This is a genomic window from Kitasatospora aureofaciens (assembly GCF_001188955.3).
GTDB classification, from domain to species: Bacteria; Actinomycetota; Actinomycetes; order Streptomycetales; family Streptomycetaceae; genus Kitasatospora; species Kitasatospora aureofaciens.
In genome coordinates this window covers 1-56,972 of the sequence record NZ_JPRF03000022.1, presented here as the reverse complement: position 1 = coordinate 56,972, position 56,972 = coordinate 1, and the positions used below count along the sequence as shown (strand labels likewise).

The 56,972-nt window shown below is 72.1% G+C and carries 53 protein-coding genes and 1 pseudogene (1 of these 54 running past the window's edge); 15 read left to right on the top strand and 39 right to left on the bottom strand.

Annotated elements, in window-relative coordinates; genetic code table 11:
- The 4 genes from HS99_RS15705 to HS99_RS15690 form a co-directional block, all read right to left on the bottom strand.
- Positions 1-627 carry the start of a hypothetical protein gene (locus HS99_RS15705; RefSeq protein WP_030551378.1) on the bottom strand. It extends 825 nt beyond the left edge of the window, so only the first 627 of its 1,452 coding nucleotides appear in the window; the start codon lies at positions 625-627; its stop codon lies beyond the left edge, outside the window.
- Positions 624-1,259, bottom strand: a complete 636-nt coding sequence (locus tag HS99_RS15700; RefSeq protein ID WP_030281969.1) for a DUF6114 domain-containing protein — start codon at positions 1,257-1,259, stop codon at positions 624-626. The genes HS99_RS15705 and HS99_RS15700 overlap by 4 nt, the downstream gene beginning before the upstream one ends.
- 131 nt (positions 1,260-1,390) lie before the next feature.
- Entirely contained in the window at positions 1,391-2,062 is a 672-nt protein-coding gene (locus HS99_RS15695) for a DUF6230 family protein (RefSeq protein WP_030281971.1), read from the bottom strand.
- A 725-nt stretch (positions 2,063-2,787) separates the two neighbouring features.
- On the bottom strand, positions 2,788-3,783 hold the full coding sequence (locus HS99_RS15690) for a tetratricopeptide repeat protein (protein WP_030281973.1): 996 nt from the start codon (positions 3,781-3,783) through the stop codon (positions 2,788-2,790).
- A 514-nt stretch (positions 3,784-4,297) separates the two neighbouring features.
- Here HS99_RS15690 and HS99_RS15685 point away from each other — a divergent pair.
- A complete protein-coding gene (locus HS99_RS15685) occupies positions 4,298-4,849 on the top strand; it encodes a TetR/AcrR family transcriptional regulator (RefSeq protein ID WP_046386454.1) in 552 nt (183 codons plus the stop codon).
- Between the two features lie 73 nt (positions 4,850-4,922).
- Here the strand turns inward: HS99_RS15685 and icmA are convergent, their stop codons facing one another.
- From icmA to HS99_RS15670, 3 genes are all read right to left on the bottom strand, one after another.
- Positions 4,923-6,608, bottom strand: a complete 1,686-nt coding sequence (gene icmA, locus HS99_RS15680; RefSeq protein ID WP_030281977.1) for a coenzyme B12-dependent isobutyryl-CoA mutase large subunit — start codon at positions 6,606-6,608, stop codon at positions 4,923-4,925.
- A 187-nt stretch (positions 6,609-6,795) separates the two neighbouring features.
- Positions 6,796-7,134, bottom strand: coding sequence for a DUF3817 domain-containing protein (locus tag HS99_RS15675; protein ID WP_030281979.1), 339 nt, complete (start codon positions 7,132-7,134; stop codon positions 6,796-6,798).
- Between the two features lie 76 nt (positions 7,135-7,210).
- Positions 7,211-7,783 carry a MarR family winged helix-turn-helix transcriptional regulator gene (locus HS99_RS15670; RefSeq protein ID WP_046386453.1) on the bottom strand — a complete coding sequence of 191 codons (573 nt, stop codon included), beginning with the start codon at positions 7,781-7,783 and terminating at the stop codon, positions 7,211-7,213.
- A gap of 499 nt (positions 7,784-8,282) precedes the next feature.
- On the opposite strand from HS99_RS15670, the gene HS99_RS15665 reads away from it, so the two are divergent.
- Complete coding sequence (locus HS99_RS15665) at positions 8,283-9,911, top strand: M4 family metallopeptidase (RefSeq protein ID WP_030281983.1); 1,629 nt, start codon at positions 8,283-8,285, stop codon at positions 9,909-9,911.
- 242 nt (positions 9,912-10,153) lie between these two features.
- On the opposite strand, the gene HS99_RS15660 is transcribed toward HS99_RS15665, so the two are convergent.
- Positions 10,154-10,465 carry a DUF3817 domain-containing protein gene (locus tag HS99_RS15660; RefSeq protein WP_030281985.1) on the bottom strand — a complete coding sequence of 104 codons (312 nt, stop codon included), beginning with the start codon at positions 10,463-10,465 and terminating at the stop codon, positions 10,154-10,156.
- A gap of 246 nt (positions 10,466-10,711) precedes the next feature.
- On the opposite strand from HS99_RS15660, the gene HS99_RS15655 reads away from it, so the two are divergent.
- From HS99_RS15655 to HS99_RS15635, 5 genes are all read left to right on the top strand, one after another.
- Positions 10,712-11,515 carry a DUF2127 domain-containing protein gene (locus HS99_RS15655; RefSeq protein WP_030281987.1) on the top strand — a complete coding sequence of 268 codons (804 nt, stop codon included), beginning with the start codon at positions 10,712-10,714 and terminating at the stop codon, positions 11,513-11,515.
- Between the two features lie 80 nt (positions 11,516-11,595).
- Complete coding sequence (locus HS99_RS15650) at positions 11,596-12,234, top strand: AIM24 family protein (RefSeq protein ID WP_030281989.1); 639 nt, start codon at positions 11,596-11,598, stop codon at positions 12,232-12,234.
- Complete coding sequence (locus HS99_RS15645) at positions 12,234-12,884, top strand: AIM24 family protein (protein WP_030281990.1); 651 nt, start codon at positions 12,234-12,236, stop codon at positions 12,882-12,884. Before HS99_RS15650 ends, HS99_RS15645 begins: the two co-directional genes overlap by 1 nt.
- A gap of 221 nt (positions 12,885-13,105) precedes the next feature.
- On the top strand, positions 13,106-13,906 hold the full coding sequence (locus HS99_RS15640; RefSeq protein ID WP_030281992.1) for an AIM24 family protein: 801 nt from the start codon (positions 13,106-13,108) through the stop codon (positions 13,904-13,906).
- A gap of 40 nt (positions 13,907-13,946) precedes the next feature.
- A complete protein-coding gene (locus HS99_RS15635) occupies positions 13,947-14,462 on the top strand; it encodes a MarR family winged helix-turn-helix transcriptional regulator (protein ID WP_078656685.1) in 516 nt (171 codons plus the stop codon).
- A gap of 54 nt (positions 14,463-14,516) precedes the next feature.
- On the opposite strand, the gene meaB is transcribed toward HS99_RS15635, so the two are convergent.
- Together meaB and HS99_RS15625 are read right to left on the bottom strand one after the other, a co-directional pair.
- On the bottom strand, positions 14,517-15,473 hold the full coding sequence (gene meaB / locus HS99_RS15630; RefSeq protein WP_030281995.1) for a methylmalonyl Co-A mutase-associated GTPase MeaB: 957 nt from the start codon (positions 15,471-15,473) through the stop codon (positions 14,517-14,519).
- Between the two features lie 145 nt (positions 15,474-15,618).
- A complete protein-coding gene (locus tag HS99_RS15625; protein WP_030551373.1) occupies positions 15,619-16,812 on the bottom strand; it encodes an acetyl-CoA C-acetyltransferase in 1,194 nt (397 codons plus the stop codon).
- 286 nt (positions 16,813-17,098) lie between these two features.
- On the opposite strand from HS99_RS15625, the gene mce reads away from it, so the two are divergent.
- The 3 genes from mce (at position 17,099) to HS99_RS15610 (ending at position 23,751) form a co-directional block, all read left to right on the top strand.
- Entirely contained in the window at positions 17,099-17,560 is a 462-nt protein-coding gene (gene mce / locus HS99_RS15620) for a methylmalonyl-CoA epimerase (protein ID WP_030551372.1), read from the top strand.
- 482 nt (positions 17,561-18,042) lie between these two features.
- On the top strand, positions 18,043-22,704 hold the full coding sequence (locus HS99_RS15615) for a polarized growth protein Scy-related protein (protein WP_063737839.1): 4,662 nt from the start codon (positions 18,043-18,045) through the stop codon (positions 22,702-22,704).
- A gap of 117 nt (positions 22,705-22,821) precedes the next feature.
- Positions 22,822-23,751 carry a coiled-coil domain-containing protein gene (locus tag HS99_RS15610; RefSeq protein ID WP_030282004.1) on the top strand — a complete coding sequence of 310 codons (930 nt, stop codon included), beginning with the start codon at positions 22,822-22,824 and terminating at the stop codon, positions 23,749-23,751.
- Positions 23,752-23,856: 105 nt separating this feature from the next.
- Here HS99_RS15610 and HS99_RS15605 read toward each other — a convergent pair whose 3' ends face one another.
- Together HS99_RS15605 and HS99_RS15600 are read right to left on the bottom strand one after the other, a co-directional pair.
- The gene (locus HS99_RS15605) at positions 23,857-24,168 is read right to left on the bottom strand and encodes a hypothetical protein (protein ID WP_033350312.1); all 312 of its coding nucleotides are present in this window, start codon (positions 24,166-24,168) and stop codon (positions 23,857-23,859) included.
- Positions 24,165-24,962, bottom strand: a complete 798-nt coding sequence (locus HS99_RS15600; protein WP_030551370.1) for an alpha/beta fold hydrolase — start codon at positions 24,960-24,962, stop codon at positions 24,165-24,167. Before HS99_RS15600 ends, HS99_RS15605 begins: the two co-directional genes overlap by 4 nt.
- 160 nt (positions 24,963-25,122) lie before the next feature.
- Between HS99_RS15600 and HS99_RS15595 the strand changes: the two genes are divergently transcribed.
- Both HS99_RS15595 and HS99_RS15590 read left to right on the top strand, forming a co-directional pair.
- Positions 25,123-26,157 (top strand): ABC transporter ATP-binding protein, encoded by a 1,035-nt coding sequence (locus HS99_RS15595; RefSeq protein ID WP_030282016.1) that lies wholly within the window; start codon positions 25,123-25,125, stop codon positions 26,155-26,157.
- Position 26,158: 1 nt separating this feature from the next.
- Complete coding sequence (locus HS99_RS15590) at positions 26,159-26,926, top strand: ABC transporter permease (protein WP_030282018.1); 768 nt, start codon at positions 26,159-26,161, stop codon at positions 26,924-26,926.
- Between the two features lie 21 nt (positions 26,927-26,947).
- Here the strand turns inward: HS99_RS15590 and HS99_RS15585 are convergent, their stop codons facing one another.
- Complete coding sequence (locus HS99_RS15585; protein ID WP_046386830.1) at positions 26,948-27,271, bottom strand: Rv1322 family protein; 324 nt, start codon at positions 27,269-27,271, stop codon at positions 26,948-26,950.
- A gap of 285 nt (positions 27,272-27,556) precedes the next feature.
- Here HS99_RS15585 and HS99_RS15580 point away from each other — a divergent pair, with 285 nt between their 5' ends.
- Entirely contained in the window at positions 27,557-28,867 is a 1,311-nt protein-coding gene (locus HS99_RS15580; protein ID WP_078867220.1) for an LLM class flavin-dependent oxidoreductase, read from the top strand.
- A gap of 89 nt (positions 28,868-28,956) precedes the next feature.
- Here the strand turns inward: HS99_RS15580 and HS99_RS15575 are convergent, their stop codons facing one another.
- Positions 28,957-29,349, bottom strand: coding sequence for an SCO5389 family protein (locus HS99_RS15575; RefSeq protein WP_030282024.1), 393 nt, complete (start codon positions 29,347-29,349; stop codon positions 28,957-28,959).
- Positions 29,350-29,837: 488 nt separating this feature from the next.
- Between HS99_RS15575 and nucS the strand changes: the two genes are divergently transcribed.
- Entirely contained in the window at positions 29,838-30,497 is a 660-nt protein-coding gene (gene nucS, locus HS99_RS15570) for an endonuclease NucS (RefSeq protein ID WP_030282026.1), read from the top strand.
- 4 nt (positions 30,498-30,501) lie between these two features.
- Here nucS and HS99_RS47820 read toward each other — a convergent pair whose 3' ends face one another.
- The 5 genes from HS99_RS47820 to HS99_RS15545 all read right to left on the bottom strand — a co-directional run bounded on the left by HS99_RS47820 (position 30,502) and on the right by HS99_RS15545 (position 36,664).
- Positions 30,502-32,790 (bottom strand): ATP-binding protein, encoded by a 2,289-nt coding sequence (locus HS99_RS47820; protein ID WP_050366571.1) that lies wholly within the window; start codon positions 32,788-32,790, stop codon positions 30,502-30,504.
- Positions 32,791-33,050: 260 nt separating this feature from the next.
- Positions 33,051-33,368, bottom strand: coding sequence for an STAS domain-containing protein (locus HS99_RS15560; protein WP_030282030.1), 318 nt, complete (start codon positions 33,366-33,368; stop codon positions 33,051-33,053).
- A 398-nt stretch (positions 33,369-33,766) separates the two neighbouring features.
- Positions 33,767-34,636, bottom strand: coding sequence for a 3-hydroxyacyl-CoA dehydrogenase family protein (locus HS99_RS15555; RefSeq protein ID WP_030282032.1), 870 nt, complete (start codon positions 34,634-34,636; stop codon positions 33,767-33,769).
- A gap of 178 nt (positions 34,637-34,814) precedes the next feature.
- Positions 34,815-35,465 (bottom strand): response regulator, encoded by a 651-nt coding sequence (locus tag HS99_RS15550; RefSeq protein ID WP_030282034.1) that lies wholly within the window; start codon positions 35,463-35,465, stop codon positions 34,815-34,817.
- Positions 35,462-36,664: a sensor histidine kinase gene (locus HS99_RS15545; RefSeq protein WP_030282037.1), complete on the bottom strand. Its 1,203-nt coding sequence runs from the start codon at positions 36,662-36,664 to the stop codon at positions 35,462-35,464. The genes HS99_RS15550 and HS99_RS15545 overlap by 4 nt, the downstream gene beginning before the upstream one ends.
- Before the next feature lie 156 nt (positions 36,665-36,820).
- Here HS99_RS15545 and HS99_RS15540 point away from each other — a divergent pair, with 156 nt between their 5' ends.
- Positions 36,821-37,426, top strand: a complete 606-nt coding sequence (locus HS99_RS15540; protein WP_050366572.1) for a hypothetical protein — start codon at positions 36,821-36,823, stop codon at positions 37,424-37,426.
- Here HS99_RS15540 and HS99_RS15535 read toward each other — a convergent pair.
- From HS99_RS15535 to rho, 20 genes and pseudogenes are all read right to left on the bottom strand, one after another.
- Positions 37,423-37,995, bottom strand: a complete 573-nt coding sequence (locus tag HS99_RS15535) for a cob(I)yrinic acid a,c-diamide adenosyltransferase (protein WP_030282042.1) — start codon at positions 37,993-37,995, stop codon at positions 37,423-37,425. The genes HS99_RS15540 and HS99_RS15535 overlap by 4 nt on opposite strands.
- Before the next feature lie 38 nt (positions 37,996-38,033).
- The gene (locus tag HS99_RS15530) at positions 38,034-38,534 is read right to left on the bottom strand and encodes a DUF2550 domain-containing protein (RefSeq protein ID WP_030057523.1); all 501 of its coding nucleotides are present in this window, start codon (positions 38,532-38,534) and stop codon (positions 38,034-38,036) included.
- Between the two features lie 148 nt (positions 38,535-38,682).
- Positions 38,683-39,066: a F0F1 ATP synthase subunit epsilon gene (locus HS99_RS15525; protein ID WP_030282045.1), complete on the bottom strand. Its 384-nt coding sequence runs from the start codon at positions 39,064-39,066 to the stop codon at positions 38,683-38,685.
- Between the two features lie 184 nt (positions 39,067-39,250).
- Entirely contained in the window at positions 39,251-40,696 is a 1,446-nt protein-coding gene (atpD, locus tag HS99_RS15520; RefSeq protein WP_030282048.1) for a F0F1 ATP synthase subunit beta, read from the bottom strand.
- A 2-nt stretch (positions 40,697-40,698) separates the two neighbouring features.
- Positions 40,699-41,613 (bottom strand): F0F1 ATP synthase subunit gamma, encoded by a 915-nt coding sequence (locus HS99_RS15515; protein WP_030282051.1) that lies wholly within the window; start codon positions 41,611-41,613, stop codon positions 40,699-40,701.
- 32 nt (positions 41,614-41,645) lie between these two features.
- Positions 41,646-43,220, bottom strand: coding sequence for a F0F1 ATP synthase subunit alpha (gene atpA, locus HS99_RS15510; protein ID WP_030282052.1), 1,575 nt, complete (start codon positions 43,218-43,220; stop codon positions 41,646-41,648).
- A gap of 155 nt (positions 43,221-43,375) precedes the next feature.
- Positions 43,376-44,191: a F0F1 ATP synthase subunit delta gene (locus HS99_RS15505; RefSeq protein WP_030282055.1), complete on the bottom strand. Its 816-nt coding sequence runs from the start codon at positions 44,189-44,191 to the stop codon at positions 43,376-43,378.
- Positions 44,188-44,745 (bottom strand): F0F1 ATP synthase subunit B, encoded by a 558-nt coding sequence (locus HS99_RS15500; protein WP_030282057.1) that lies wholly within the window; start codon positions 44,743-44,745, stop codon positions 44,188-44,190. Before HS99_RS15500 ends, HS99_RS15505 begins: the two co-directional genes overlap by 4 nt.
- Positions 44,746-44,779: 34 nt before the next feature.
- Complete coding sequence (atpE, locus tag HS99_RS15495) at positions 44,780-45,016, bottom strand: ATP synthase F0 subunit C (protein ID WP_030282059.1); 237 nt, start codon at positions 45,014-45,016, stop codon at positions 44,780-44,782.
- Positions 45,017-45,110: 94 nt separating this feature from the next.
- Positions 45,111-45,926, bottom strand: coding sequence for a F0F1 ATP synthase subunit A (gene atpB / locus HS99_RS15490; RefSeq protein WP_030282062.1), 816 nt, complete (start codon positions 45,924-45,926; stop codon positions 45,111-45,113).
- Between the two features lie 285 nt (positions 45,927-46,211).
- The gene (locus HS99_RS15485; RefSeq protein ID WP_030282065.1) at positions 46,212-46,655 is read right to left on the bottom strand and encodes a Cg1360 family ATP-synthase-associated protein; all 444 of its coding nucleotides are present in this window, start codon (positions 46,653-46,655) and stop codon (positions 46,212-46,214) included.
- A 298-nt stretch (positions 46,656-46,953) separates the two neighbouring features.
- Complete coding sequence (locus HS99_RS15480) at positions 46,954-48,234, bottom strand: MraY family glycosyltransferase (protein WP_046386195.1); 1,281 nt, start codon at positions 48,232-48,234, stop codon at positions 46,954-46,956.
- A 174-nt stretch (positions 48,235-48,408) separates the two neighbouring features.
- A complete protein-coding gene (gene glyA / locus HS99_RS15475) occupies positions 48,409-49,698 on the bottom strand; it encodes a serine hydroxymethyltransferase (protein WP_030282069.1) in 1,290 nt (429 codons plus the stop codon).
- Positions 49,699-49,878: 180 nt separating this feature from the next.
- Positions 49,879-50,519, bottom strand: a pseudogene (locus HS99_RS15470) (arsenate reductase/protein-tyrosine-phosphatase family protein).
- Between the two features lie 32 nt (positions 50,520-50,551).
- Positions 50,552-51,199 (bottom strand): L-threonylcarbamoyladenylate synthase, encoded by a 648-nt coding sequence (locus HS99_RS15465; protein WP_030282075.1) that lies wholly within the window; start codon positions 51,197-51,199, stop codon positions 50,552-50,554.
- Between the two features lie 214 nt (positions 51,200-51,413).
- Positions 51,414-52,280 carry a peptide chain release factor N(5)-glutamine methyltransferase gene (gene prmC / locus HS99_RS15460; RefSeq protein WP_030282077.1) on the bottom strand — a complete coding sequence of 289 codons (867 nt, stop codon included), beginning with the start codon at positions 52,278-52,280 and terminating at the stop codon, positions 51,414-51,416.
- A gap of 63 nt (positions 52,281-52,343) precedes the next feature.
- A complete protein-coding gene (gene prfA, locus HS99_RS15455; RefSeq protein WP_030282079.1) occupies positions 52,344-53,420 on the bottom strand; it encodes a peptide chain release factor 1 in 1,077 nt (358 codons plus the stop codon).
- A gap of 147 nt (positions 53,421-53,567) precedes the next feature.
- Positions 53,568-53,789, bottom strand: coding sequence for a 50S ribosomal protein L31 (gene rpmE, locus HS99_RS15450; RefSeq protein WP_030235761.1), 222 nt, complete (start codon positions 53,787-53,789; stop codon positions 53,568-53,570).
- Positions 53,790-53,940: 151 nt separating this feature from the next.
- Positions 53,941-55,086: an LCP family glycopolymer transferase gene (locus HS99_RS15445; RefSeq protein ID WP_046386194.1), complete on the bottom strand. Its 1,146-nt coding sequence runs from the start codon at positions 55,084-55,086 to the stop codon at positions 53,941-53,943.
- A gap of 139 nt (positions 55,087-55,225) precedes the next feature.
- Positions 55,226-56,972, bottom strand: a 1,747-nt coding sequence (rho, locus tag HS99_RS15440) for a transcription termination factor Rho (protein WP_170066668.1), incomplete at its 5' end; no start/stop codon positions are given.

Here is a 56,972-nt window from a genome sequence, read left to right as displayed (position 1 = left end):
GGTGGCACTGGGTGTCGCGGTCGGCGTCGGACTGGCCGAACCGCCCGGGTTCAGCAGGTGGTTGATGCCGCCGACGAGGTCGTCGATCAGCCCGGCCCGGCTCGCGGTGGCCGTGCCGTCGGCGGTGCCCTGGTACACCGCGCTCACCGCGCCCGAGCCGCCGGTGGCGGCGGAGCGGACCGCGGGCGGGGTGGTGGCCGTGCCGGTGGCCGACGGCTTCACCGGCGCGGTGGTCGGGGCCTTGGTCGGCGCCTGGGTCGGCGTGGTGGTCGGCACCGAGCCGGGACCGGCCGAGGGCGCCCCCGTCGAGGCCGCACCGGACGTACCGGCCGTACCGGACGGCGCGGGCGGCGGCTCGGGCAGCTCGCTCTTGGGGACGGGCGTCTCGATCGGCGCCACGTCCGGAACGGTGACGGGCGCGTTGCCGCAGGGCTTGCCCGCCGCAGACTCGGCCACCGCCGGGTTGGGCGTGTAGGCCGCGGCCATCAGCAGCGCGGTCGGTACCGCGGCCATCGCCAGGGCGCGGCCTCTCAGTCTGACCCGCACCGGCGTGCGCGGCGCCGCGTGCCGGCCGGAGCGCTGCGCGGGGACGGCCGTGCTCTCTGCTTGCTCGGCCGGCCCGGTCACCGCGCCTCCTCCTGCTCCCCCGCGGTGGGCTGCTGCGGGACGGCAGGCTCGGCAGCCGGCTCCTTGGGCGCACCCTGGGCGGGCAGCTTGGCGGTGGGCGCCTCCACGGCCTCGGCCTTGGCGGGCTCGGTGGCGGCCGGCTCAGCGGCGACGCGCTGCGCGATGGGGTTGTCCACCTGCTTGGCCCGGCGCGCGCGCCGCCCCTTGGCGGGCTCGGTGGCCGGTTCCGGCAGCGGTGCCCAGGAGACCATCAGGCCACCGCCGATCAGGCCCGGCAGCAGCGCCAGGCCGAAGCCCGCGAGGTTGGAGACCGGGATCGAGACCAGCGTCAGCAGGATGGTTGCGACACCGGCGAAGAAGCGCACGGCCGGCTGGAACCAGGCGGTCAGACCGAGGATGATCATCAGCACCCCGATGATCAGCGACCCGGCGCCGGCCGTGGTGGACATCGCGATGGTCAGCCCGCCGAGGCTGAGGTGGGCGTACGGGAAGTAGAGGATCGGTGCGCCGGCGATCATGGCCAGCAGGCCGCCCCAGAAGGGCCTGGTGCGGCGGAACTCACGGAAGCGCCGCCACAGCCACCCCACCGGGTTCTGCTGGCGGGGCCGGGTCTCGACCGTTGCGCTGGACATGGTACGGCTCCTCGACGTCGCTACGAGGGAAGAACAAAGGGGGGTGGGCCGGAAACGGCGGTCACCCGCCGCCCCCGGCCCGTGAAGACCCGTCACCGGGGTGCGCCCGCGGGCGCACCGTCAGTTCGGGCTCAGAAGCACTCGTTGCCCGCGCCGTCGCCGTGCTTCAGCGACAGGTTCAGGCCGCTGAGCACGAAGGTGCCGGCCGAGGTCGCGCGCGCGGTCTGCTGGACATTGTCCAGCGTGGCGGTCTTGGCGGACTGGGCGAAGCCCGTGGGGCCGGTCGGCAGACCGGAGCCGCCGCCCGCCTTGGTGACGCCCGGGTGGGGGGTCCAGCCCTGGGTCGCGGAGCCCGAGAGGGTGGAGGCGTCCTGACCGATGTTCATGTTCTCGAAGGTCGCGTCGGCCTTCAGCTCCTCCAGGTCGATCAGCAGCTTCTCGGCGTGGACCGGCTTGCTCCCCGGACCACCCGCGTTCAGCTGGAGGGTGATCTTGCCCAGGCCGAACGCGGACAGGTCGGTCACCACCGACTGGCAGAGGTTGGTGATGTCGGCCTTGTCGAAGGCCGAGACGGCGACCGGGTGCGGCGTGCCGTTGGCCTCGACGTCGACGGTGCCGAACTGGGCGAAGTTCTCGCCCTCCAGGTGCGAGGTGCGCACCTTGAACTGCTGGCCGGAAATGCTGAACGAGGCGGCGAGCGCGCTGTTGGCGATCGAGACGCCGACCATGGCGGTGGCCGCGACGCTCGGCACCATCACCAGGGCGAAGCGCTTCCAGCGGGTCTTGCCGTAGGTCTTGGACATGCGAGTCCTCCTTCTAGGACGTACATCTCCGGCTCCCCGGCGGCGCGTCCCGCGCCGGTGGGGGCCTGGGATGGGAGAGAGCTACGTCCTCGGTAGCGGAGAGCGCCTCGGTCGTCGTCGGACGCGGGAGCGGCCTGCGTGCTGCGGCACTCCCGTCCCGGAACCGGCCGTCCCTGCGGGACGACGGGTCGGACCGACGACATCGGCGATCACCCCCGAGCGACAACCAGCGACCGCGCAGGGCCGCGCGGCCGGTCGAGGACAGGAACCGCCGTGGGACCGCGGATACCCCCCTGCCCTCCCTACCGCCGACCGGGGCCGACGGATCCACCCGGTGGGGATCCCGCGCTCCGCGTGGCCGACCGGCTGTCGGAGGGTGTGGAGTCTGGGACCGGGCGTGGCCGATCGTGCTTGAATCCCGGGCGAAGCACAAGGGGTGCCTTACTGACGGGTAATGCAACAGCAGGTGGCGTGGATCATGGAATTGGCGCGATTTGCACCCTGCGTGACGACTTGAAGGAATCGTGGCGACGAAATATGCCGGAAACAGCAGCGAAACACCCGTGGGTGGTCACTGAACGTGACCACCCACGGGTGAAATCAAGATTTGGTAAACCTCTGTCCGGTTGACCGGATTGTCGCCAAATCACCCGGCGACACCGCAGGTCACCCGAGGTGTCAGGCACTCGGTGCCAGGCCCGGCCCGGAGCCTGCGGAACCCGGGCTCAGAACAGCACGCGGGCCAGCGCCGTACGGGCCGCGACGACCCGCGGATCCTCCGGGCCGATCACCTCGAACAGCTCCAGCAGACGCAGCCGGGCGGTGTCCCGGTCCTCGCCGAAGGTCCGGCCGACGGTGTCCACCAGGCGCCCGAAGGCGTCCTCGACGTGGCCGCCCACCAGGTCCAGGTCGGCCGCCTGCAGCTGGGTCCCCACATCCTTCGGGTCGGCGGCGGCCGCGGCCCGGACGGCCTGGAGGTCCAGGCCCTCGACCCGCTTGAGCAGCTCGGCCTGCGCCAGGCCCAGCTTGGCCTCGGTGTTGCCCGGCTGGTCGGCCAGCACGTTCCGGTAGGCCTGGATGGCACCGCCCAGGTCGCCGGCGTCCAGCGCGTCGTGCGCGGCGGCCAGCGCCGGGTCCTCCGGCCGCTGCGGACCCGCGGCCTCCGCGGCCTCGCCGGCCGGGGCGACCGCACCGCCGGAGATGCCGAAGCGCTGCTCGGCGACCAGGATCAGCTGGTCCAGCACCTTGCGGACGTTGGCGGCGCTCTCCGCGCCCTGGAACAGCGGCACCAGCTGACCGGCCACCACGGCCATCACGGCCGGGATGCCCTGGATGCCGAACTGCTGGGCGATCAGCTGGTTGGCGTCCACGTCGATCTTGGCGAGCACGAAGGCGCCGGCGTACTCCTCGGCGAGGCCCTCCAGGATCGGGCTGAGCTGCTTGCAGGGCCCGCACCACTCGGCCCAGAAGTCGATGACGACCGGCACCTCGGTGGAGCGCTGGACGACCTCGGTCTCGAAGGTCTCCTCGGTGACGTCGATGACGAGCTGGTAGGCGGACTGGGGGGCGACTCCGTCCGCTTCGGCGGCGGCCGCCTGGCGGGCCCGCTCGGCCCGGGCCTGCTCGGCCTTCTGGGCGGCCTCACCGGCCGCCTTCACTGCGGCGAGGTCGACCGCACCGCGCAGGGCGGAGCTGTTGAGACGCGAATTCCGTGGCTGCATGGCACCATCCTCCCCCGTCCGCGCTGCTCGCGGGCACCAACCTCCGGAAAGTCGCTCCACGCGGGCTGCGTGGTGCGGGTTCCCGGGCGGTGCGCCCCTCCCCCGGTAGCCTGAACCGTTCGGCGCGGATCCCCACCCGCGCCCGCGCCGTTCCCGTCCCACCGGTCCGGCGCCTGGTTGTCACTGCTTTCGCTACAGGTCGTAGCGTAACTGGAGCCGGTGGCCCGGCCGCAAGCCCCACTGCCGGTTCGGGGACGTGAGCTGCCCCACTTTCCCGGGTCGCCCGGCTGCCCCAACCGGCGAACAGTCGCTACCGTTACCAGCCCCACCCAAGTTACTTACCAGTAAACCGCAAGGAGGCCCGGTGCCGGCCCCCCAGCCCTCCGCGAGCCCGGACAGCGCCGTCCCGGGCAGCACCGTCCGGGGCAGCACAGTCCGGGACAGCACTGCCCAGGAGGGGACGACCGCGTCCCGGGCCAAGGGCCGCCCCCGCAGCGCCGCCGCCGACCGCGCGATCCTCGACGCCACCCGCGAGGCCCTCGCCGAGCTCGGCTGGGGTGGACTGACCATGGGCCACGTCGCGAGCCGGGCCGGGGTCGCCAAGACCACGCTCTACCGCCGCTGGCCGTCCAAGAACGAGCTCGTCGTGGACGCCGTCGCCAGTCTCTTCGACGACCTCGTGATGCCCGACCTCGGCAGCCTGCGGGCCGACATCGAGGCCGTGGTCGGCCAGTTCGCCGACCTGCTGGCCCGGCCGGAGACCCAGGCCGCGCTGCTCGCCCTGTTCGCCGAGGGCACCCGCGACCCGCAGCTGCGCCGCCGGATCCGGGAGGCGATCGTGGACCCGCAGAAGCACCTGGTCCGACAGGGCCGGGCGGCCGCCCAGGCGCGCGGCGAACTCGAAGCGGACACCGACACCGGATCGGCCTGCGAGGAGGTCGACATCATCTTCGACACCATCGCCGGCACGGTCGAGCACCGCGTCCTGGTCAGCGGCGAGCCGATCACACCCGAGTGGATCCGCCGCTTCACCGACCTGCTGCTCGGACCGCTCACCACCGGCTGACGGCGTCCGGGCACGGCGAGGCCGCCCCGCACGGACTTCCGTCCGGGGCGGCCTCGTCGGAGAGCTCAGCCGGTCAGAACGCCGCGTTCTCCCGGTACGTCCCCCACTCCTCCCGCAGCGCGTTGCAGATCTCGCCCAGGGTCGCCTCGGCGCGCACCGCGTCCAGCATCGGCGGGATCATCGACTCGCCCGAGCGCGCCGCCGCCAGCATGGCGTCCAGCCCGGCCCGCACCGCCGCGTCGTCCCGGGCCGCCTTGCGCTCGCGCAGCACCCGCACCTGCTCGCGCTCGACCTCGTGGCTGACCCGCAGGATCTCCAGGTCGGGGGTGACGCTGCGCGGGTGGCAGTTGACGCCGACCACGCGCTTCTCGCCCTTCTCCACCGCCTGCTGGTACTGGAAGGCGGCCTCGGCGATCTCACCGGTGAACCAGCCCTCCTCGATCCCGCGCAGGATGCCGGAGGTGATCGGGCCGATCTCGTGGTCCTCACGGCCCTTGTCCAGGATCCGCTGGAAGATCGCCTCGGCCTGCTGCTCGATCCGGTCGGTCAGCGCCTCGACGTACCAGGAGCCGCCCAGCGGGTCGGCCACGTTGGTGACGCCGGTCTCCTCCATCAGCACCTGCTGGGTGCGCAGCGCGATCTCGGCGGCCTGCTCGGAGGGCAGCGCCAGGGTCTCGTCCAGCGCGTTGGTGTGCAGCGAGTTGGTGCCGCCGAGCACCGCGGAGAGCGCCTCGACGGCGGTGCGCACCACGTTGTTGTACGGCTGCTGGGCGGTGAGCGAGACGCCGGCGGTCTGGGTGTGGAAGCGCAGCCACTGCGCCTTGTCGGTCTTCGCGCCGAAGCGGTCGCGCATCCAGCGGGCCCAGATCCGGCGCGCGGCGCGGAACTTGGCGATCTCCTCGAAGAAGTCCAGGTGGGCGTCGAAGAAGAAGGACAGTCCGGGCGCGAAGACGTCCACGTCCAGGCCGCGGGACAGGCCCAGCTCGACGTAGGCGAAGCCGTCCGCGAGGGTGTACGCCAGCTCCTGCGCGGCCGTCGCCCCGGCCTCGCGGATGTGGTAGCCGGAGACGGACAGCGGCTTGTACGCCGGGATGCCCTGGGCGCAGTGCTCCATCAGGTCGCCGATCAGGCGCAGGTGCGGCTCGGGGGCGAAGAGCCACTCCTTCTGGGCGATGTACTCCTTGAAGATGTCCGTCTGCAGGGTGCCGTTGAGCACCGCCGGGTCCACGCCCTGGCGCTCGGCCGCCACGATGTACATGCAGAAGATCGGGACGGCCGGGCCGCTGATCGTCATCGAGGTGGTGACGTCGCCGAGCGGGATGCTGTCGAACAGCACCTCCATGTCGGCGGCCGAGTCGATGGCCACGCCGCAGTGGCCGACCTCACCGAGCGACTTGGGGTCGTCCGAGTCGTAGCCCATCAGGGTGGGCATGTCGAAGGCGACCGAGAGGCCGCCGCCGCCCGCGTCCAGGATCATCCGGTAGCGCTCGTTGGTCTGCTGCGCGTTGCCGAAGCCGGCGAACTGGCGGATGGTCCAGGTGCGGCCGCGGTAGCCGGTGGGGTGCAGGCCGCGGGTGAACGGGTACTCGCCCGGCCAGCCGATCCGCTCGAAGCCCTCGACCGGCTGCCCGGGGGCGGGGCCGTAGACCGGCTCGACCTCGTCACCGGAGAGGGTGGTGAAGTCCGCGTCCCGCTTGCGGGCCTTGTCGTACCGCTGCTGCCAGCGCTGCCGTCCGCGCTCGATCTCCTCGGCGTCCATGGGCCGAACTCCGCTCCGTACGGCCGCCACGGCACCGGGCGGCACAGCTATTAGGACGTCCTGGCAATTTACTCGGACGTCCTAGTAGTTGTCGACGGCGGCCCGCCGCGGAACGGTGACGATCGGGGAACGCGAAGGGCGCCCCGCCCCCATCGGGGAACGGAGCGCCCTCGCGGAGCTTCTCGACTCAGACGCCGGCCGGCTGGCGGGCGCCGCCCGCCGGGAGCTGCTCGGCGGCCTCACGGGCCACCTTGCGCTCGAAGACGAAGGACAGGAACGGGATGCAGCCCGCCGCCAGGGTCAGCACCAGCCGGCCGAGCGGCCACTTCAGCTTCTGCCCGAGCAGGAAGGTCACCACGAAGTACCCGATGTACAGGTAGCCGTGCAGCATCGCGACGTAGGTGGTCAGGTCCTCGGCGGCACCGAAGCCGTACTTCGCGACCATGAAGCCGCAGAACACCAGCAGTGCGCAACCGGTCGCAATGGCCAGGCCGCGGTACCAGCCCAGCAGGGGGGTCGCCTTCATACTCTTCCTCGCCTCGCTCGGCAGTTTCGGCCGGTACGCCCGGATCCGCGCACCGCTCCCACGAGGGTAGCCGTCCTCACGGCCGCTTCCGAGCAGCCCCCTCGGCAGCCCCCTCGACGGCCTGGTCCTCGACCCCGTCGCCCGGCTCGGCGAAGTCCCCGGCGGCGACCCGCAGCGGCTTGAGCAGTTCGAACACCTGGCGGCACTGGTCGGGGCCGTACTCCTCCAGCCCGAACTCCATCGCCATCAGCTCGCGGGTGGCCTCCTCGACCACCTCGCGGCCGCGCCCGGTGATCGTGGCGAGCACCCCGCGGCCGTCCAGCGGGTTGGGGCGGCGGGCGACCAGGCCGGCCCGCTCCAGGCGGTCGACGGTGTTGGTGACGCTGGTCGGGTGGACCATCAGCCGCTCGCCGATCTTGGACAGCGAGAGCTCACCGGTCCGGCTGAAGGTCAGCAGCACCAGCGCCTCGTACCGGGCGAAGGTCAGACCGTACGGCTTGAGCACCGCGTCGACCCGGGACAGCAGGATCTGGTGCGCGCGCATGATCGAGGTGATCGCCGCCATCGAGGGCACGGTGCCCCAGCGACGGGCCCAGAGCTCGTCGGCGCGGGCGATCGGGTCGAAGTCGAGTGCGAGGGGCTTGGCCACGTCCTCAACCGTACCGGCGGACGGGACGTGCGCTACCAGCTGTCCTGATGGTGGACAAGCACGACACGGTGGCGGGATCCCGCCAATCGGACGGCCAGGTCCATACCTGGACATTGCGTCGGTGTGAACGGACGGCAACGCGCTTCGCACGTACCGGGGTTGACCGTCCGATGAGCGAACGCCCCGCTACCAGGCCTCGGTTCGGTCCGGAACCCGCTGAAAGTCCGGGTAAATGATCCGCTTTGTCCTCCCGTTCACAATGCTTCGTCTTGGCGGGACTTGGCCAATTCATGAGGAAGACCTGTCATTTGATTTGCTCGATTGTCATGCTTTCCGCCAACCCCGTTCGACAGCCACCACCCCCACCCAACCGGTGGCAGCCGCACGACCGCTCGGGGTCCTCGCACGTCAGTGCCCGTCCCGCCCCTCAGGTGCCGACCCCGGCCCCCGGGACGCGGTGCGACCGCGCCCACACGCGGTTTCCCGGAAGGACTCGTCCGTGAAGCGAAAGCTCGCCGCAGTCGCCGTACTCTCCGCCACCGCCCTGCTGACCGGTGTCGTCCAGGGCGTCGCGGCCCAGGCCGACCCCGCGCCGCAGGCCCGGGGCGCCCAGCAGCACGCCGACCTGATCGCCCAGGCGAACGGCCAGGCCGCCAAGGTGGCGCACGCCCTGTCCCTGGGCGGCCAGGAGCAACTGGTGGCCAAGGACGTCGTGGTGGACGCCGACGGCACCCGCCACCTCCGCTACGAGCGCACGTTCGCCGGACTCCCCGTGCTGGGCGGCGACCTGGTGGTGCACCAGAAGGCGGACGGCTCGACCACCGCGGTGGACAAGGCCGTCGGCGCCAAGCTCGCGCTGCCCAGCCTCACTCCCGAGATCGCCGCGGACCAGGCCGCCGCCCAGGCGACCGGCGCCGTGCAGTCCACCGTCGGCATCGCCGCCGACGAGGACGAGGCGCCGCTGACCGAGGTCCGGCAGACCGGCACCGCCGCCCTGGTGGTCTGGGCGGCCGACGGCAATCCTCGACTGGCGTACCGGACCACCGTCGAGGGTCTGCGCGCCGACGGCACCCCGAGCAGCCAGCTGCTGGTCACCGACGCGGCCACCGGCCAGGTGCTCTCCACCCACGAGCAGGTGCAGACCGCCTCCGGCAGCGGCAAGGGCGTCTTCGTCGGCACCGTCCCGCTGACCACCACCCAGAGCGGCACCTCGTACCAGCTGAAGGACGCCGGCCGCGGCGGCCAGGCCACCTACAACCTGAAGAACAAGACCTCCGGCAGCGGCACCCTGTTCGCCAACTCCACCAACGTCTTCGGCAACGGCCTGGTCTCCAACCAGGAGTCCGCCGCCGTGGACGCCCAGTACGGCGCGGCCGCCACCTGGGACTTCTACAAGAACACCTTCGGCCGCAACGGCATCAAGAACGACGGCGTCGGCGCGGTCAGCCGGGTCCACTACGGCACCAACTACGTCAACGCGTTCTGGAGCGACAGCTGCTTCTGCATGACGTACGGCGACGGTGCCAGCAACACCCACCCGCTCACGGCGCTGGACGTGGCCGGCCACGAGATGAGCCACGGCGTCACCTCCGCCACCGCGGGCCTCAACTACTCCGGCGAGTCCGGCGGCCTGAACGAGGCCACCTCGGACATCTTCGGCACCATGGTCGAGTGGTACGCCAACCTGGCCGCCGACAAGCCGGACTACCTCATCGGCGAGCAGATCAACATCAACGGTGACGGCAAGCCGCTGCGCTACATGGACCAGCCGTCCAAGGACGGCCGCTCGGCCGACTACTGGTCCTCCTCGGTCGGCGGCCTGGACGTCCACTACTCCTCGGGCGTGGCCAACCACTTCTTCTACCTGCTCGCCGAGGGCAGCGGCGCCAAGACCATCAACGGCGTCAGCTACAACAGCCCGACGTACAACGGCTCCACCCTCGCCGGCATAGGCCGGGACAAGGCGGCCAAGATCTGGTACCGCGCGCTGACCACCTACTTCACCTCCACCACCAACTACGCGGCGGCCCGCACCGGCACCCTGAAGGCCGCGGCGGACCTGTACGGCGCCACCAGCGCCGAGTACGCGGCCGTCGCCGCGACCTGGAGCGCCGTCAACGTCAAGTGACGTACGGCGCGCGGTGAGCAGGACGCCCGGGGCCTCGTTGGAGGGCAGGTCCCGGGCGTCCGGCCGTGTCCGGGCCGACGACTCCCGGCCAATCCCCTCAGGGGGCCTGTTCTTCCGCGGAGACGGTTGTCATGCTTCTGGCGAAACCCCGAATCCACTCCCGGTGAGAAAACGGCGGCAGGCTGCCGCGGCCCTTTGGGAGAGGAGGCCGTGGCAGCCTGTCGACCGTCCACGCGAGCGGGTCAGGCGGTCGCGGGCCGCAGCTCCCCGCGCTCCTCGCGACCGAGCTGCCGCTCGGCGACGAAACCGCCGAACGGCAGCACCGAGAGCACGAACAGCAGCACGCCGCGCTTGGCGTCCCACTTCTGCGCCTGCCAGGCCTGGATCCAGAAGATCACGTACAGGATGAACAGGATCCCGTGGACCATGCCCATCACCGGCACGGCGTCGAAGGACGTGGTCCGCTTCAGCACCGAGCAGATCAGCAGCAGGATGAAGGAGATCCCCTCGGGGGCGGATACGAGGCGCAGGCGGTGGACGGCGCTGCTGTTCACGTTGGATACCTCAATACGGGGGTCGGAGGCGCGGCACGCTTGTGAAGCGACTCACAAGCCTTCCCGCCATTATCACCGAGCACATGTCCGAGCCCAGGGCCGGGGGTGGGCACCGTGCCGGATGTCACAGCGGCGCGCCAGAACCCCGCCGGGTGCGGCGGGGCGTCGCCCGCACCCCCTATCCTGCTGCCCGCGCGCCCACCGAACCGGGCGCCGCCGGCACCGCACACGGGGGGTAGTCACCACATGTTCAAGCGCGACTGGGACCGCAGGACCTGCGCCAAGCGCGGCCACATCACCTACGCGCCGACCGAGCCCGAGCTGGCCTCCCGACTGCACGCCGCCACCGCGGTCGGCGACGCCTGGCGCTGCCTGCGCTGCGGCGACTTCTCGCTCGGCGCCCCGCACGGCTCCGGCCCGGCGGCGAACGCCCCGCTGGTGCCGCGCGGCAAGGCCCTGCGGGACCTCTTCATCCTGCGCTTCCTGGCCGTCGAGCGGGTGCTGCGCGGCGTGATCATCATCCTGATGGCCTGGGGCGTCTGGAAGTTCTCCAACAGTCAGGAGGCGGTGCAGCGGGTCTTCGAGGAGGACCTCACGGTCTTCAAGCCGGTCACCGACCACTTCCACTGGGACCTCGACCACGCCCCGATCGTCGAGACGATCCGCAAGACCTTCGGCTACCAGAAGAAGACCCTGCTGATCGTCGCGGGCGCGATGATCGCCTACGCGCTGATCGAGATCGTCGAGGCGGTCGGCCTCTGGCTGGGCCGGCGCTGGGCCGAGTACCTGACCGTGGTCGCCACCGCCGCCTTCCTCCCGCTGGAGGGCTACGAGCTGCACGAGCACATCAGCGCGGTGAAGATCTGCACCCTGCTGCTGAACATCGCGGCGGTGCTCTGGATCATGCTCTCCAAGCGCCTGTTCGGCCTGCGCGGCGGCGTGGTGGCCTTCGAGGCGGAGCGCCACTCGGCCTCGCTGCTGGAGGTCGAGCAGGCGGCCGGAGCCGTCCCGGCGCCCGGCCACGGCCACGGCGCCCACGCACGCTCCTGACCCGAACGATTGTCCCGGGTCCGTACCGGTTGGGCCCCGCCCCCTCGCCCCGCAGCCCCGGCGGAAGCTAGATTGCGGCCGTGGCACAGTTCAGACTCCAGGGATCGCGGGTGCTCGCCGTCGAGTTGGGCGGCGACGCCGTCAAGGCCCGGCACGGCTCGATGGTCGCCTACACCGGCCAGATGACCTTCAAGAAGCTGACCGGCGGAGGGGACGGCCTGCGAGGCGTGGTCACCCGCAGGCTCACCGGCGAACGGATGACCGTCATGGAGGTGAGGGGGCAGGGCACCTGCTACTTCGCCGACAAGGCCACCGAGATCAACCTGGTCCGCCTCGACGGGGAGACGCTCTACGTCGAGGCGGACAACCTGCTGTGCACCGAGGCCGGCCTGCACACCGGCACCAGCTTCACCGGGCTGAACGGCGTCTCCTCGGGCAACGGCCTCTTCACCACCAAGGTGGAGGGCCACGGCTGGGCCGCCGTCACCTCCAACGGCCCGGCCGTCATCCTGAGGGTCGGCAAGGACATGCCGCTGCGGGTCGACCCGGGCGCCTACGTCGCGCACACCGGCAGCCTGCACCGCAGCCTGAAGTCGGGCGCGGGCTGGACCACGGTGATCGGCGAGGGCGGCGGCGAGGCCGTGCAGGTGGAGTTCACCGGCGAGGGCCTGGTGTACGTCCAGCCCTCGGAGAAGGTCACCCTCGGGGGTGACGTCTGATGGGCTTCACCCGGATCAACGGGAAGATGGTCGAGGCCCAGGTGGTGCCCGGCCAGCGGCTGTTCAGCCAGCGCGGGGCGATGCTCGGGTACACCGGCGACGTCCGGTTCACCCCGAACATCACCGGCGGCCAGGGCGGCGTGATGTCGATGATCGGCCGCCGGGTCGCCAACGAGGACACCCCGCTGATGACCGTCGAGGGCCAGGGGCGGGTGATGTTCGGCCACGGCGGCCACCACGTCCACGTGATCGACCTGACCGGCGACACCCTGTTCGTCGAGGCGGACCGGCTGCTCGCCTTCGAGGGCACGCTGCGCCAGTCCACCGTGTTCCTCGGCTCGCAGGGCGGGGTGATGGGCATGGTCCGCGGCCAGGTCAGCGGGCAGGGCCTGTTCACCACCCGGCTGGAGGGCCACGGCTCGGTCGCGGTGATGGCCCACGGCGGCGTCTTCGAACTGCCGATCACCCCCGGCCAGCCGGTGCACGTCGACCCGCAGGCGTACGTGGCGCACCGCGGCGAGGTGCGCAACAAGCTGTCCACGGCGATCGGTTGGCGCGAGATGATCGGCCGCGGCTCGGGCGAGGCGTTCCAGCTGGAACTGTCCGGGCAGGGCGCGGTGTACGTCCAGGCGAGCGAGGAGAAGCTCTGATGTCCCACCCGCCGCAGCCGCCCCAGCCGTCGTACGGGCAGTCCCCGTACGGCCAGTCGCCGCACGACCAGCCCACCCAGCCGGGCTTCACGGTGCCTCCGGTGCCGTCGAACCACGGGCGTTCGCAGGACTACCCGCCGCCCCCTCCCCCGCCGCCCGGCTACCAGCCACAGCCCCAACAGGCTTACGCCCATGAGCAGTTCGGAGGCCCGCAGGCCCCGCTGCCGACCACCCACGGCGGCGAGGGACCGGTGGTGCACGACGCGTACACCCTGCCGGCCAACGACAACGTCAACCCGTACGCCTTCGCCGTCGAGCTGAACGGCTCCTACTTCCTGCAGAAGGGCAAGATGGTCGCCTACTACGGCGACATCACCTTCCGCGGCGTCGGCGCCGGGATGGTCGACCGGATGCTCGGGCAGCACTTCAACTCCCCGCTGCACGCGGCGGACTGGGTGGTCGCCCAGGGCAGCGGCAAGCTGCTGCTGGCCGACCGCGCCTACGACCTCAACTCCTACGACCTGGACGACGGCAACCTGACCGTCCGCTCCGGCAACCTGCTCGCCTTCGACCCGACGCTGCGGCTCAAGCAGTCGATCATCCCGGGCTTCCTGACGCTGATCGGCACCGGCCGCTTCGTCGCCGCCTCCAACGGGCCGGTGCACTTCGTGGAGCCGCCGATCCGGGTGGACCCGCAGGCCCTGGTCGGCTGGGCGGACTGCCCGGCGCCGTGCCACCACTACGACCACGACTACCTGCACGGGGTGGTCGGTGGCCTGCGGCGACTGACCGGCATCGGCGGCGCCTCGGGCGAGGAGCACCAGTTCGAGTTCATTGGCGCCGGGCAGGTGCTGGTGCAGTCCAGCGAGCAGCTGATGGCCGAGCGTCCGGTGGGCCGGGTGGACGCCGAGGCAGGCGTCCCGGGAGGCGGGGTGCCGCCCCAGCCGGGCCACGGCGGCAACCACCCCAACCAGCCGGGCCTGGGTAACCTTGGCGAACTCGGGCGGCGTTTCGGCCTGTAAACTTGTACAAGATTGAACTAAATCGGCTATGCTGGATCCCATGGATACGCACACGATCGACACTGCGGACAACCCTGAGCCGCGGCCCGAGGAGGAGACTCCCTGGCTGACCGCCAGGGAGCAGCGGATGTGGCGCGCCCATCTGGAGGTCGCCAAGCTGCTGGACTACCAGCTCAGCCGCGAGCTCCAGCCCCACAACCTGGCGATCAACGACTACGAGATCCTGGTCGTGCTCTCCGAGGCGCCCGACCACCGCATGCGGATGACCGACCTCGCGACCGCCACCCTGCAGTCGAAGAGCCGGCTCTCCCACCAGATCACCCGCATGGAGAACGCCGGCCTGGTGCTGCGCCAGGAGTGCCCCGGCGACCGCCGCGGCCTCTACGCCCACCTCACCGAACAGGGCTGGGAGACCATGCAGCGGGTCGCCCCCGACCACGTCCGCAGCGTCCGGGCCCACTTCATCGACCGCTTCACCCCGGAACAGCTCGACGCCATCTACGAGGCCCTGGCTCCCGTCGCCGAGCACCTGCGCGGCCTCCGAGGCCGCTCGTAGTTCCTGCGGGCCCCCGGCGCGGGAAGTCGGCCCGGCCGACTTCCCGCGCCGGGCTCAGCCGGTGGTCAGGCCGGCGACGAGTTCGTCGGCGGCGCCGTAGGCGTCGAGGGTGCCGGTGGCCACCCGTTCGGCGAGACCGGCCAGCAGGCGGTCGCCGGAGAGGTCGCCGATCCGGGCCCGCAGCTCGGCCAGGGCGATGGCCTCGATCTCCTGGGCGGCCCGGCGGCGGCGGCGCGCCGCCAGTTCGCCGTGCTCCTCCAGCCAGGCGCGGTGCTTCTCCAGCGCCTCGACCACCTCGTCCACTCCCTCGCCGCGCGCCGCGACGGTCTTGACGATCGGCGGGCGCCAGTCCCCCGCCTCGCGCGCCTCGCCGAGGCCCAGCATGTGGTTGAGCTCCCGGGCGGTGGCGTCGGCGCCGTCCCGGTCGGCCTTGTTCACCACGAAGACGTCGCCGATCTCCAGGATGCCGGCCTTGGCGGCCTGGATGCCGTCGCCCATCCCGGGGGCCAGCAGCACCACGGCGGTGTCGGCCTGGGCGGCGACCTCGACCTCGGACTGGCCCACGCCCACGGTCTCCACCAGGATCACCTCGCACCCGGCCGCGTCCAGCACCCGCAGCGCCTGCGGGGCCGCCCAGGACAGCCCGCCGAGGTGCCCGCGGGTGGCCATCGAGCGGATGAACACCTCGGGGTCGGTCGCGTGGTCCTGCATCCGGACCCGGTCGCCCAGCAGCGCCCCGCCGGAGAACGGCGAGGACGGGTCGACGGCGAGCACTCCGACCCGCTTGCCCAGCCGCCGGTAGGCGGAGACCAGCGCCGAGGTGGAGGTGGACTTGCCGACCCCGGGCGAGCCGGTCAGGCCCACGGTGTAGGCCTGCCCGGTGTACGGGGCGAGCGCGGCCATCGCCTCCCGCAGCTGCGGAGCGGCGTTCTCGACCAGCGTGATCAGGCGGGCGACCGCCCGCGGCCGGCCCTCCCGGGCCTGCTCGACCAGCGTGGCGACATCGATCATCAGGGTCTCCTTGCGCAGATGCCGAGGGGCCTGGAAGGCCCGGGGTCCGTCTCCGAACTCGCATCTGCGGGGCGACGCCGGGGCACGGACCCAAAGGGCTGCGGACCACTTGTGGCGGTCCGCAGCCCCGAGGTCAGAGCGTCGGTCAGGCCTTCGGCACGCGCACGATCAGCGCGTCGCCCTGGCCGCCGCCGCCGCACAGGGCGGCCGCGCCGACCCCGCCGCCGCGGCGCTGCAGCTCCAGCGCGAGGGTGAGCACCACCCGGGCGCCGGACATGCCGATCGGGTGGCCGAGCGCGATCGCGCCGCCGTTGACGTTGACGATGTTGGAGGAGACGCCCAGGTCCTTCATCGACTGGTGGGCGACGGCCGCGAAGGCCTCGTTGATCTCGATCAGGTCGAGGTCGGAGACCTCCAGGCCCTCCTTGGACAGCGCGTGCCTGATCGCGTTGGACGGCTGCGACTGCAGCGAGTTGTCCGGGCCGGCCACGTTGCCGTGCGCGCCGATCTCGGCGATCCAGGTGAGGCCCAGCTCCTCGGCCTTGGCCTTGCTCATCACGACCACGGCGGCGGCGCCGTCGGAGATCTGCGAGGAGGTGCCGGCGGTGATCGTGCCGTCCTTGGTGAAGGCCGGGCGCAGCTTGGCGAGACCCTCGACGGTGGTGTCGGCGCGGATGCCCTCGTCCTGGCTGAACAGCACCGGCTCGCCCTTGCGCTGCGGGATGGCGACCGGGACGATCTCGGCGTCGAAGACGCCGTCCGCCTGCGCCTTGGCGGCCCGCTGGTGGGAGGCGGCGGCGATCTCGTCCTGCACCTCGCGCGGGATGCCCAGGCGGGTGTTGTGCTTCTCGGTGGACTCGCCCATCGGGATGTTCTCGTAGGCGTCGGTCAGACCGTCGTACGCCATGGCGTCGAGCACCTCGACGGCGCCGTACTTGTAGCCCTCGCGGGACTTCGGCAGCAGGTGCGGGGCGTTAGTCATCGACTCCTGGCCGCCGGCCACCACGATGTCGAACTCGCCGGCCCGGATCAGCTGGTCGGCGAGGGCGATGGCGTCCAGGCCGGAGAGGCAGACCTTGTTGACGGTCAGCGCCGGGACGTTCATCGGGATGCCGGCCTTGACGGCGGCCTGACGGGCCGGGATCTGGCCGGCGCCGGCCTGCAGCACCTGGCCCATGATCACGTACTGGACCTGATCCCCGGTGATCCCGGCCCGCTCCAGTGCGCCCTTGATCGCGAAGCCGCCGAGGTCGGCACCGGAGAAGCCCTTGAGGGAGCCGAGCAGGCGACCCATCGGGGTCCGCGCACCGGCAACGATCACAGAGGTGTTGTTGGTCATGGGACGGGCCCCTTCGCACGTCGTGGCCAGGTGAGGATGCGCTCAGGGTACTGACCCGTTTTCCGCCCGTCACCGGAGCGACGGTGTGATCGAGCGCACTGGCACCCTCCAGTCAACACCGTGTCAACGCGGTCCGGGTGAACGTTCGGGTGAAAGTCCGCGGGCGACCGCGTGCCGTCCGCGCCCGGTCAGCGTGTGAGCAGGCTCGCACGTCCGGCACTGGCGCGGGCCGAGGCCCGTACGCTGCACTGGGTGCCACTTTCCGTACCTGCCCTGGAGGTCCGCCGTGCTGACCCGTATCGACCACATCGGCATCGCCTGCCGAGACCTCGACAAGACGGTCGAGTTCTACCGCGCCACCTACGGCTTCGAGGTGTTCCACAGCGAGGTCAACGAGGAGCAGGGCGTCCGCGAGGCGATGCTCCGGATCAACGGGACCGACGACGGCGGCGCCTCGTACCTCCAGCTGCTGGAGCCGACCCGGCCGGACTCCACCGTCGCCAAGTGGCTGGAGAAGAACGGCGAGGGCGTGCACCACATCGCCTTCGGCACCGCCGACGTGGACGGCGACTCCGAGGCCATCCGCGGCAAGGGCGTCCGGGTCCTCTACGACGAGCCGCGGATCGGCTCGATGGGCTCGCGGATCACCTTCCTGCACCCCAAGGACTGCGGCGGGGTGCTGACCGAGCTGGTCACGTCCGCCCAGCCCGCCGGGCACGAGGGGCACGGAGCACACGGAGGGCACTGAAGCCACCGGAACCCCCGGTAGCCGCGGTCCGGCTCTAGCGACCCGTCAGTAACCTGGTCCGGGAGCCGGAAAACCCCCACGCGGCCATTCCCCCGCAGTGCGCTCCCACTACAATGCCCAGGTGCGCGACGAATCCGGGGGACGGAGTCGACGGGCACGGCCGATGACAGGCCTGTCCGCCCTCCGGTGGTCGGCCCGTCGCAGGGGAGTCCAGTACGCGGGCACGGCTGAGCAGTCGCAAGACGGATCTGTCACCATTCTCCACAGGCAAGAGTTCGCCCAGGAGTCCACCCGGACGGGGGAACGCGGTACCCCCGCGCTCCCACGGCCAGGGCTCCGACGACCGCGGCGGACGCCCCCGGCTTGGCACGGGGTCGTCCGGTGGCCGCGGATGCAAGGACCAGTCGGACCGGCACCCCGGACAGGGGCGCCCCGGACCGGCCGGGTCGAGGACGCGACCAGGAGATGGATGGGACCGCGGAGTGCGGGGCAACGACCGCTACGAGGTTGACGATCACCTCTCCCAGTTCGAGGCCGAGATGGGTCGGACTCGGAAGGAGCGGGACAAAGCAGTCGAGCATGCCGAGGACCTCGCCTACCAGGTGGAGGTGCTCCGGGCCAAGCTGCACGAGTCCCGGCGCATGCTTGCCCAGCCGCGCGCCTTCGACGCCGTCTCCGGCCAGGCCGAGCAGATGCTCCGCACCGCCGAGATGCAGGCCCAGCAGATGCGCGCGGACGCCGAGCGCCAGCTGCGCGACTCCCAGGCCGCCACCCAGCGGATCATGGCCGAGGCCGCCGAGCGCACCGCCCGGCTGGAGGCCGAGCTCGCCGCGCGCCGCCGCCAGCTGGAGGAGGAGCTCACCGAGCTGCGCCGCTCCGCCGAGCAGCACGTCAACGGCTGGGCCGAGCAGACCCGGACCGGCTCCGAGCAGGAGGCCCAGCGCCTGCTGCAGGACGCCCGCGCCGAGGCCGAGCGGATGGTCGCCGCGGCCCGTGCCGAGGCCGCCGCCCTCTCCGACCACGCCCGCGCCCAGACCGCCGCCGACGTCGACGCCGCCCGCGGCGAGGCCCAGGCCGCCGCCGAGGCCGCCCTGCAGAAGGCCCAGAGCGACGCCGAGCGCCTGCTACGCGCCGCCTCCGAGCACGCCCAGCAGGCCGGTGCCCAGGCCGCCGCCGACGTGGACGCCGCCCGCGGCCAGGCCCAGCAGGAGCTGGCTGCCGCCCACGCCGCCGCCGAGCAGCAGCTGGCCCTCGCACAGGCCGAGATCGGCCGGCTCAAGGAGCAGGCCGCCGCCGAGCAGGCCCGTGCCGAGCAGCAGCTCGATGCCGCGAAGACCGAGATAGAGCGGCTGCGCGCCGAGGCGATCGCCGAGGCCGAGCGCACCCGCCGGGAGGCCGCCGAGCTGCGCGCCCAGGCCGAGCAGGCCGCCGAGCAGCTCCAGGCCGACGCCGAGGCCGCCGCCGAGCGCAAGGTCGCCGACGGCGAGGCCGCCACCGAGCAGCGGTCGCAGACCGCCCGCGCCGAGATCGCCCGACTGGTCGCCCAGGCCACCAAGGAGTCCGAGGCGATCCGCGCCGAGGCCGAGGCGGTCCGCGCCGAGGCGGCCACCAGGCAGGCCGAGGCGGACGCCGCCAAGGCCGCCGCCGCCGAGGAGAGCGAGCGGCTGCGGGCCACCGCCGAGTCGGTCGCCGCCCAGCTGAAGGCCGAGGCCGAGGCCGCGATCGCCGAGCTGCGCGCCCGGGCCGAGCGGGACGTGGCCGAACTGCGGGCGCAGGCCGCGGCCGACGCCCAGCGGCTGCGCGGCGAGGCCGAGGAGGAGGGCCGGGCGGCTGGCGCCAAGGACGCCACCGTCCACCTCGCCAAGGCCGCCAAGACCGCCGAGGAGGTGCTCGGCCGGGCCAACCAGGACGCCGAGACGGCGCGCGCCGAGGCCGCCACCGAGGCGGAGCGGATCCGCGCCGAGGCCCGGGCCGAGGCCCAGCGGCTGCGCGAGCAGGCCCAGGCCGCCGTCGAGCAGGCCCAGAACGCCGCGCTGGACGACGCCGCCGCGATCCGCGAGCGGATCGAGCAGATGCAGGACGAGGCGGCCCGGCTGCGGGCCGAGGCCGAGGAGCTGCGCGCCCAGGCCGCCGCCGAGGCCGACCGGTCCCGCAGCGAGGCCCGCCGCCAGGCCGTCCTGCAGATCGAGGAGTCGGCGAAGAACGCCGAGGAGCTGCTCACCAAGGCCAAGGCCGACGCCGACGAGCTGCGCGCGGGCGCGGCCGGGGAGATCGAGCGGCTGCGCGAGCAGGCCCAGGAGCAGGCCGCCGAGACCCAGGGACGGGCCGAGCAGACCCTCGCCCGGGCCCGGGCCGAGGCCGAGAAGATCACCGCCGCGGCCGAGCAGCAGGGCCAGGACGCCCTGGCCGCCGCCAAGGCCGCGGCCGCCGAGAACCGGACCGCCGCCGAGCGCGAGACCTCCGAACTCCGGCGCGAAGCGGTCGAGTTCGACCAGCGGGTGCGGTCCGAGGCGAGCGCCGCCGCGCAGGCCCTGACCGCCGACGCCCAGGCCGAGGCCAAGGCCGTCCGGGACGCCGCGGTCGCCGACGCCGAGCGGGTGCGCACCGAGGCCGACACCGAGGCTGCCCGTACCCGGGCCGAGGCCGAGGCCGCAGCGAACGCGCTGCGCGAGGAGAGCCGGCGCGAGCGCGAGGAGGCCGCCGCCGGGCTGGAGCGCGAGCGTGAGGAGACCGCCGAGCAGCTGGCCGGCGCCCGGACCGCCCGCGAGCAGGCCGAGCAGGCCGCCGCCGAGCTGACCGAGCGCACCGCCCGGGAGACCGCCGAGGTCCGCGCCGCCGCCGACCGGTACGCCGCCGAGCAGCGCGAGAGCGCCGACCGGGAGACCACCGAGCAGCGCGAGGACGCCGACCGGTACGCGGCCGAGCAGCGCGCCCAGGCCGAGCAGGCCGCCGCCGAACTGCGCGCCCTCGCCCAGCAGGAGACCACCCAGCAGCGCGAGCACGCCGAGGCCTACGCCGACCGCGTCCGCACCGACGCCGAACAGCACGCCGTCGAGCTGCGGGCCGAGGTCGAGCAGTACGCCGTCGACCGCCGCGCCGAGGCCGACGAACTGCTGGAGCAGGCCGCAGCCGCCGCCGAGCAGCGCCGGGCGGAGGCCGCCCAGGACGCCAAGGCGACCCGCGAGAAGGCCGCCGCCGAGCTGGCGCTGGCCAACGAGCAGGCCGAGACCGTACGGGCCGAGGCCGGCCGGGAGCTGTCCGAGGCCCGCGCCACCGCCGACGACATCCGCGCCGAAGCCACCGCCGTCCTGGAGCAGGCGCGGGCCGACGGCGAGGACGTGGTCGCCGCCGCCAGGGCCGAGGGCGCCGAGCTGGTCGCCGCCGCCGAGGAGGAGGCCGCCGAGGTCCGCCAGTCGGTGGCCGGCCTGCACGAGGCCGCCGCCGAGCAGATCGCCGCGCTGCGCGCCACCGCCGAGCAGGAGGCCGCGGACACCCGCGACCGGGCGGAGCAGGCCGCTGCGGAGACCCGCGCCCTCGCCGAGCGCGAGACGACCGAGCAGCGCGAGGCCGCCGAGCGGTACTCCGCCGAGGTGCGCGACCTGGCCGACCGGGAGACCGCCGAGCAGCGCGAGGCGGCCGAGCGGTACAGCGCCGAGCAGCGCGAGGCCGCCGACCGGTACAGCGCCGACCTGCGCGCCCGGACCGAGGCCGAGACCACCGCCCTGCGCGAGCAGACCGAGCTGGAGCTCACCGCCGAGCGCGAGGCCGCCGAGGCCGAGCTCGGCCGTCAGCGCGCCGAGGCCCAGGCCTACGACGAGCAGCTGCGCGCCGACGCCGAGGCGGAGCTGCGCGCCGCCCGGGAGGCGGCCGAGCAGCTGCGAGCCGACGCCGAGGCCCAGGCCGCCCGTACGGTGGCCGAGGCCGAGGCCCAGGGCGCCCGGACCGTCGCCGAGGCCGAGGAGCTGGCCGCCGGGCTGCGCGCCGAGGCCGAGGAGTACGCCCTCGCCACCCGCACCCTGGCCGAGGAGTACGACGCCGCCACCCGCACCCGCGCCGACGCCTACGACGCGGAGACCCGGGAGGCCGCCGAGCAGTTCGACAAGGCCACCCGGGACCAGGCCAAGTCCGTCCTGGAGAAGGCCTTCGCGGACGCCGAGTCGCTCGGCGAGGACGCCCAGACCACCGCGCTGGCCACCACCGCCGCCGCCGAGGAGCAGGCGGACGCGATGGTCGCCGCCGCCCGCAAGGAGGCCGACCGGCTGGTCGCGGCCGGCGAGGCCGCCGGTCAGGCCGAGGTCGAGAAGGGCCGCTCCGACGCGGACGCCCTGCTCGCCGAGGCCCGCCGGGACGCCACCGCGATCCGCGAGCGCGCCGAGGAGCTGCGCGAGCGCACCGACGCCGAGGTGGAGGCGCTGCACGAGCGGGCCCGCAAGGAGAACGCGGCGGCGATGAAGTCGGCCGGCGAGCGGGTGGACGCGCTGGTGACGGCCGCTCAGGAGCAGCTGACGGAGGCCGAGGAGCAGGCGGTGGCCACCGTCGCCGAGGCCGAGGAGCGGGCCGCCGCCCTGGTCGCCGCCGCCGAGGAGCGGGCCGCCGAGCTCACCTCGGAGGCCTCCGCGGAGGCCAGCAAGGTCCGGCTGTCCGCCGTCCGCAAGGCGGAGGGCCTGCTGAAGGAGGCGGAGACCAAGCTCGCCAACTCCACCGACCGCGCCGAGACGCTGATCGAGAAGGCCGAGGCCAAGCTGGCGTCGGCCGAGGCGGAGGCCGAGGAGCGGCTCGACAAGGCGGCCGCCGAGGCGGAGAAGCGGCTGCACGAGGCCGACCGCACCGCGGACGAGCAGATCGAGCTGGCGAAGGCGGAGGCCGAGCGGCTGATCGCCGAGGCGAAGGCGGAGGCCGAGCGGGTCACCGACGAGGGTCGGCGGGAGCTGGACGAGCTGGTGCGCCGCCGCAAGGACATCAACACCGAGATCTCCAGGGTCCAGGACGTGCTGTCGGCGCTGGAGGCGTTCGAGGCACCGTCACCGGTCGCCCAGACCAACGGGGGAAGCAACACCAAGAAGGACGGGGGCGCCAAGGCCGGTGCCGGAGTTGGCTCCCCCCGGTCGGGTGGCAATCGCTCCAAGAACGCACCACCCGATTGAGCGGACATTGGCGGTCATTGTCCGTGAGAGAACGGCATTTCGCCGCCGACACTCCGGTACCGTGTCAGGATTCCCTCAACCACCTCAGCGGTTTGACGACAGGAAGCCCAGAGTCCCATGAGCGACAGTCACTCCCCTCACGGCTTCGACCTGGTGCGCCGTGGGTACGAGCGCGCCCAGGTCGACGAGCGGATCACCAAGCTGGTGGCCGACCGTGACAGTGCCTTGACCCGGATCAGCGCGCTGGAGAAGCGCATCGAGGAGCTCCACCTGGAGACGCAGACCGCCCAGGCGGCGGTCGCCGAGCAGGAGCCCTCGTACGCCGGTCTCGGTGCCCGGGTCGAGAAGATCCTGCGACTGGCCGAGGAGGAGGCCAAGGACCTGCGCGACGAGGCGCACCGCGCCGCCGAGCAGCACCGCGAGCTGGCCGAGGCCGCCGCCCAGCAGGTCCGCACCGAGGCCGAGAACTACGCCAAGGACCGCAAGGCCAAGGCGGAGGACGAGGGTCTGCGGATCGTCGACAAGGCGAAGAGCGACTCCGCCCAGCTGCGCGCCGAGGCCAACAAGGACGCCCAGAACAAGCGTGAGGAGGCGGACGCCCTCTTCGAGGAGACCCGCACCAAGGCCGCCCAGGCCGCGCTGGAGTTCGAGACCAACCTGGCCAAGCGCCGGGAGCAGTCGGAGCGCGATCTGGCCGCCCGTCAGGCCAAGGCCGAGAAGCGCCTCGCCGAGATCGAGCACCGGGCCGAGCAGCTGCGCCTGGAGGCCGAGAAGCTGCGCACCGACGCCGAGCGCCGGGCCCGCCAGACCGTCGAGACGGCCCAGCGCCAGTCCGAGGACATCGTGGCGGACGCCAACGCCAAGGCGGACCGCATCCGCAGCGAGTCCGAGCGGGAGCTGGCGGCGCTGACCAACCGCCGCGACAGCATCAACGCCCAGCTGACCAACGTCCGCGAGATGCTGGCGACGCTGACCGGCGCGGCCGTGGCCGCCGCCTCGCTGCCGAACGACGACACCATGGGCGTGCCCGCCCAGCAGTCGCGCTGACCCGGGCCGCCGGCGCGGTCCTTGCGACAGGCCCTCACCCTCCCGGGTGAGGGCCTGTCGGCTGTCTCCCCGTCACCATCTCGGGGCCCTTTTCCGGCACGAGCCTCAGCGGGGGTAGGCGCCGTCGGGCCGCTGGTGCCCGCTGCTGAGCTGGTTGCCCTCGTCGTCCGAGACGGTGCCGAACCAGGAGGTGCACCAGACCGACACGGAGTCGGGCCAGTACTGCACCTCGAACGGGTGTCCGGACCCGTGGTCGCCGTACGAGGTGACGATGAAGGTCTCCCCGGGGCGCAGCCAGTAGTCCTCGCCGAGCGGCTCCAGGGTCAGCTCCACCAGCCCCTCGCCGCGGTTCGTCACCGGCATCCGGCCGGTCACCTCCAGGGCCGAGAAGTCCCAGCCGGCCGCGTCCGGGCTCATCCGGCGGCCACCCGGGCGAGCAGCCGGCGGACGGCGGCGTCGAACGCCCCCGGGGACTCCAGGGCGCTGAGGTGGCCCACGCCGGGGACGACGGTCAGCTCGGCGTCCGGACCGGCCTGGACCATCCGTTCGGCCTCCTCCAGTGGCGCCAGGGCGTCCAGGGCGCCCGCGACCACCGCGAGCGGCACCCGGAGCCCGGCCAGTACGTCCAGCGAGTCCGGACGGGCCGCCATGGCCCGCTGGGCCCACGCGACGGCGGCGGGCGGGGCGGCGGCCACCATCGCCTGCACCCGCTCCACCAGGTGCTGGGAGTCGGGCCCGAGCTGTCCGGCGGCCACCCGTTCGTCCAGCAGCAGCTGGACGCTGTCCCGGGCGGTGACGGCGGCGGCGATCCGCTCCCGGTTGGCCCGGGCGGCGTCGGTGTCGGCGGTGGCCCGGGTGTTGGACAGCAGCAGCCCGGCCAGCCGGTCCGGGTGGCGGCGGGCGAAGGCGAGTGCCACGTAGCCGCCCATCGAGAGCCCGCCGACCACCGCGCGGTCGATCCCGGCCGCGTCCAGGAGCAGCGCCAGGTCGTCGGCGACCAGGTCCAGCGAGGGCTCGTCCGCACCCAGCTCGGTGCCCCCGAAACCCCGCTGGTCGGGGGCGAGCACCCGGGCCTCGTCCCCGGTCGGCCCGGGCAGCGCGTCCAGCTGGGCGGACCACATCGAGGCGTTCAACGGAAAGGCGTGCAGGAGCACGAGGGGTGTTCCGCTACCGCTCTCGCGGACGGACACTGTGGAGGGGAGCCGACTCATGCGCTCACCTCGCTTCGCTCGGCAGGGGCATGACCCAACGCGCACCTCTCGATGATTCGCTCGCTCATGCGCCCACCGTATTCGGGCGGGCCCGGCAGGCCCACTCAGCGGGCCGCCCTATCTGCTTTGTCCTAGCCTGACAGCGAGTAAGGGAGCGCCAATGATCGAGTTGCACGACCTGACAAAACGTTATGGCAAGACGCTCGCGGTGGACCGGCTCAGCTTCACCGTTCCCCCGGGGGTGGTCACCGGCTTCCTCGGCCCCAACGGCGCGGGGAAGTCCACCACCATGCGCATGATCCTCGACCTGGACCGACCGACCGGTGGCAGGGTCACCATCGACGGCAGACGCTACGGGCAGCTCAGCGAACCGCTCAAGAAGATCGGCGCCCTCCTGGAGGCCAAGGCCGTCCACCCCGGCCGCACCGCCCGCGACCACCTGCTCTGGCTCGCCCAGAGCAACCGGATCCCCGAGCGCCGGGTGGACGAGGTGCTGGGCCTGGTCGGCCTCACCCCGGTCGCCCGCAAGCGGGCCCGTGGCTTCTCGCTCGGCATGGGGCAGCGCCTGGGCATCGCCTCGGCGCTGCTCGGCGACCCGGAGATCGTCATGTTCGACGAGCCGGTCAACGGTCTGGACCCGGAGGGCATCCTCTGGATCCGCAACCTGATGAAGCGCCTCGCCGGCGAGGGCCGGACGGTCTTCGTCTCCTCCCACCTGATGAGCGAGATGGCCGTCACCGCCGACCACCTGGTGGTCATCGGCAAGGGCCGGCTGCTCGCCGACCTGCCGATGTCGGAGTTCATCCGGCGCAACTCCCGCTCCGCCGTACGGCTGCGCAGCCCCCAGCCCGAGCGCCTGCTGGACGTCCTGGCCGGGGCCGGCCTGCGGCACGAGCCGGGACCGGACGGCTCCTGCGAGGTGGTCGACGGCGACCTCGCGGCCCTCGGCGAGCTGGCCGCCTCGCACGGCGTGGTACTGCACGAACTCAGCCCGCAGCAGGCCTCGTTGGAGGAGGCGTTCATGCAGATGACGGCGGACTCGGTGGAGTACCACGCGGGCGACGGCCCGGGCCGGGGCGCGCCCGGTACGAGCGGTGCGCCCGGCGCGCCAGGTGCGCCGGGCGGCGGCTGGGGCGCGGGCTGGAAGGCGGACGGCAACCGGCCGCCCGCGGCGGTGCGGCAGGAGGAGAACTGAGATGGCGTCCTTCCCGGCGATCCTGCGCTCCGAGTGGACGAAGATCCGCAGCGTCCGCTCCACGGTCTGGACCCTCGCGCTGGCCTTCGTGGTCACCGTGGGCATCGGCGCGCTGCTGTCCCTGCTCACCAACAACAACTTCACCGAGTTCCGGCGCCACGACCAGAGCCCGTTCGACGCCACCGGCACGGCCTTCTCCGGCATCATGCTCGGCGAACTGGCCATCATCGTCTTCGGCGTGCTGGCGATCGGCAACGAGTACAGCAGCGGCATGATCCGGGCCACCCTGGCCGCCGTCCCCCAGCGCGGCACCCTGCTCGCCGGCAAGACGGTGGTGCTCGGCGCGCTGGCCCTCGCGGTCTCGCTGGTGACCGCCTTCGTCACCTTCTTCGTCGGCCAGGCGCTGCTGGGCTCGCACTCCACCAGCCTGAGCGAGCCGAACGTGCTGCGCGCGGTGCTCGGTGCCGCGCTCTACCTGACGATGATCTGCCTGTTCTCGGCCGGTGTCACCGCCATGCTGCACAACCAGACGCTCGCGCTGGGCGTGCTGGTGCCGTTCTTCTTCCTGCTCTCGCCGATCCTCTCGGCGGTGCCGAAGGTCAAGACCCTGGCCCACTACTTCCCCGACTACGCCGGTTCGCGAATGCTGCTGGTGTACGAGCAGAACGGCCAGCCGTACGGGCCGTGGGCGGGCTTCACCATCTGCCTGGCGTGGACCGTGGCTGCCCTGGTCGGCGGTGCGCTGGTGCTCAAGAGCCGCGACGCCTGAGGGAGTTCGGGCCGTAGCGCGTCAGTACCGCGGAGCGCCGCGGCCTCGCAGGACGTTGGAGGCCCGGCGCTCCCGCGCTCCCCAGCACGCCCGGTGCCAGTGCCGCCGGTCGTCCACCCCGCCGCCGTGCATCGGCCAGGCCACCACGTGGCCCATGCCGGGCGGGATCTCCTGGTCGCAGCCCGGGCAGCGGTAGAACCGCCCCGAGGTGCCCGCGACCGTCTGCACCACCCAGTCGTCGCCCTGGTAGTTCTCGGTACGGCGCAACGATCCGCCGAGCGGGGCGGCGGCCGGCTCTGCGCTCTCGCGGCTGGCGGCGCTCTTGATCCGGTTGCGGCGGGGCACGGCGGACTGCCTCTCTTCCGGGGGCTCGAAGTCTTTCCAGCCTAGGGCCTGGCCGGATCGGGCCGCGGCGGCCCCGGGCAGGGGCCCGAGGGGCGGGCCCCGCCCGGTGGTCCGTCTCCCGGGCCTCTATCACGGCTTCGGCCGACCGTCCGGTGTTTTTGCCGAGATCCACCCGATCATCGGGGAAATTCGGGGTTCAGCGTGCCATTGGCACATGACATCGGATACCCACGAGGGGACAGGCGGGGCCCGCAGACCCTGCGTGCACCCGAGGAGGCCCCCAGGATGACCAAGACCAGCCCGCGCGCCGAGACCCGCCGACCCGTCGGCGTACGGCCGCCAGCCCCCGGCCCGACGCTGACCTCCGCCCCGCCGCTGACCGCCGTCGCGGGCGAGCCGCTGACCGCCGCCCAGCGCGCCGGCGCACTGCCGCCGGACACCGCCCCGGTCCGGGTCGGCGCGTTCCTGCTGTCCGCCCAGTTCCCCGGGCAGAGCCACGGCGAGGCGCTGGAGCGCACCGTCCGGGCCTCCGTCGAGGCCGAACGCGCGGGCCTGGACAGCGTCTGGCTGGCCGAGCACCACTTCGTCCCGTACGGGGTCTGCCCGAACGCCGCGACCCTCGCCGCACTGCTGCTCGGCCGCACCCGCCGGATCGGCATCGGCACGGCCGTCAGCGTGCTCTCCACCAGCCACCCGGTGGCGCTCGGCGAGCAGGCCGCGCTGCTGCACCTCACCTCCGGCGGGCGCTTCACGCTCGGGGTGGGCCGCGGCGGGCCGTGGATCGACCTGGACGTGTTCGGCAGCGGTGTGGACGCCTTCGAGAAGGGCTTCCCGGAGCGGCTGGACCTGCTGCTGCGCTGGCTGCGCGGCTCCCGGGTGGGCGCGGACGGCCCCCAGTTCAACTTCCCCGAGGTGCCGGTGGTGCCGCAGGCCACCGAATCGCTGCGCCGTCCGGACCTGGGCAGCTGGCTCGGCCTGGACGACCCGTCCGGCCCGGTGCGCTTCCCCCGCCAGCGCCAGGACACCGAGGGGCTGGGCGAGGAACTCACCACCGCCGGACGGCCGGTGGCCGGCCCGCCGGTCGTGGTCGCCTGCACCTCCCCGGGCGGGGTGAAGCTGGCCGCCGAGCGCGGCCTGCCGATGCTGCTCGGCATGCACTCCGGCGACGACGACAAGCTGCGGATGCTGGAGCTCTACCGCACCGCCTGGCTGGCCGCCGGGCGCGGCGAGGAGCAACTGCGCCGGGTGACCCGCCAGCACGTCGCGGCCGGAGTGGCCCAGGTGGACGACCGCACCGCGGCCGCCAGGGCCACCCTGCTGAACGCGATGCCGGGCTGGTTCGAGTACGGGCTGGGCGCCCACCGCACCGTGGACGGCCGTGAGCGCAAGATGCGCGACCCGCACCAGTACACCGAACTCCTCTGCGACCTGCACGCGGTGGGCACGCCGAAGCAGTGCGCCGACCGGCTGCTGGCCACCGCCGAGCGCACCGGAATCCGGCGGTTCGCGCTGCTCGCGGAGGGCAGCGGCGACCGCGAGGCGACCCTGCACAACATCGCCCGGCTGGGCTCCGAGGTGCTGCCGCAGCTGGGTTGACGCCGCGGGCCGGGTCGAGCGGGGCGTGCCGCTCCCGGGCCGCCGCCCCTCCCCCGCACCGGGGGACGGGGCGGGCGGCACCGGACGGGTCAGCAGTCCCGCAGCTCCTCGGACTGGTTGAGCAGCTGCTCCCGGACGGAGGTGAAGCGGTCGTACCGCGCCGCATTGGCCTCCGACGGCAGGAACACCGCCACCCGGTGACAGTTCTGGAACGCCAGCCGGACGCCGAAGTGGCGCTGCAGGGCGCCCCGGATGGCATCGCTGGCCAGAGCGCGCAGCAGCTGGCCGCGGGCCTGCTCGCTGGGCGGCGGTACCTGGTTGTCGGCGAAGTCGGTGCCGTCGACCTTCGCCTGGGCGACCAGCGAGCTGATCAGGTCCCAGGCGTAGGGCAGCGAGACGCGGACGCAGTCGACGAATTCCCGCTCGTCGACCTCGCCCCGCTCGGCCTTCTCCAGCAGGGCCGGTGAGACGTCGAGCGACATGGATTCTCCTCTCGCGGTCCACCCGCGCGGCGCCCGGGTGGTCATGCGTAGTCCAAGCTCACAGTGAGGGTGGGCGAATCGCAGGCGGTGTCCGGAACACCGTGGGACGTGGAACGGGGGTTTCCGGCACCTTTGCGAAGGCAGGCGGCGCCACGGGACGTGACGTCCTGAACACCGACCGCGTCAGAACAGCGTGGCAGTCAACGGCGAAGCAGGCTGGTCATTCCTTGGGATTGCTCCGGAAATACGCAGTGGTGCACCAGATTGGCCTGATCCAGTCAGATCGTTCATCTGACGTCTCCATCCCCGTTGACAGCGACCCCGCATCCGTACCGTCACACAACGTAGCGGCCTTGGGGGGCGTACGCCAGAGCGCGGGGAGCGGCGGCGGGCCCGCCGAACCTCCATGGTTGGCTGCGTTCGCGCTTTCTTCACCCGGTCGTCTCGGAATCGCATCAACTGGCCCCGGTGGGCTAGCGTGGTCGACCGTGCGTCTCGTAATTGCCCGCTGCTCAGTCGACTATGCCGGTCGGCTCTCCGCCCATCTGCCCTCCGCCACCAGGCTCATCCTGGTCAAGGCCGACGGCAGCGTCAGCATCCACGCCGACGACCGCGCCTACAAGCCGCTCAACTGGATGTCCCCGCCGTGCGCCCTCAAGGAGGCCGACGGGGTCTGGACGGTGGAGAACAAGGCCGGCGAGAAGCTCATCATCACGCTGGAGGAGGTGCTTCACGACTCCTCCCACGAACTCGGGGTGGATCCCGGCCTGATCAAGGACGGCGTCGAGGCACACCTCCAGGAGCTGCTCGCGGACCGGATGGAGGTGCTCGGTGCCGGCTGGTCGCTGATCCGCCGCGAGTACCCGACCGCCATCGGCCCGGTCGACATCCTCTGCCGCGACGCCGACGGCGCCACGGTCGCCGTCGAGATCAAGCGCCGCGGCGAGATCGACGGCGTGGAACAGCTCACCCGCTACCTCGAACTCCTCAACCGGGACCCGCTGTTGGCCCCGGTCAAGGGCATCTTCGCCGCGCAGGAGATCAAGCCCCAGGCCCGCGTCCTGGCCATCGACCGGGGCATCGGCTGCGTGGTGCTGGACTACGACGAGCTGCGCGGCATCGACGACGACAAGCTCAAGCTGTTCTGACCGGTCAGCGCGGCGAGCTCGTCGACGGGCTCGCCGTGCCGCTCGGAGTGGCCGACGTGGTCTGCGCCTGGGTCGGTGTCGGCGTGGGCGCGCTCGTGGACGGGGTCGCCGAGGGCGAGGTGCTGGTCCCGCCGCCGGGATGAGCGCTGCCCCCGCCCGCCGTGCCGCCCGGCGGCTGCTCCGGCTGCTGAACCGGCGGCTGGGTCGGCTGCGGGGCCTGCGACCCGGTGGCGCCCGGCGAGGAGCTCGGTCGCTTCGACGGCGAGGCGCTCGGCGAGTGCGACGCGCTGCCGCTCGCCGAGGGCTCCGGAGCGGTCTCCGTCCCCGCCGGGCTGCCCGGCTCGGCACCGGCCGTCCCGGCCGCGCCGCCCGGGCTGTGGTCGGCGGACGGCTGCGGCATCGGCGCGTTGCCGGTGTCGCCGACCTGGTCCAGCCGCCCGTGCGGGTCGTTCCCCCGGTGCTCGTCGGGCCCGGTGAGGCTCATCGCCACCGCCGTCCCGAGCACCCCGAAGGTGAGCACGGCCGCCGAGGCCACCACCACCCGCCGCCGCTTCCCGGTGCGGGCCTTCAGTTTGGCCGGCACCCGGGCCGCGATCTTGCGGATCACCGGCCCGCGCCCCGGCGCCGCCGCGGCGGGCGCGGCGGCCGCCAGCTGTCGGCCGTCGGCGCGCAGCAGGTCGAGCATCCGCAGCGCGGCGGCGACCCCGCGCTGCTCCCCGGCGGCGGACCGCAGGGTGAGGGCGGTCTCCAGTTCGGCGAGCGCCCGGGAGGGCTGCTGGAGGCAGAACGCGTGCACGCCCGCCTCGTGGTGGAACCAGGCCTGGTCGACCGTCGAGCCCGTCCGCCGGGCCGCTTCCAGCCCGAGCTCCAGCACCCTCTCCCAGGCTCCCCAGCGCAGCGACAGCGCCAGGGCCGGCGCTGCCGCCCGGGCCAGCCGGACCACCGCCTCGTGCCGCCCGGCGGTCCGGTCGGCGAGCAGCACCCCGATCAGCACTTCGGCCTCGGCGGCGATCTGCGCCAGGGACACCGAGCTGTGCCCGACCCACCAGGCGAAGTGCTGGGCGGCGCCGTCGACGCAGCCGCGGGCCGGCCAGTGCGGGGCGAGCAGTTCGAGCGCGCCGGCGGTGAGCCGGTGGTGCCCCCCGATGGACACCGCGAGCCCGGCGTCGGCGAGTTCGGCCAGTGCGCTCTCGCCCTGGCCGACGTCGATCAGCGCGGGCAGGTGCGGCGCGGTGGGGCACTCCCCGCCGAGTGCGACGGCCAGCCTCAGCACGGCCTGCGCGGGCTCGCTGAGCCCCTCGGCGAGCCGGACCGCGGGCGAGGCCGTCTCGGCGACGGAGGGCAGCGGCACGGTGCGCCGCAGCGCGTCCTCCCGGATCGCCGGGTCGGGGTCGGGGGCGGGCTCGTCGACCGCGCCGAAGACGTCCCGCCGGTCCTCCTCGGCGGCGACCAGCGCGTCCACCGAGACGTCCCGCTGGCGCAGCAGCGCGGCGGCCTGGACGAAGCGCAGCGGCAGGCCCTCGGACTCGAACCAGAGGTCGACCGCCCAGGCCTTCTCGGCGACGTCCAGGGGCCGCCCGGCCAGCCGGCCGGTGAGGGTGAGGCAGGCGGCCCGGGAGAGTCCGGCGACGAGGTGGTCCCGCAGCCGGGAGTCGGCAGGCAGGGGCGGGCTGTCGGGGGCGACCGAGATCAGGAATGCGCAGCCCGGGGCGGCGGCGAGCAGTCCCTCCAGCTCGGCGCCGGTCGGCTCGGCCTCGTCGATCACGACGACCGCGCCGACCCCGGCGAGGTGGGCGGCCAGCTGGCCCGGGTCGGGCCGGAAGCCGGGGGCGTGGTGGGTGGCCGCGAAGAGGTCCTGGAGCAGGTCGGCGGCGGTGCGGCGGTGTCCGCAGAGCTGGACGACGCCGCCGGGGGCGAGGTCGGCGGCGGCCTCGGCCACGGCGGACAGCAGGGTGCTGCGGCCCGAGCCGGCCTGGCCGACCAGGCGTATCGAGCGTCCCTCGGCGAGCAGGCCGAGCAGTTCGGCGATGTCGGCCTCGCGGTCGAGCAGCGGCAGGTCGGTGGGCCCGGCACCGAGGGCGAGCGGGCCGACGGCGCGGCCGACGCCCCCGACCGGGCCGCGGGCGGGCTCACTGCGTTCGATCCGGCGCGGGCGGGGCCGCCACTCCTCCGGGCAGGGCCGGGCCTCGGAGCCGTCCGGGGCGCCGACGCCGACCAGCAGGCCGCCGGAGACCAGTTCGCCGCCGCGGGTGCGGGCGGCCTCCTGCCGGAACTCCCCGGATGGCTGTGCCACGTTCTGCTCCGCATCGTGGTCGGCCGCCGGCGCCCCGCGCCGGCCGGCACACGTCTCGGTCGCGGCCGCGGGCGGGCTGCGGGCAGCCGGCCCCGGGCGGCCGTCATCTGACGGGCAGACTCTTGCACATCCGGGGCCGCCCGTGCAGCGCGGTCCGGGTGCGGGGCGGGTCGGGGCGGGATCGCCCCAGGCGGGGGGCCTGAAGGGCGCCCGGGCCGGGCGCCCGCGGACATGCCCCCGGACAGGCCCCGGCCGACGTGCTAGCTGACGTGCGCCTCGGCGATCCCGCCGTCGACCGCCAGGATGCGGTGCAGTTTGGTGGCCACCAGCAGCCGCTGGAGCTGCGCGGGGACGGAGCGCAGCACGAGCCGGCGGCCGATCCGGCCGGCCCGCCGGTGGGTGCCCATGATCACGCCGAGTCCGGTGGCGTCCCAGAACTCCAGTCGGGCCAGGTCGAGCACGAGGTCGCCGAGACCGCCGTCCACTGCCTGGTGCAGCAGAACCCGCGCGTCGGCGGCGGTGCGCACGTCGAGGCGGCCTTCGATGGCCAGCGCCGTGTGGTCGCCGGTGATGCGCATGCTCTCCTCCTTCGCCTGGGTGGCCTGGTCTGCGTGGGTCCGGCCCCGGCCGTACCGGGCCGGGCCGGGAGGCGGGGTGGCTCCCGGATTGGGTGGATCGGGGTGCGTGGCCCGGGCGGGAGGCCTGTGACGGCTCGGCTCGCGCCTGGTCCCGGTCACTCTGCCGGGTTCCCTCATCTGACGGTGGAGCAGTGCCGCAGGTTGCTGGCTTTCGCCCTGGTCTGAAACAACTTCACTCGTCCGAGGGAATATACGCAGGAACTCTCCACACTTACGCTCGATTACCGCCCAAATCACCCGTCTGCGGCACCCGGCGTGAGGAAACTCACCCGCCCCGGCGGAGCGGGCCGTACGACGCTCCGATCGCACGGCCCACCTGGTCGTTCAGCCCCGTAGGGTCACTTGCCCTCGTACGGGTAGAAGCCGCGTCCGCTCTTGCGGCCGAGGTCACCGGCGGTGACCATGCGGGCCATGATCTCCGGGGCGGCGAACTTCTCGTCCTTGGTCTCGGTGTAGATGTTGTGGGCGGCGTGCAGCAGGATGTCCACCCCGGTGAGGTCGGCGGTCTGCAGCGGGCCCATCGCGTGGCCGAAGCCGAGGCGGCAGGCGGTGTCGATGTCCTCGGCGGTGGCCACGCCCGACTCGTACAGCTTGGCGGCCTCGACGACCAGGGCGGTGATCAGGCGGGTGGTGATGAAGCCGGCCACGTCGCGGTTGACCACCACGACCTCCTTGCCGACGCCCTCGGCGTAGGCGCGGGCCGCGGCCAGCGTCCCGTCGCTGGTCTTGTAGCCGCGGACCAGCTCGACCAGCTTCATCATCGGGACCGGCGAGAAGAAGTGGACGCCGACGACCGACTCGGGGCGCTGGGTGACGGCGGCGATCCGGGTGATCGGGATGGCGGAGGTGTTGGAGGCCAGCACGGCGCCGTCCTTGGCGAGCTTGTCCAGCTCGCGGAAGACGCCCTCCTTGACCTCCAGGTTCTCGAACACGGCCTCGACCACGATGTCGGCCTCGGCGACGGCGCCCAGGTCGGTGGTGGTGGTGATCCGGCCGAGCGCGGCCTCGGCGTCCTCGGCGCTCAGCCGGCCCTTGGAGACGAACTTCTCGTACGAGGCGCGGATGCCCGCGAGGCCGCGCTGCAGCGCCTCCTCGGTCACGTCCCGCAGCACCACCGGGTGGCCGGCCTGCGCGGACACCTGGGCGATGCCGGCGCCCATCAGGCCGGCACCGATCACGGCGATCTGCTTGCTGGACGCATTGCTCATGGCTGGGTCTCCCGATGCCGTCGCCGCCCTGCGGGCGGGCCCTGAAGGCGGCTCAGGGCAGGGATCGCCGCCAAGGAGCCGCATTGCTCTGCGCCGGACTTTAGTGCCCGGATCCCCCGTGCAATAGCAATCGGGAGTGTGATCTGCAACCGACGTGGTCAGTTGATCAGGACGCTCGTCAGATGGTCAGACCGAGGTCCTGGGCCAGGATCGCCGCCTGCACCCGGTTGCGCAGCCGCAGCTTCGCCAGGATCCGGCTGACGTGGGTCTTGGTGGTCGCCTCCGCCATCTCCAGCCGGGCCGCGATCTCCCCGTTGGACAGCCCGGCCCCGACACAGGCCAGCACCTCCCGTTCGCGCCCGGTCAGCCCTGCGACCGCCGCCCGGGCCTCCGGGCCGACGGGCCGCTCCGGGCGGGCGAAGGCGCCGATCAGCCGCCTGGTCACCGAGGGCGCCAGCATGCCGTCCCCGCGCGCCACCGTCCGGATGCCCTCGACCAGGGTGTCCGCCTCCAGGTCCTTGAGCAGGAACCCGGCCGCGCCGGCCCGCAGTGCGCCGTAGACGTACTCGTCCAGGTCGAAGGTGGTCAGCACGAGCACCTGGGCGGCCCCTGCGGCGACCACCTGCCGGGTCGCCGAAACGCCGTCCAGCCGGGGCATCTGCACGTCCATCAGCACCACGTCGGGCCGCAGCTCCAGCGCCAGCCGGACGGCCTCCTCCCCGTCCGCGGCCTGCCCGACCACCTCGAACCCCGGCTCGGCGCGCAGGATCATCACCAGCGCCGCCCGCACCGCCGCCTGGTCCTCCGCCACCAGCACCCGGATCGTCATGCCCGTCCCTCGCTCTCCCCGCCGCGCGGCAGCACCGCGCGCACGCTCCAGTACCCGTCCCGCGGCCCCGCCTCGAAGCTGCCGCCGAGCAGCCCGGCCCGCTCCGACATGCCCACCAGCCCGGCCCGGGCGCCGGGCAGTTCGCGGCCGGGCTCGCCCCGGTACGGGCTGTCGACGCCGATCAGCAGCTCCTCGCGGCCGAACTCCAGCCGCACCGCGACCAGTCCGGGCCCCGCGTGCTTGAGCGCGTTGGTCAGCGACTCCTGCACGATCCGGTACGCGGCCAGCCCGACCGGCACCGGTACGGCGCCGCGCTCGCCCAGCTCGGTCAGCCGGAACTCCAGCCCGACGTCCTGCCCGGCCGCCCGGGCCTTGGCCAACAGGGCGTCCACCGCGGCCAGGTCGGGCGCCGCGTAGGACTCGTCGGCCTCTCCCCCGCCGCTGTCGCGGAGCAGTCCGATCATGCGACGCATTTCGGCCAATCCCTGGACGCTGTTCTCCCGGATCACCGCCAGCACCTCGACCAGTGGATCGTCCGCCGCCAACCGCCGTCGCCGGGCGACCGACTGCGCCCCGGTGGCGTGGATCGCGATGGCCGACAGGTGATTGGCCACCACGTCGTGCAACTCCCGCGCCATCCGGGCCCGTTCGGCACCGACCGCCTCGCGCCGGTCCATCTCCGAGAGCAGCGCGGTCTGTTCGGCCCGCAGCCGCTCGGTCTCCGCCTCCTGCCGGTGCCTGCGCACCAGGTCTCCGGTCCACACCGGCGCCAGGAACACCAGTGAGCTGAGCACCACGATCAGCAGCCCCTCGGACGTCCCGGCCGCGTACCAGACCAGGCTGGAGAGCACCAGGACGGTCGCCCCACCGGTCAGGTGCAGCACCCGCGACATCCGGCGGCTGCCGTAGAGCACCGCCGCGTACAGCAGATCGGTGTACATGATCGTCGTCGCCAGCAGACCACCGGCGAACACGCTCCCGGCGAAGGCCAGCCCGCCCAGCGACACCGCTAGCACCGGCCGGGTACGCCGGACCAGCTCCAGCCCCGCCGTCACCACCAGCGGCAGCGCCACCGCCCACCAGGGCACCCGATCGGCCCGGTCGTACACCCGGAAGGCGATCAGCACCGCCCCACCGAGCAGCCCGCACAGGGCGATCAGCCGGTCCAGTCGGCGCGGGGGGAGGGACGGTACGAGCACGACCCCATCTCACCATCCCCGGCGGCCCGCCCGGCTCCGGACCACGGAGGAGCCCGCTACATCGAAAGGTGCAGGCCCGGACGGCACCGCACGACGACGACACCGGCACGCCCGCGCACGAGGCTGGGAGCACCGCCGAACGACCGGGAGCAGAACGTGATCGTCACCCTCATCGCCGCGGCCGAGATCTCCTGGTGGATCGTGCTCGGCCTCGCGCTCTCCACCCGCTACCTGCTGCGGTGGCGCCGCACCAGCACCGTGCTGCTGCTCGGCCTGCCGGCGGTGGACCTCGTGCTGTACACGCTGACCGTGCTGAACCTGCGCGGTGGCGCCGAGGCGAACTGGATGCACGCCCTGGCGGCGAGCTACGCGGGCTTCTCGGTCGGCTACGGCCCCTCGCTGGTCGCCTGGGCCGACCGGCACTTCCTGTACCGCTTCGCCGGCGGCCCCAAGCCGCTGCCCGCACCGAAGTACGGCCCGGAGCGGACCCGCCACGAGTGGCGGGTCGCCGCCCGCACCGTCGTCTCGGCCGTGATCACCCTGGCCCTGATCACCCTGCTCGTCCCGCTCTCGAACGGTGCCGCCCACGTCGGCACCTTCACGGAGTGGTACATCAGGCTCACCATCGTGGCCGTCGTCAACCTGATCGTGGCCGGCTGTTACTCGCTCTGGCCCAAGGAGCCGCCGGCCGGCGTGCGGGTCGAGCACGGCCGGGTGGCCGAGTCCGGGGAACCTGCCGAGAAGGCCCAGGACAGGGCCTAGCGGTTCTCCCCCGGCACCCAGAGCACGTCGCCGCGCTCCTTGTTGGCCACCCGGGCCAGGATGAACAGCAGGTCGGACAGCCGGTTGAGGTACTTCGCGGTCAGCGGGTTCACGGTGTCCCCGTGCTCGGCGATCGCCGCCCAGGTGGAGCGCTCGGCCCTGCGCACCACCGTGCACGCCAGGTGCAGGTGGGCCGCCCCGGGCGTGCCGCCGGGCAGGATGAAGCTGCGCAGCTTCTCGACCTGCTCCAGGTAGTGGTCGCAGTCCCCCTCCAGCCGGTCGACGTAGGACTGCAGCACCCGCAGCGGCGGGTACTTCGGGTCCTCGACCACGGGCGTGGACAGGTCGGCGCCGACGTCGAACAGGTCGTTCTGGACCCGTACGAGCACGGCCGCCACGTCCTCGGGCAGCGCGCCGACCGCGAGGGCCACCCCGATCGCCGCGTTCGCCTCGTTGGCGTCGGCGTACGCGATCAGCCGCGGGTCGGTCTTGGTGGTCCGGCTCATGTCGCCGAGCGCGGTGGTGCCGTCGTCCCCGGTACGGGTGTAGATGCGCGTCAGATTGACCATGCGGCCCACCCTAGCCCGCGAGGATGCTCCTGTGGATGTCAGGCGACGTTGACCCGCTGTCCGGGCGGAGCGGCCTCCAGCCAGGCCAGGAAGCCGGTGAGCGCGTCCTCGCTCATCGCCAGCTCCAGCGGCGCCCCGTTGTGCAGGCAGCGCAGCACCACCGAGCCGGAGAGCAGCGCCAGCTCCTCCTGGCCCTCCGGGTAGCGCCGGCCGAGCACCTCGATCTCACGGCGGGGCAGCACCTTGCGCGGGCGCGGCGCGTACGAGAAGACCCGGAACCACTCGATCGAGTCGCCGCTGTAGCGGCCGATACCAAAAACCCACCCCTTGCCGTCGGTCGGGGGGACCGGGGCTGAGGTGGGTTTGCCGTTCTCGTCGAGGTCGGGCTGCGTCGAGGCGTCGGCGGGCATTTTGAGCCGGTAGCTGCAGTCGAACGTGCCGCCGACCCTCTGGATCAGGCGGCGGCGCACCGCGAAGGCCATCAGGCCGATCACTCCCAGCGCCACGACCGCCGCACACACCACAAGCGCGAGGACCATGCTCACCTACCTCCTCGCTACCCGCGTTCCCCGTTGCGGTCGTCCCGGACGACCGCGCTGACCTACCAACTACGACGACAGTCCCGGGGTCACGCTCACGCGTCCCCGGGACCGTCGGTCGACCCCGCCAAGCCGGGGTCCGGCACACTCAGGCGTGGGCCTTGAGGCCGCGCGCCGCGAACAGTCGGACCTCGGCGCGACGCTCGGCGTGCGCGTCCAGGTCGGACTTGGCCTGCTCCAGTGCGCGCTCGGCACGCGCGACGTCGATCTCGTCCGCCAGCTCGGCGATCTCCGCGAGCAGAGACAGCTTGTTGTCGGCGAAGGAGATGAAGCCGCCGTGCACCGCGGCGATGACGGTGCCGCCGTCCACCGTGCGGATGGTGACCGGACCGGTCTCCAGCACGCTCAGCACCGGGGTGTGGCCCGGCATGATGCCGGTGTCACCGGAGGCCGTACGGGCGACGACGATGGTGGCCGCACCGGACCACACCTTGCGGTCGGCTGCGACCAGCTCGACGTGCAGCTCAGCCAACGTGGGCTCCTAGGCTCATGCAACCCCCGATTACTCGGGAGTTTCGGTAAGAATAACGGCCCCGCGCCTCCGGCATGAAACCGGCGGCACGGATTTGACCGGAATCACAGCCGATGCGACGTGAGGGGTGGTCCCCAGGCTCGGGGGCCACCCCTCACGGTCACTCAGCTGCTACCGGCCGCGATTACTTCTTCGCCAGCTCGGCGGCGTTCTTCTCCAGGTCCTCGATGCCACCGCACATGAAGAAGGCCTGCTCCGGGACGGAGTCGTACTTGCCGTCGGCGATCGAGTTGAAGGCCTCGATGGTCTCCGACAGCGGCACGGTCGAACCCTCGACACCGGTGAACTGCTTCGCCACGTAGGTGTTCTGCGAGAGGAAGCGCTCGATGCGACGGGCACGGTGGACCGTGATCTTGTCCTCTTCGGACAGCTCGTCCATACCGAGGATGGCGATGATGTCCTGGAGGTCCTTGTACTTCTGCAGGATCCCCTTGATACGGACGGCCGTGTCGTAGTGGTTCTGCGCGATGTACCGCGGGTCGAGGATGCGGGACGTGGAGTCCAGCGGGTCGACGGCCGGGTAGATGCCCTTCTCCGAGATCGGGCGCGACAGAACGGTGGTCGCGTCCAGGTGGGCGAAGGTGGTGGCCGGGGCCGGGTCGGTCAGGTCGTCCGCGGGGACGTAGATCGCCTGCATCGAGGTGATCGAGTGACCGCGGGTCGAGGTGATGCGCTCCTGGAGGAGGCCCATCTCGTCGGCCAGGTTCGGCTGGTAGCCCACCGCGGAGGGCATGCGGCCGAGCAGGGTCGACACCTCGGAACCGGCCTGGGTGAACCGGAAGATGTTGTCGATGAAGAGGAGCACGTCCTGCTTCTCGACGTCACGGAAGTACTCCGCCATGGTCAGCGCGGACAGCGCGACGCGCAGACGGGTGCCCGGCGGCTCGTCCATCTGGCCGAAGACCAGCGCGGTCTTGTCCAGAACGCCCGAGTCGACCATCTCGTCGATGAGGTCGTTGCCCTCACGGGTGCGCTCGCCGACGCCGGCGAACACCGACACACCACCGAAGTTCTCGGCGACGCGGTAGATCATCTCCTGGATCAGAACGGTCTTGCCGACACCGGCGCCACCGAACAGACCGATCTTGCCACCCTGGACGTACGGGGTGAGCAGGTCGATGACCTTGATGCCGGTCTCGAACATCTCGGTCTTGGACTCGAGGTCCTTGAAGTCGGGGGCCTTGCGGTGGATCGGCCACCGGACCTCGACCTGGGAGTCGAACTCCGCCTGGTCGACGTTCAGCACGTCACCGAGGGCGTTGAAGACCTTGCCCTTGGTGATCTGGCCGACCGGCACGGAGATCGCGGCACCGGTGTCGGTGACCTGCGAACCGCGGACCAGACCGTCGGTCGGCTGCATCGAGATGCCGCGGACCAGGCCGTCGCCGAGGTGCTGGGCGACCTCGAGGGTCAGGGTCTTCTTGCCCGAGCCGTCGGGGTTGTCCACCTCGACGTGCAGGGCGTTGTACATGTCCGGGATCGCGTCGACGGGGAACTCCACGTCGACGACCGGGCCGATGACCCGCGCGACGCGGCCCGTCGCCGTGGTCGGCTCAACAGTGGTGGTCATACTCATTCGCTCCCGCGGCTGGCGTCAGCGAGCGCGTTGGCCCCACCGACGATCTCGCTGATTTCCTGGGTGATCTCGGCCTGACGGGCCGAGTTGGCAAGCCGCGTGAGCGACTTGATGAGCTCGCCGGCGTTGTCCGTCGCGCTCTTCATCGCGCGGCGGCGGGCGGCGTGCTCGGAAGCGGCCGACTGCAGCAGCGCGTTGTAGATCCTGCTCTCGACGTACCGCGGCAGCAGCGCGTCGAGGACGCCCTCCGCCGACGGCTCGAAGTCGTACAGCGGGAAGATCTCCGACTTGGCCGGCGTCTGGTCGCTGAGCTGGACCTCGTCCAGCTTCAGCGGCAGCAGCCGCGCCTCCACCGCGTCCTGCGTCAGCATGGACACGAACTCGGTCGAGACCACGTGGAGTTCGTCCACGCCGCCGTCCTCGGCCGTGAAGGCCTCGATCAGCTCGGCCGCCACCGTCTTCGCGTCACCGTAGGTCGGCTTGTCCGAGAAGCCCGTCCACGAGTTCCCCACCGCCAGGTTGCGGAAGGTGTAGTACGACAGACCCTTCCGACCGACGATGTAGGTCACGACGTCCTTGCCCTCGCCGCGCAGGCGCTCGGTGAGCGTCAGCGAGGCCTTGATGGCGTTGGACGAGTAACCGCCGGCCAGGCCGCGGTCCGCCGTGATCAGCAGGACGGCCGCGCGCTCGGCGTTCGGGTTCTCGGTGGTGAGCGGGTGCTTGGCGTTGGACCGGGTGGCCACCGCCGTCACCGCCCGGGTGAGCTCGTCGGCGTACGGAGCGGAGGCCGCCACCGCGCGCTGCGCCTTACCGATGCGCGCCGCGGAGATCATCTCCATCGCCTTGGTGATCTTCTTCGTCGCGGTGACAGAGCGGATCCGGCGCTTGTAGACCCGAAGCTGTGCTCCCATGGGTCGTTACGTCCTTTCCCTCGCTACCGGACTCAGGCCTGCTCGGAGAGCAGCTTGCCGTCGGCGGTCTGGTAACCCTGCTTGAAGGCCGCGATCGCCTCGGTCAGGGCGTCGACGGTGCCGTCGGCCAGCAGACCGGTCTCGACGATGCCGGCCAGCAGGTCCTTGTGCTGCAGGCGCACGAAGTCCAGGAACTCGCGCTCGAAGCGGCGGATCTCGGCGACCGGGACGTCGTCCAGCTTGCCGGTGGTGCCGGCCCAGATGGAGACGACCTGCTCCTCGACCGGGAACGGCTGGTACTGACCCTGCTTCAGCAGCTCGACCATGCGCGCACCGCGCTCCAGCTGGGCCTTGGAGGCCGCGTCCAGGTCGGAACCGAAGCCGGCGAAGGCCTCCAGCTCACGGTACTGGGCGAGGTCCAGGCGCAGACGGCCGGCGACCGAGCGCATGGCCTTGATCTGGGCGGAGCCACCGACGCGGGAGACCGAGATACCGACGTTCACGGCCGGGCGGATGCCGGCGTTGAACAGGTCGGACTCCAGGAAGCACTGGCCGTCGGTGATCGAGATGACGTTGGTCGGGATGTACGCCGAGACGTCGTTGGCCTTGGTCTCGATGATCGGCAGACCGGTCATCGAGCCGCCGCCGAGGGCGTCGTTCAGCTTGGCGCAGCGCTCCAGCAGACGGGAGTGCAGGTAGAAGACGTCACCCGGGTAGGCCTCGCGGCCCGGCGGGCGGCGCAGCAGCAGGGAGACGGAGCGGTAGGCCTCGGCCTGCTTCGACAGGTCGTCGAAGATGATCAGGACGTGCTTGCCGTCGTACATCCACTCCTGGCCGATGGCCGAACCGGTGTACGGGGCGAGGTACTTGAAGCCGGCCGGGTCGGAGGCGGGAGCGGCCACGATGGTGGTGTACTCCAGCGCGCCGGCCTCCTCCAGGGCGCCGCGGACGGACGCGATGGTGGAGCCCTTCTGGCCCACGGCGACGTAGATGCAGCGGACCTGCTTCTCCGGGTCGCCCGAGCGCCAGTTGTCGCGCTGGTTGATGATCGTGTCGACGGCCACCGCGGTCTTGCCGGTCTGGCGGTCGCCGATGATCAGCTGGCGCTGGCCGCGGCCGATCGGGGTCATCGCGTCGATGGCCTTGATGCCGGTCTGCAGCGGCTGCTTGACCGACTTGCGGGCCATGACGCCGGGGGCCTGCAGCTCAAGGGCGCGGCGGCCGGTGGCGGCGATGTCGCCCAGGCCGTCGATCGGGTTGCCCAGCGGGTCCACGACGCGGCCGAGGTAGCCGTCGCCGACCGGAACCGAGAGGACCTCGCCCGTGCGGCGCACGGTCTGACCCTCTTCGATGCCGCCGAACTCACCGAGGACGACGACACCGATCTCGCGGGTGTCGAGGTTCAGCGCGAGGCCGAGCGTGCCGTCCTCGAACTTCAGCAGCTCGTTCGCCATGACCGAGGGCAGGCCCTCGACATGCGCGATGCCGTCCGCCGCGTCAGTGACCGTACCGACCTCTTCCACAGAAGCGGCGTCCGGCTGGTACGACTGGACAAAGTCGGCCAGCGCGTCCCGGATCTCCTCCGGACGGATCGTAAGCTCCGCCATCAGGCTTCCCTGCTCTCCTAGTTTGCGATCCTCGGCCCGCCATTGAGGGCCGCAAGTACTCGACTCTCGGCCGGGTCGTATGAACCGGCCGTACGTTTTGCCGACTCCTTGGGGAGCCGGTTTCCCGACCGAGGGTCGGATGTGCTGCTGGTTGCTCAGCCTTCGAGCGACTGGCGAGCGCCTTCGAGGCGGCTCGACACGGTGCCGTCGATGATCTCGTCGCCGATCTGCACCCGGACACCACCGACGACCTCGGGGTCGACGTCGATGTTCAGGTGGACCTGGCGGCCGTACATCCGGCCCAGAGCACCGGACAGGCGCTCCTTCTGGGCGTCCGACAGCGGCACCGCGCTGGTGACCAGGGCCACCATGCGGCCGCGGCGCGCGGCGGCGAGCTTCGAGTAGGACTCGAGGCCCTGCTCCAGGCTACGGCCACGCGGCGCGTTCACGAGGGCGGTGACCAGCCGGACGGTGCCGGCGTTGGTGCGGCCGCCGAGCAGCTTCTTGACCAGCTCGGACTTCGCGGCGGCGCCGGCCTTCGGCTCGGTCAGCGCGGCGCGCAGCTCGTGCGAACCGCTCACCACCCGGCCGAAGCGGAACAGCTCGTCCTCGACGTCGTCCAGGACGCCGGCCTTGTCCGCGGCGATGATCTCGGCGTACGCGGCGAGCTCCTCGGCCGCGTCCACCAGGTCGCGCGAGCCCGACCAGCGGGAGCGGACCAGGCCGGAGACCAGGTCCACGGTCTCGCCGGAGACCTGACCGGTCAGCAGCGAGGTGATCAGCTGGGCCTTGTCCTGGCCCGACCGGGACGGGTCGGTCAGGACTCGGCGCAGCGACACCTCACGGTCCAGTACGGCCGTGACGGCGGTGAGCTCCTCGGCGAGCTTGGCCGCGTCCACCGAGGTGGAATCGGTCAGGCTGTCCAGGTTCTGCCGACCGGCGGCAAGAGCCTCGCGGCTGGCGCCGATCACTTGGCCGCACCCTGAGCAACGGCCGCCTTGGCCTCCAGCTCGTCCAGGAAGCGGTCGATCACGCCGCTCTGGCGGGCGGAGTCCTCGAGGGACTCGCCCACGATGCGGGAAGCCAGCTGGGTGGCCAGCGAACCCACGTCCTGGCGCAGGGCGGCAGTCGCCTGCTTCTTGTCGGCTTCGATCTGCGCGTGACCGGCGGCGACGATGGCCTCGCGCTGACGCTGGCCCTCCTCGCGCATCTCGGCGAGCTGGGCGGCACCCTGCTCGCGAGCCTGCTCGACGATCCGGGCAGCCTCGTGGCGCGCCTCGGCAAGCTCGGCGCGGTACTGCTCAAGCAGGGCCTGGGCCTCGGCCTGAGCGGCCTCGGCGCGCTCCATGCCGCCTTCGATGGCGTCCCGGCGCTCCGACAGCACCTTCTCGATGCTGGGGAGGAGCTTCTTGCCGAGCAGACCGAAGACGATGAAGAAGCAGAGCAGGCCGATAACGATCTCGGGCGTGTTGGGGAGAAGAGGGTTCATCTTCTCCTCAGCCGCGAGCTGAGCCACGATGCTCATTTCTGGACCTTCCTCGAAAGGGTCTGCGGCAGGATTACTTGTTGCCGAAGACGAACGGCATGACGATGCCGATGAGGGCGAGCGCCTCGGTCAGCGCGAAGCCGATGAACATGTTGGAACGGATGAGACCGGCAGCCTCGGGCTGGCGGGCCATGGCCTGGACACCGTTACCGAAGATCAGACCGACGCCGATGCCGGGGCCGATGGCGGCGAGGCCGTAGCCGATGGAGGCGACGGAACCGTAGACAGTGCCCTCAGCGAGGATGCTCATTGACGTTGTCCTTTGCAGGGTGGTGAACCGGTGGTGATTGGCCACCGGGCGATCCGGGAGGTTGGTTCTTGGGCGGGGCCGAGGGCCCCGTGGCTCAGTGCGCCTCTTCCAGGGCACCGGCGATGTAGCTGCTGGCCAGCATCACGAAGATGTAGGCCTGCAGGAACTGGACCAGCAGCTCGAAGGCGGTCAGGGCGACGGCGACGACGAACGAGGCCGAGCCGTACAGCGCGCCCAGGGTCGGGCTGAGCAGGTACCAGGAGGCGATGGAGAACATCACGATCAGCAGGTGGCCGGCGAACATGTTCGCGAAGGCTCGGACCGCGAGCGTGAACGGGCGCACGAAGATGTTCGAGAAGAACTCGATCGGCACCAGGATGAACATGACCCAGCCGGGGATGCCCGAGGGCCAGCAGAGGTTCTTGAAACCGCCGACGAAGCCGTGCTTCTTGAAGGTCAGCGTCATGTAGGTGATCCACACGACGGCCGCGAGGCCGGCCGGGAACGCGATCGTCGCCGTCACGGGGTACTGCGCGAACGGGATGATCGACATGATGTTCATCAACCAGATGAAGAAGAACATCGAGACCAGCATCGGGACGTACTTCTCGCCCTTCTTGCCGATCGTCTCCAGCACGATGGAGCGCTTGACGAAGTCGTAGCCGATCTCACCGACCAGCTGCAGCTTGCCCGGGACCAGGCGCGGCTTCGCGAAGGCGGCCCAGAAGAACACGACGACCAGGAGCGCGACGACGATCGACAGCAGCATCGGCTTGTTGAAGTCGATGCCGCCGATCGAGAAGATCGGCTTGAACTGGAACTCGTTCAGGCCCGGGGCCGGGAAGCCGCAGCCAGCGTCCCCGAAGTGGCAACTGCCTGAGGCGAGCGAGGACGTGAGTTCAGCACTCACCGCGGACTCCTTCGTCGTGACGCATGGTTACGGCAACCTCGGTGTGTCGGCGTGGCCTGCGACCACGGAGCGGCACTGGAACTTGATGGGTTTCTCGCCGACCCCGCGCGACGGCTTGCTGCGCGACCGCGGGATCATCGAAGACTGCGCGGATCCGGGGGGCGATCCGTCCACTGTCCGGACAGACCTGGCCTCTTCCCGTACTCCGTTGTTGCGACGGACGATAGCAGCCCGTCAGTGCGGCATAAACACCGCCCCCCTCGTTGGGGGGACAGTCGGACCTCGTCACTGTTGACGACCCTTGTCGGAGGGCTTGTCGCCCTTGTTTTCCGAGGCGTCGGGGTCGACGTAGAACGTCTTGGCCTTGAGTGCGCCGCGCACCTGGAAGCCCGTCCAGATCAGGGCGCAGCCGAGCAGGGTGAAGGCGAAGGCCTGCCGGTTGAACAGCTCGGTGTTCTTGAAGACCGCCAGGACGATGCCCACCAGCAGGATCTGGGTGGTGTACACCAGCAGCGCCGCAGCCATCATGATCTGCGGGTTGGACCTGGTCAGCCGGTCGAGCGCGATCTGGCCGAAGCTGAAGAAGGCCATCACGAGCAGGGCGCCGAAGAGTGCGCCGAGCAGGCCCTTCCCGCCGGCGACGGCGAAGGAGATCGCCATGGCGATGATCCCGGCGACCGCAGTGGGAATCGCGGCGCCTCGGAGGATCCGGGCGTCGGTGGACGGCATGTCGGCAGCTCCGGCGGCATGTCGATGTGGCGGGGGACGGGCACAGATGAAGGCGGGGTGTCACCGACCGAGTGACCGCCGCCGGGCCGCCCGCGAGTGCGGCGGGCCCGTCGAGGGAGACCGAGCAGGGACGGAGTCATCCACCTGTCAGGTCTTTCGGCGTGTTCTCGGTACTCGTGAACGGTATCACAAACTATTTGATGAGAGCTTTACCATGAATGTGTGGCTCCTGTCACACCGACGGCCCAGCGATTCCGCCGTACGGGTGAGCCCATTTGACTTACCGTCAACTCCCAGGTCAACGGCGGCCGGTGGCCTTGTGGTGGTCGGAGGGCACGGACGCACCCCGGCTGACTTCACCCAGAAGTTGCTTGTCCTTCGCCGACAGTTCGGCCATCGGGGCGGTGGACGCCCGCCGCCGGTACCGGGGAGGGACGAAGGACTGCACGGACCGGGGGGCCCGCGGACGGAACCGCGGGGTCAGCAACACCACCAGGCCGACCAGGCAGAGCCCGGCGAGGGTCAGCACCACCGTGCGGCCGGTGTTGGTCACCGAGAAGGCGACCGTGCCGAAGGCGATCAGCGCGGCCCAGAAGTACATGATCAGTACGGCGCGGCTGTGCGAGTGCCCGACCTGGAGCAGCCGGTGGTGCAGGTGACGCTTGTCGGCGGCGAACGGGGACTGGCCGGCCCAGGTGCGGCGCACCACCGCGAGCAGCAGGTCGGCCAGCGGCAGCGCGATGACCGTCAGCGGCAGCAGCAGCGGGATGTAGATCGGCACCAGGGTGTGCACGGTGGCGGTCTGCGAACCGGTCTCGCTGTTGATCAGGTCCGGGTCGACCCGGCCGGTGATCGAGATCGCGGCGACGGCCAGCATCAGGCCCAGCATCATCGAGCCGGAGTCGCCCATGAAGATCCGCGCGGGGTGCATGTTGTGCGCCAGGAAGCCCAGGCACATGCCGATCAGCAGCACGCTGAACAGCACTGCGGGGGCCGCGTCGGTGATCGCGTAGCCGTACCAGAGCCGGTAGCTGTACAGGAAGAACGCCATCGCGGCGATGCAGACCATGCCGCCCGCCAGGCCGTCCAGACCGTCGATGAAGTTCACCGCGTTGACCATGACGACGACCAGGGTGACCGAGATGACCATGCCCTGGGTCGGGCTCACCGCGACCGAGCCGACGCCGGGCACCGGGAGGCTGATCACCGTGACGCCCTGCCAGACCATCACGCCGGCGGCGATCATCTGGCCGCCCAGCTTCACCAGGGCGTCCACGCCCCACTTGTCGTCCAGCACGCCCAGCAGGAACATGATCCCGGCGCCGGACAGCAGCGCGCGGATGTCACTGCCGCCGTTGAACACCTTGCTCAGGTTGTCCAGCTGCGAGGCGACCAGGATGCCCGCGCACAGTCCGCCGAACATCGCGATGCCGCCGAGCCGCGGAGTGGGCTCGCGGTGCACGTCGCGGGCGCGGACCGGGGGCATCGCGCCCGCCGCGATGGCGAACTTCCGCACCGGGCCGGTCAGCAGGTAGGTGACGGCGGCGGTGCAGAACAGCACCAGCAGATACTCACGCACCACTGGCCTCCTGCATCACTGTCGAACGGGGAGGTACCGAAGGTACTCCCCTGCCTTCCCGGGGTTCGAGGTGCGTCGCCACGGCACACACCTTATTGAGTCGGACGCCCGGGGTGTGCATCGCGGTTCGCTCTCCCGGGTAAGAGATCCCGATACCCGTGGCCGTTTCCCCTCTCAGCCGCGCCGGGCGAACGCCGCCGCCAGCTCCCGGACCCGCTCCCCGACCGGCCCCGGCGCCTCCCCGGACAGCAGCCGGGCGATCAGCGCGGCGATCTCGGTCAGCTCCGGCACGCCCATCCCCTGGGTGGTCACGGTGCCGGTGCCCAGCCGGATTCCGGACGCCTCGGCGACCGGTGCCGGGTCGTACGGCAGTGCGCACTTGCCGAGCAGCAGCCCGGCCGCGGCGCAGCGCCGTTCGGCCTCCGCGCCGGTCACGCCGAGCGGGCTCACGTCGACGGTCACCAGGTGGGTGTCGGTGCCGCCCGTCAGAGGGCGCATATCGGCCTCTGCGAGCCCCCTGGCGAGCGTCCGCGCCCCGGACACCGTCCGCTCCGCGTACGCCCGGTACGCGGGCGTCCCGGCCTCCGCGAGGGCCACCGCCTTCCCGGCCACCTCGTTCATCGCCGCGCCGCCCTGGGTGAACGGGAACACCGCGCGGTCGATCCGCTCGGCCAGCTCCGCGGTGGACAGCAGCAGGCCCCCGCGCGGGCCGCGCAGAAGTTTGTGGGTGGCCGCCACGGTGACGTCCGCGTACGGCACCGGTGAGGGCGCCACCCCAGCCGCCACCAGACCGGTGGTCTGCGCGACGGAGGCGATCAGGTAGGCGTCCACCTCGTCGGCGATCTCCCGGAAGGCCTCCCAGTCCGGGTGCCGGGGGTGGGAGATCGACCCCGCGACGATGGCCTTGGGGCGGTGCAGCCGGGCCAGCTCGCGCACCTGGTCGAGGTCGATCAGGCCGTCGGCCTCGCGCACGCCGTAGCCGGTGAAGTCGAACCAGCGGCCGGAGAAGTTCGCCCGCGAGCCGCAGCTGAGGTGGCCGCCGTGCTCCAGCGACATCGCCAGCACCCCGTCACCGGGCCGCAGTAGCGCCGCGTAGGCCGCCAGCATCGCCGAAGTCGCCGACCTGGGCTGGACGTTGGCGTGCGGCGCGGAGAACAGTTGGCGCGCCCGGTCGATCGCCAGCAGCTCCGCGGCGTCGGCCAGCGCGCAGCCGGTGTGGTGCCGGCGGCCGGGGTACCCCTCGGCGTACTTGTCGATCAGCGGCCCGGTCAGCGCCGCCAGGACGGCCGGGCTGGTCAGGTTCTCACCCGCCAGCAGCTGGATCGTCTCGGCGCGCCGCTCGGCCTCGGCGGCCAGCAGGTCGGCGATCTGCGGGTCCGCCCGGTGCAGCGCCTCGGACGCCCACGGGCGTCCCGTCGTCGTGGTCGGGGCGGTCGAGCCGGTCGCGGCATCGGTGACGGTCATGGCGGGGCTCCCGGGCGCTGCAGGGACGGTCCACCCAGCGTAGGACCGTCTCGGCCGCCCGGCTCGGCAGCGCAGGGCCGTTCGGCCCCCGGGGCCGGTGCCCGTACGCCCGTCAGTGCGGTGCTCGGACTCCGGTCGGACGCCGGTCGGTGCGGTGCTCGGACTCCGGTCGGACGCCGGTCAGTGCGGTGCTCGGACTCCGGTGAGCGCGGTGACCACCGGGTCGACCGCGTGGAATATCTCCTCGCCACAGTTGCGGAACATGCCGATCGGGCCCCGTACGGGTCGTCCACCTCGTCGGACTCCGGGGTCGCGGCCAGCAGCCAGCCGCGCAGCGCGGCGGCCGCCCGGACCAGGGCGCGGGCGCGCTCGGTGACGTCGGCGCCGCGGCGCGGGTCGGGCAGGGTGCCCGGGTCGATCGTCCGCACCAGCCGGGTGAACTCCTTCATCGTGAAGGTGCGCAGCCCCGCCTCGTGGCCCATCGAGATCACCTGGGCGCGGTGGTCCAGGGTCGCGGTGAGCACCAGGTCGGCCTCGACCACGTGCTCGTCCAGCAGCTCCCGGCCGGTGAAGCCGCCGCTGTCGGCGCCGTACTCGTTGAGCACGGTCGCGGCGTGGTCCTCCATCGGCGCGCCCACGTGGCCCCAGGTGCCGGCGCTCTCGACCAGGATCCGCCCGGCCACCCGGGGGCTGAGCCGGGTGTCCAGCTCACGCCGGGTGAGCCGCTCGGCGATCGGCGAGCGGCAGATGTTCCCGGTGCAGACGAACAGGATCCGGAAGTGGTCCAGCGGCCTGGGGCCCACGCTCAGGTACGGCGCTATGCCGAGCCCGTCGTGGAGCGAGGCGGTGGGCGTCAACTTCCGGCCTCCAGGTCGGGGACGACCTCCCTCAGCTGCTCGATGCTGATCGCGCCCGCCCGCAGCAGGACCGGCACCTTGCCGGTGACGTCGACGATCGACGAGGCGGTGGCGTGGTCTGCCTTCCCGCCGTCCAGGTAGACCGAGACGGCGTCGCCGAGCTGGGCCTGTGCCTCGTCGCAGGTCGCCGGGGACGGCCCGCCGGTCTTGTTGGCGCTGGAGACGGCGAGCGGGCCGGTGGTGTTCAGCAGCTCGATGGCGACCGGGTGCAGCGGCATCCGGACCGCGACGGTGCCGCGGGTCTCGCCGAGGTCCCAGCGCAGCGAGGGCTGGTGCCGTGCGACCAGGGTGAGGCCGCCGGGCCAGAAGGCGTCGACCAGCTCCCAGGCCTGCTCGGAGAAGTCGGTGACCAGGCCGTGCAGGGTGGTCGGCGAGCCGACCAGGACGGGCGAGGGCATGTTGCGGCCGCGGCCCTTGGCGGCCAGCAGCTCGCCGACGGCCTCCGGGGAGAAGGCGTCCGCGCCGACGCCGTAGAGGGTGTCGGTGGGCAGCACGACGAGTTCGCCGCGGCGGATGGCCGAGGCGGCCTCGCGCAGGCCGGTGGCGCGGTCCCCGGCGTCGGCACAGTCGTATCGGCGGCTCATCGGTGCGGTCCCCTTCCGGAATGGCTCATGACGTTCACGGCGGTGCTCACGGCACGGCCGTGCGCGCAGCCGTGCTGTGCTCGACCGTTCGCGACCCGACCCTTCGGGCGGTCGTGCTGTGCTCGACCGTTCACAACCCGACCCTTCGGGCGGTCGTGCTGTGCTCGACCGTTCACAACCCGACCCTTCGGGCGGTTGTGCTGTGCTCGACCGTTCACAACCCGACCCTTCGGGCGGTTGTGAAGCGCGGCCGGTTGTTCAGGTCGCGGTGGTCGGCGGTGTCCGTCCAGCCGCGTTCCTCGTTGAAGATCCACGGCACCTGGCCGCCCTGCTGGTCGGCGTGCTCGATCACCACCGCGCCGCCCGGGCGCAGCAGCCGGGCGGCGACCCGCTCGATGCCGCGGATGGTGTCCAGGCCGTCCTCGCCGGAGAACAGGGACATCTGCGGGTCGTGGTCGCGGGCCTCGGGCGCGACGTACTCCCACTCGGTGAGCGGGATGTACGGCGGGTTGGAGATGACCAGGTCGAAGCGGCCGTCCCAGGAGCGGTCGTCCTCGAAGGCCTTGGTGGCGTCCCCGGCGTGCAGGGTGACCCTGGCCCGGTCCGGGCTGGCCTCGATGTTGCGCCGGGTGTACTCCAGCGCCCCCTCGTCGAGTTCGAAGGCGTGCACGGTGGAGCGCGGCAGTTCCTGGGCCAGGGCGAGCGCGATGGCGCCGGAGCCGGAGCACAGGTCGACCACCAGCGGCTCGGCGACGTCCATGTCGCGCACCGCGTCTATCGCCCACTCGACCACCGACTCGGTCTCCGGCCGGGGCACGAACACCCCGGGGCCGACCTCCAGTTCGAGGTAGCGGAAGAACGCCCGCCCGGTGATGTGCTGCAGCGGCTCGCGCGCCTCGCGGCGCGAGACCGCCTCCCAGTAGCGGGCGTCGAAGTCGGCGTCCTTCACCGTGTGCAGCTGGCTGCGCTTGACGTGGTGGACGTAGGCGGCGAGTTCCTCCGCGTCGAAGCGCGGCGACGGCACGCCGGCCGCGGCCAACCGCTGGGTGGCCTGGGCCACCTCGGCGAGCAGCAGGTTCATCCGTACGACCTCTTGTTTCTGCGCTCCGGCTTCAGGCTTGCGTCGGGCTGGGGCGCGCCGGTCTCAGTTCTCTTGGGCCGCGGCGAGCTTGGCCGCCGCGTCCTTGTCGACGCAGGACTGGATCACCGCGTTCAGCTCGCCGTCCAGGACCTGGTCCAGGTTGTACGCCTTGAACCCCGTGCGGTGGTCCGAGATGCGGTTCTCCGGGTAGTTGTACGTCCGGATGCGCTCCGAGCGGTCCACCGTGCGGACCTGGCTGCGGCGCGCGTCGGAGGCCTCGCGCTCGGCCTCCTCCTGCGCGGCGGCCAGCAGGCGCGAACGCAGGATGCGCATCGCCTGCTCCTTGTTCTGCAGCTGGCTCTTCTCGTTCTGGCAGGACGCCACGATACCGGTCGGCAGGTGGGTGATCCGGACCGCGGAGTCGGTGGTGTTGACCGACTGGCCGCCGGGGCCGGAGGAGCGGTAGACGTCGATCCGCAGGTCGTTGGCGAGGATCTCGACCTCGACCTCCTCCGCCTCCGGGGTGACCAGCACGCCGGCCGCGGAGGTGTGGATGCGGCCCTGGGACTCGGTGGCGGGGACGCGCTGCACGCGGTGCACGCCGCCCTCGTACTTCAGCCGGGCCCAGACGCCCTGGCCGGGCTCGGCGTTGCCCTTGGTCTTCACGGCCACCGAGACGTCCTTGTAGCCGCCGAGGTCGGACTCGTTGGAGTCGATGATCTCGGTCTTCCAGCCGACCCGCTCCGCGTAGCGCAGGTACATCCGGAGCAGGTCGCCGGCGAACAGCGCGGACTCCTCGCCGCCCTCGCCCGCCTTGATCTCCAGGATGACGTCCTTGTCGTCGCTCGGGTCGCGCGGGACCAGCAGCAGCCGCAGTTCCTCGGTCAGCTCCTCGCGGCGGGCCTCGGAGTCCTTCACCTCGGAGATGAACTCCGGGTCCTCGGCGGCGAGTTCGCGCGCGGCCTCGATGTCCTCGCCGGCCTGTCGCCACTGCCGGTAGACCCGGGTGATGGGGGTCAGTTCGGCGTACCGCTTGGCCAGCTTGCGGGCGTTGTTCTGGTCGGCGTGGACGGACGGGTCGGCCAGCCTCTTCTCGAGGTCGGCGTGCTCGACGAGGAGCTCTTCGACTGCCTCGAACATGGGGTGGCCTTCTTCCCGGGGAATCGGAACGTGTGGGGGGTTCGGAACGGTGGAGCCGTGGACCGCGCGCTGGGACGCGAACGGCGCCGGTCCCCGGCGCCCCCGACAACGAGTCCGGGGGCACCGGGAACCGGCGCCGAGGGAGCGCTAGGCCTTCGCGCTGTGCTGCTTGCCGAAGCGGGCCTCGAAGCGGGCCACGCGGCCACCGGTGTCGAGGATCTTCTGCTTGCCGGTGTAGAACGGGTGGCACTGCGAGCAGACCTCGGCGCGGATCTCGCCGCTGGTCTCGGTCGAGCGGGTGGTGAACTCGGCGCCGCAGGTGCAGGTCACGCGGGTGACCACGTACTCCGGGTGAACGTTGGACTTCAAGGGGTTCTCCTAGTTTTCGGGAGGGCACCGGGTCGGCGGCTGGGAGTGCCGCACGTGAACCGGGACCGACGGACCAGTCTGCCAGGACCGGCCGCATCTTCCCAAACCGGGTCCCGTTCCGGGATATTCCGGGCGCCGCCCGGCGGGTGGTTCAGCGGCCGGCCGAGGCCTTGGCGGTGGACTTCGGAGCGGGCTTCGGGACAGGGTGCGCCGCGGGGGCGGTGGCGGCGCCGGACTCCGCGGGGGCCGTCTGGGCGGGGTTCTCCGGCTGGGCGGACAGGACCACCTGCGGGACCGGCTGGTCGGCCCTGAGCGCCGCCCAGACGTTTCCGGCCTGCGGCTGCTGCTCGACCACCCGGTTGGCGTCGGTGGGGGCCGTCGTCACCGGCAGGGTGACCATGGTCAACTGGTCCGGCCCGATCCCCTTGAGTTCCCGCACCAGCCCCACCAGGGAGTTCACCGAGCCGAGCGCGGAGTCGGTGGTGACGCTCTTCGTCATGGTGTCGCCGATCGACCACAGCTTGACCGGGTCGGAGAACAGTCCCGTCCCGCCGGCCTGCTGGAGCAGCGACTTGACCATCTGCTTCTGCAGCTCGATCCGGCCGAGGTCGCTGCCGTCGCCGACGCCGTGCCGGGTGCGCACGAAGGCCAGCGCCTGCTGGCCGTCGAGGTGGTGCTCACCGGCGGGCAGGTCGAGCCCGCTGTCCTTGTCGTGGATGGCCACCGCGGTGGTCACGGTGGCCCCGCCTATCGCGTCCACGACCCGGGCGAAGCCGGCGAAGTCCACCTGGAGGTAGTGGTCCATCCGCAGCCCGGTGAGCTGCTCGGTGGCCTTGACCGCGCAGGCCGCGCCACCGCTCTCGAAGGCGCTGTTGTACATGGCGCGCTTGACGGCCGGAACGGCCTTGCCGGCGCTGTCCGTGCACTGCGGGCGGTCGACCAGGGTGTCGCGCGGGATCGAGACGATCGAGGCCCGGGAGTGGTCCTGGCTGATGTGCACCACCATCGCGGTGTCGGAGCGGGCGGAGTCGCCGGTGGCCCCGCCGGCCAGGTCGCCGTTCTCGCCGACCCGCGAGTCGGAGCCCAGCACCAGGATGTTGAAGGAGCCGTCGGTGGCGGCCGGGGGCCGGGCGTCGCCGAGGCGGGAGTCGATGTCGACGCTCTTGATGTTGCCGTTGAGCTTCAGGTACGCCCACCCGGCCGCTCCGCCGCCGAGGACGACGAGCGCGACGAACGCGCAGGCGGCCACCCGCAGGACCTTGCGGCGGCGACTGGGGACCCTCTTGTGCTCGGCCATACGGTCCAGAGTAAATCGGACAAGAAGATCGAATAGCCCCAAGTCGTCCCAACTCTGGAACAAAGCGCCCGGAACGCACGGAACCCCGGACCGCTCGCGCGATCCGGGGTTCCGTGCTCGACCAGCCGTCCGACTACGGTCAGTCGCCGGAGCCGGGGGTGGTCTTGGCGATCTGCATCAGGAACTCGGCGTTGCTCTTGGTCTGCTTCATCTTGTCCAGGAGCAGCTCGATCGCCTGCTGCGAGTCGAGCGCGTGCAGCACCCGGCGCAGCTTCCAGACGATGGCCAACTCCTCGCTGCCGAGCAGGATCTCCTCCTTGCGGGTGCTGGAGGCGTCCACGTCGACGGCCGGGAAGATGCGCTTGTCCGAGAGCTTCCGGTCGAGCTTGAGCTCCATGTTGCCGGTGCCCTTGAACTCCTCGAAGATCACCTCGTCCATGCGCGAGCCGGTCTCGACCAGCGCGGTGGCCAGGATGGTCAGCGAGCCGCCGTTCTCGATGTTGCGCGCGGCACCGAAGAACTTCTTCGGCGGGTACAGCGCGGTCGAGTCGACACCACCGGACAGGATGCGGCCGGAGGCCGGGGCCGCCAGGTTGTAGGCGCGGCCCAGGCGGGTGATCGAGTCCAGCAGGATGACCACGTCGTGGCCCAGCTCCACCAGGCGCTTGGCGCGCTCGATGGCCAGCTCGGCGACGGTGGTGTGGTCCTCGGCCGGGCGGTCGAAGGTCGAGGAGATGACCTCGCCCTTCACCGACCGCTGCATGTCGGTGACCTCTTCCGGACGCTCGTCGACCAGGACGACCATCAGGTGGCACTCGGGGTTGTTGTGGGTGATCGCGTTGGCGACCGCCTGCAGCACCATGGTCTTGCCGGTCTTCGGCGGCGCCACGATCAGACCGCGCTGGCCCTTGCCGATCGGCGACACCAGGTCGATGATCCGGGTGGTCAGCACGCCCGGGTCGGTCTCCAGGCGCAGCCGCTCCTGCGGGTAGAGCGGGGTGAGCTTGTTGAACTCGGGGCGGCCGCGGCCGGTCTCCGGGTCCATGCCGTTGACGGAGTCCAGCCGCACCATGGCGTTGAACTTCTCGCGGCGCTCGCCCTCGCGCGGCTGGCGCACCGCACCGGTGATGGCGTCGCCCTTGCGCAGGCCGTTCTTGCGGACCTGGGCGAGCGAGACGTAGACGTCGTTCTGGCCCGGCAGGTAGCCGGAGGTACGCACGAACGCGTAGTTGTCGAGGATGTCGAGGATGCCCGCGACCGGGATCAGGACGTCGTCCTCGCCGATCTGCGGCTCGACGGCGCCGGTCTCGAAGCCCTCGCGGCCGCGACGGCCCCGGCGGTCCCGGTAGCGGCCGCGACGGCCCCGGCGGCCCTCGCCGAACTCGTCGTCGTCGTAGCCGCCCTGCTGGGCCTGCGGCTGCTGGACCTGCTGGCCGCCCTCGCGGCGCTGCTGGCCGTCGCCCTGGCCCTGCTGCTGGCCCTGCTGGCCGCCCTGGCGGTCGGCGCGCTCGCGGCGGTTGCGGCGGTCGCGGCGGGACTCGCGCCCCTCGCCGTCCTGCCCGGCCTGGGCCTCGGCGCCGTCCTGGCGCTCGGTGCGCTCGGTGCGCTCGCCCGACTCGCGGCGGTCACGGCGCTCGCGGCGGTCACGACGGGTCTCACGACCCTCCTCGCGGCCCTCGAAGCCGCGGGTCTCGGCCGGACGCTCGGCCTGCTTGGGCTCGGCCACCGCGACGGTGGCGGCCTCGGCGCCGGCCTCGGCGGCCGGGGCGGTGGGGGCGTCGGCGTCGGGGTGTGGCACGGCGCGATGGTCTTGGTCTCGTCGACGTTCCAGCCCTTCTCGGCCGGGGTCTCGGTGGTCTTCACCACCAGGTGCGCCGTGACCGGGG

Bases quoted from the DNA above. Each gene is read 5' to 3' on its own strand.
- HS99_RS15625 (WP_030551373.1), bottom strand. From the start codon at position 16,812: ATGACCAACAACACCTCTGTGATCGTTGCCGGTGCGCGGACCCCGATG.
- atpD (WP_030282048.1), bottom strand. From the start codon at position 40,696: ATGACCACCACTGTTGAGCCGACCACGGCGACGGGCCGCGTCGCGCGG.
- HS99_RS15500 (WP_030282057.1), bottom strand. From the start codon at position 44,745: ATGAGCATCGTGGCTCAGCTCGCGGCTGAGGAGAAGATGAACCCTCTT.
- icmA (WP_030281977.1), bottom strand. From the start codon at position 6,608: ATGGACGCCGAGGAGATCGAGCGCGGACGGCAGCGCTGGCAGCAGCGG.
- HS99_RS15515 (WP_030282051.1), bottom strand. From the start codon at position 41,613: ATGGGAGCACAGCTTCGGGTCTACAAGCGCCGGATCCGCTCTGTCACC.
- HS99_RS15465 (WP_030282075.1), bottom strand. From the start codon at position 51,199: ATGAGCCGCCGATACGACTGTGCCGACGCCGGGGACCGCGCCACCGGC.
- HS99_RS15675 (WP_030281979.1), bottom strand. From the start codon at position 7,134: ATGAAGGCGACCCCCCTGCTGGGCTGGTACCGCGGCCTGGCCATTGCG.
- HS99_RS15560 (WP_030282030.1), bottom strand. From the start codon at position 33,368: ATGCGCATCACCGGCGACCACACGGCGCTGGCCATCGAAGGCCGCCTC.
- HS99_RS15645 (WP_030281990.1), top strand. From the start codon at position 12,234: ATGGGCTTCACCCGGATCAACGGGAAGATGGTCGAGGCCCAGGTGGTG.
- atpE (WP_030282059.1), bottom strand. From the start codon at position 45,016: ATGAGCATCCTCGCTGAGGGCACTGTCTACGGTTCCGTCGCCTCCATC.
- HS99_RS15610 (WP_030282004.1), top strand. From the start codon at position 22,822: ATGAGCGACAGTCACTCCCCTCACGGCTTCGACCTGGTGCGCCGTGGG.
- HS99_RS15635 (WP_078656685.1), top strand. From the start codon at position 13,947: ATGGATACGCACACGATCGACACTGCGGACAACCCTGAGCCGCGGCCC.
- glyA (WP_030282069.1), bottom strand. From the start codon at position 49,698: ATGACCGTCACCGATGCCGCGACCGGCTCGACCGCCCCGACCACGACG.
- HS99_RS15580 (WP_078867220.1), top strand. From the start codon at position 27,557: ATGACCAAGACCAGCCCGCGCGCCGAGACCCGCCGACCCGTCGGCGTA.
- HS99_RS15590 (WP_030282018.1), top strand. From the start codon at position 26,159: ATGGCGTCCTTCCCGGCGATCCTGCGCTCCGAGTGGACGAAGATCCGC.
- HS99_RS15605 (WP_033350312.1), bottom strand. From the start codon at position 24,168: ATGAGCCCGGACGCGGCCGGCTGGGACTTCTCGGCCCTGGAGGTGACC.
- HS99_RS15485 (WP_030282065.1), bottom strand. From the start codon at position 46,655: ATGCCGTCCACCGACGCCCGGATCCTCCGAGGCGCCGCGATTCCCACT.
- HS99_RS15695 (WP_030281971.1), bottom strand. From the start codon at position 2,062: ATGTCCAAGACCTACGGCAAGACCCGCTGGAAGCGCTTCGCCCTGGTG.
- HS99_RS15690 (WP_030281973.1), bottom strand. From the start codon at position 3,783: ATGCAGCCACGGAATTCGCGTCTCAACAGCTCCGCCCTGCGCGGTGCG.
- HS99_RS15575 (WP_030282024.1), bottom strand. From the start codon at position 29,349: ATGTCGCTCGACGTCTCACCGGCCCTGCTGGAGAAGGCCGAGCGGGGC.
- HS99_RS15655 (WP_030281987.1), top strand. From the start codon at position 10,712: ATGTTCAAGCGCGACTGGGACCGCAGGACCTGCGCCAAGCGCGGCCAC.
- prmC (WP_030282077.1), bottom strand. From the start codon at position 52,280: ATGAACCTGCTGCTCGCCGAGGTGGCCCAGGCCACCCAGCGGTTGGCC.
- HS99_RS15445 (WP_046386194.1), bottom strand. From the start codon at position 55,086: ATGGCCGAGCACAAGAGGGTCCCCAGTCGCCGCCGCAAGGTCCTGCGG.
- HS99_RS15700 (WP_030281969.1), bottom strand. From the start codon at position 1,259: ATGTCCAGCGCAACGGTCGAGACCCGGCCCCGCCAGCAGAACCCGGTG.
- HS99_RS15595 (WP_030282016.1), top strand. From the start codon at position 25,123: ATGATCGAGTTGCACGACCTGACAAAACGTTATGGCAAGACGCTCGCG.
- atpA (WP_030282052.1), bottom strand. From the start codon at position 43,220: ATGGCGGAGCTTACGATCCGTCCGGAGGAGATCCGGGACGCGCTGGCC.
- HS99_RS15600 (WP_030551370.1), bottom strand. From the start codon at position 24,962: ATGAGTCGGCTCCCCTCCACAGTGTCCGTCCGCGAGAGCGGTAGCGGA.
- HS99_RS15555 (WP_030282032.1), bottom strand. From the start codon at position 34,636: ATGAGCAATGCGTCCAGCAAGCAGATCGCCGTGATCGGTGCCGGCCTG.
- HS99_RS15530 (WP_030057523.1), bottom strand. From the start codon at position 38,534: ATGGTCCTCGCGCTTGTGGTGTGTGCGGCGGTCGTGGCGCTGGGAGTG.
- HS99_RS15550 (WP_030282034.1), bottom strand. From the start codon at position 35,465: ATGACGATCCGGGTGCTGGTGGCGGAGGACCAGGCGGCGGTGCGGGCG.
- meaB (WP_030281995.1), bottom strand. From the start codon at position 15,473: ATGATCGATGTCGCCACGCTGGTCGAGCAGGCCCGGGAGGGCCGGCCG.
- prfA (WP_030282079.1), bottom strand. From the start codon at position 53,420: ATGTTCGAGGCAGTCGAAGAGCTCCTCGTCGAGCACGCCGACCTCGAG.
- HS99_RS15535 (WP_030282042.1), bottom strand. From the start codon at position 37,995: ATGGTCAATCTGACGCGCATCTACACCCGTACCGGGGACGACGGCACC.